The organism is Nocardiopsis sp. NPDC101807, from assembly GCF_044766605.1.
GTDB classification, from domain to species: Bacteria; Actinomycetota; Actinomycetes; order Streptosporangiales; family Streptosporangiaceae; genus Nocardiopsis; species Nocardiopsis tropica.
This window is the reverse complement of sequence record NZ_JBIWMK010000001.1, coordinates 168,924-224,062: the sequence shown is the minus strand read 5'-3', so window position 1 is coordinate 224,062 and position 55,139 is coordinate 168,924. Positions and strand designations below refer to the sequence as shown.

Here is a 55,139-nt window from a genome sequence, read left to right as displayed (position 1 = left end):
CCGGTCACCAGCAGGCCGCGCTCCCGCAGGACCTCCAGCCAGTAGGAGGGGGGCAGGAGCTCGGCGAGGGTGCCGTCCTGGATCTCGGCCTCACCGCCCTCGGCCCCGACCCACGCCTTCAGGGTGATGTCGTCCCACCGGTCCTCGACGTCGGTCAGGCGCCAGGCCCGGGCGCCGAGGACGTCGGGGCCCGCGTTTTTGCTCCACGCCACGCCGTGCGCCTCCAGCTCGCGGTCGGTGTGGTCGCAGGCCACCGTGACGAGCACGTCCTGCGGCTCGGGGCCGGTCACGACGAGGGCCCACTCGGCCTCGCCGGAGGTGCGGCCGTGCTGGGCCGGGACCTGCGACACCTGCGCGGCGAGGTAGGGGGACACCGGGTACAGGGCCGGTGTGGTGGTGGGGGCGGGGACGCCGAGGAGGGCCAGTTCCTCCACGTGGGCGCGCACGTCGTCCTGGCTGCGGCCGGTGTAGCCGGCGTTGAGCAGGTGCGTGACCTCCACGGCGACCGTGGTCCCGTCGTTGAGTGCGAATTGCAGTTCGGTCATCAAAAGCCTCCGGGACTTGCGCATACCTCTTGTATACGACGAGTATAACCAGCATCCGCGCAACACGACCGGAAGGAACGAGATGGACCAGCCACAAGCAGCGACGACCCGCGCGAGAGAGGTGGGGCGCGGGACGGTGGCGCGCGCGTTCATCGCCAGCCTCTCGGGCACCGCCCTGGAGTGGTACGACTTCGCGATCTACTCGGCGGCCTCGGCGCTCGTCTTCGGGCACCTGTTCTTCCCCAGCCACGACCCGCTGGCCGCGACGATGCTCGCGTTCTCCACCTACGCCGTCGGCTACGTGGCCAGGCCGCTGGGCGGGATCTTCTTCGGCCGTCTCGGCGACGTCGTCGGCCGCAAGAAGGTCCTCGTCAGCACGCTCGTCCTCATCGGCGTGGCCACCTTCCTCATCGGCCTCCTGCCCACGCACGCCAGCATCGGCGGCACCGCCGCCGTCCTCCTGGTCGCCCTCCGCTTCGCCCAGGGCGTCGGCGTCGGCGGCGAGTGGGGCGGCGCCGTGCTCCTGTCCAGCGAGTTCGGCGACCCCCGCCGCCGGGGCTTCTTCGCCTCGGCCGCGCAGGTGGGCCCGCCCCTGGGCAACCTCATGGCCAACGGCGTCCTGGCCCTGCTCGGACTGCTGCTCACCGAGGAGCAGTTCCTCTCGTGGGGCTGGCGCGTCGCCTTCCTCCTCTCCGGCGTCCTCGTCCTCTTCGGGCTGTGGATCAGGGCCAAGCTGGAGGAGACCCCCGTCTTCCAGGCCATCGCGGAGGAGGGGGAGCGGCCCTCGGCGCCCCTGCGCGAGGTCTTCACGAAGCAGGCGCGGCCCCTGACCGCCGCGGTCCTCAGCCGGGTCGCCCCCGACGTCGTCTACGCCCTGTTCACGGTCTTCGTCCTCACCTACGGGACCCAGGTGCTCGGACTGGAGTCCGGCACGGTCCTGGCGGCGGTCCTCACCGGGTCGGCCTTCCAGGTGGCCCTCATCCCGCTCGCGGGGTGGCTCTCCGACCGCGTCAACCGGCGGCTGCTCTACGGCCTGGGCGCCCTCGGCGCCGGGATCTGGCCCTTCGTGTTCTTCCCGGCCATCGCCGACGCCTCGTTCTTCGCCCTCACCGGCGGCATCGTGGTCGGCCTCGCCCTGCACTCGGTCATGTACGGCCCCCAGGCCGCCTTCGTCTCCGAGCAGTTCCACCCGCGCCTGCGCAACACGGGCAGCTCCCTCGCCTACACCCTGGCGGGGATCATCGGGGGCGCCGTCGCGCCGCTCGTGTTCACGTACCTGCTGGCCGCCACCGGCAGCTGGGTGCCGCTGGCCGTCTACGTCGCCGTCACGGCCGCCGTCACGCTGGCGGGCCTGGTGCTGGGCCGCGACCCCGCGCCGCACGAGGACGAGGAGCTCCTCGCCGGCGCCGGGGCCTAGGCCGGTGGCGTCCGGGGCCTGCCGCGCCTCCCGGCGCCGCGACCCCGCGCCGCGGGGTCTCCCGGCCGTCGCGAGCGGCGGCCGGTCCGGCCCGGTGGGCGCCCGGACCTCCACCGGGCCCGCCGGGGCCCCGGCGGGCGGTCGCTCAGCTCTCCAGCAGGACCTTCAGCGTGGCGTCCAGGTGCGAGTCGATGGCCGCCGCGGCCGCGGCCTCGTCACCCGAGCGCAGCGCGTCCAGGATGGCGGTGTGCTCGTCCAGGACGGACGCGTACCGGTCCTGGGTGGAGAACAGGGCGACCATGCCCGCCCGCACCTGCCGGGCGCGCAGCCCGTCGTAGAACTTGATGAGCATGTCGTTGCCGGTCGAGGCGACCAGGGCCGAGTGGAAGCGGTGGTCCCAGTCGATGAACGTGCGGGCCTCCTCGGGCACCGTGAGCTCCTCCTGGTGCCGCAGCGCGTCCTCCATCGGCCCGACCGGCGCCGCGCCCCGGCGCAGGGCCTGCTCGGCCGCGTGGCGCTCGACCATGCCGCGCATCTCCATCAGCTCGGACAGCTCGCGCCCGCTCATCGGGGCGACGTAGGCGCCGCGCTTGGGGATGAGCTGCACCAGGTCCTCGGCGGACAGGAGGAGGAGCGCCTCGCGGATGGGGGTCCGCGACACCCCGATCAGGCTGGCGACCTCCTGCTCGTTGATGAAGCACCCCTGGCGCTCCGGATCGCTCAGGTAGGAGTCCTTCAGGAACTGGTAGGCCCTGTCCCGACCCGATGCGGCCACTGCCCCTCCTCACGTACACAACATGTATGCACGACCTTACTGTCCCGGGGCGCGCCGTCGGCGCGCACTCCATGAGCCAAGAAACACAGGGGAAACACGATGCGCGTAGCACTCTGCCAGACCTCCTCCACCGACCGGCCCGAGGAGAACCTCGCGATCGCGGAGACCGCCGTGGCCGAGGCCGCGGCCGCCGGGGCCGAACTGGTGGTCCTGCCCGAGGCCGCCATGGTCCACTTCGGTGCCGACCTGGCCGAGGCCGCCCAGCCGCTGGACGGGCCCTGGGCGACGGGCCTGCGGGGGATCGCCGCCCGCCACGGGGTCACCGTCCTCGCCGGGATGTTCGCCCCGGCCGGCGACGGGAGGGTCCGCAACCTGCTGCTGGCCACCGGGGACGGCGTCGAAGCGGTCTATCAGAAGATCCACGTCTTCGACGCCTTCGGGCACCGGGAGTCCGACTCCGTCGCCCCCGGCTCCGAGCCGGTCGTCATCGAGGTCGGCGGGGTCCGCGTGGGCCTGGCCGTCTGCTACGACGTCCGCTTCCCCGAACTCTTCCGCGGGCTCGCCCTGGCCGGGGCCCAGGTGATCGCCGTGTGCGCCTCCTGGGGCGCCGGCCCCGGCAAGCGGGAGCAGTGGGACCTGCTCACCCGCGCCCGCGCACTGGACTCCACGTCGTGGGTGCTGGCCTGCGGCCAGGCCGACCCCGGCCCCGTGGAGGGCACCGCGCCCCGGGGCATCGGCCACAGCGCCGTCATCGGCCCGGACGGCACCCGCAGGGCCGGGCTCGACGGGGCGCCGGGGCTCCTGGTCGCCGACATCGACGTGGCGGAGGCCGCCGCCGTGCGCGAGGCCGTGCCGGTCCTGCGCAACGCCCGTCTGTGAGGCCGCGGGCCGGCGCCCCGGCCCTTCCGCGCCGCCGGCGTCCGGCCCCTCCCCGGGGCGGACGCCGGCGGCGCTGGTGCGCGGCCCGTCCGGGGCTGCCCGCCCGGCCGGCCACGGAGTCGCGTTCGTGTGCCCGCTCCTCTCCGGCCCGCCCCGCCGCTCCCGGTCCTCCCAGTCCCGCCGCTCCTGGTCCTCCCGGTCCCCCCGCTCCTTCCGCTCCTCCTGCTCCTCCCGGTCTTCGCGGTCGCCGTCGCCCGGGGCGTCCGAGCCCACGCGGCCGCCACGGCCGGGGCCGCCGTGCCGACGCCGGCCCCGGACGGCCGCGGCGGGTAGAGGAACCTCGACCCCCGGGGTGGGGAGAGCACCCCTCTTCGCCTCCGGAGCCCCCTTTCCCGCGAGGGTCGGCATAGGATTCCCCGGTGCGAGACAACGACGCCGAGACGGCCCTGTGGCCGGCGCTCGTACGCCGTCCGGTCGCGGTGCTCCTCACCCCCTGGCCGTGGCGTGCCCTGCTCTACCTGGCCACGTCGGCCCCCGTCGCCGCGGTGTGGTCGCTCCTGTGCTGGCCGCTGCTCACCCTGGCGGGCCTGCCCCTGGGGGCGGTCGAGCGCCGCAGGCTCGCCCTCGTGGACGGGGCGCCCGCGCCCTCCCCGCACACGCCCCCGCCGCCGGGGGCGGGGCCCGCCGGCTGGATCCGGTGGCGCTCACGCGAGGCGGCCTCCTGGCTGGAGCTGGCCCACGGGCTGCTGCTGGCGCTGCTGTGCGTGGTCGAACTGACCGTGGCGGCGGTCCTGGCGGGGGTGCCGGCCGCCCTGCTGGCCTCGCCGGTGCTGCGCGCCGCCGGGGTCGCCGCCGACCCGTCCCCGGTCGCCCTCGGCGTCCTCCTCGGCCTCGGCGCGCTGCCGGTGAGCGCCTACACGGCCATGGTGCTGGCGGCGGGCCGCGCCCGTCTGGCGCGTGCGCTGCTCACCGCGCCGAGCGGGGAGGAACTGGCCGAGCTCGGCGAGCGGCTCGTCCTGGTGTCCCGGTCCCGCACGCGGATCGTGGACGGGTTCACGGCCGAACGGCGGCGGATCGAGCGCGACCTGCACGACGGCGCCCAGCAGAGGCTCACCGCGCTGGTCATGCGCCTGGGCATGGCGCGCAGCCGGTTCGACGACGACCCCGAGCAGGCCAGGGCCCTGGTCGAGCAGGCGCACGCCGACGCCCGCGCCGCCCTCGTCGAGCTGCGCGAGCTGGTGCACGGCATCCGTCCGGCGGCCCTGGCCGAGCGCGGGCTCGTCGCCGCGCTGGAGGAGCTGGCGGACACCCAGCAGGTGGAGGTGGCCGTCGAGGCGGGGGACGTGGGGCGCCTGCCCGACGCCGTCGAGTCCACCGCGTACTTCTGCGCCGCCGAGGCCGTGGCCAACGCCGCCCGCCACTCCGGGGCCGACACCGTCCGGGTGGGCCTGCGCGTGAACGGAGGGGCGCGGTGCGGGTCCCTGCTCCTCACGGTCACCGACGACGGCCGCGGCGGCGCCGACCCGGCCCGGGGGAGCGGGCTGACCGGCCTGGCCGACCGGGCGGCCGCCCTGGGCGGACGGGTGTCCCTGACCAGCCCCGGCGGAGGGCCGACGACGGTGGAGGTGAGGATCCCGTGCGGCTCGTGATCGCCGAGGACTCGGTCCTGTTGAGGGCGGGCCTGGAACAGCTCGTCGCCATGGCCGGGCACGAGGTGGCGGCCGCGGTCGGCGACGCACCCGCGCTCCTGGCGGCCGTGGACGCGCACCGCCCCGACCTCGTGCTCACCGACGTGCGCATGCCGCCCGGCCACAACGACGACGGGCTGCGCGCCGCGATCGCGCTCGCCCGCGCCCACCCCCGCACGGGGGTCCTCGTCCTGTCCCAGTACGTGCTGGGCGCGGCCGCCGCCGAACTCCTGGAGAGCCGCGCCGAGGGGGTCGGCTACCTGCTCAAGGACCGGGTCGGGGACGTGGACGAGTTCCTGGGCACCCTGGAGCGGGTCGCCGCCGGGGGCACCGTCGTCGACCCCGAGGTGGTGCGCCGCCTGCTGGGACGGCGCCGCAACCGGTCGGTCCTGGAGCGGCTGACCCCGCGCGAGCGCGAGGTGCTGGAACTGATGGCGCGGGGCCGTACCAACGCCGCGGCGGCGGAGGCCCTGGTGGTCACCGAGGCGGCGGTCGCCAAGCACGTGAGCGGGATCTTCACCAAGCTCGACCTGCCGGTGAACCCGAACGACAACCGCCGGGTGCTCGCGGTCCTCGCCTACCTCGCGGGCTGACGGGGCCCTCCGGCGCCTTCCCGCGCGCCCCGGACGGGGCGGCGGGCGGGGCCGACCCGTCCCGCACCGGCCCCGGACCACGGGGAGGCGCCGCACGGGGGTGCGGCGTGGAGCCGAGGCGGGCCGCAGCGGTGCGGGCCCCGCGCGAGGGGGCCGATCAGGGAGGCGCCGGCGGCCCGGCAGCGGCCGGGCGCGGGAGGGCCCGCCGCGTCTGGGGGGTCGTACGCCGCGCGTCGGCGGAGGGGTGAGGGGCGCAGCCCCGGGGGACCCCGCCCCGTCAGTCCATGGCCGAGGCGCCGTGGCGCCAGTAGCCGACGAACGCGATGTCGGACTTGGGCACCCCGCGCTCGCGGACGAGCACCCGCCGCAGGCCGGTGGGCAGGGCGTTCTCCCCGGCGACGAAGCAGAAGGGGCGGCCCGGCGGGAACTCGGCGGCGCGCACGGTGTCCAGGGCGAGCCTGCCGGGCGGGGCGTGCGGGTCGGTGCGGGGGAGCCAGTGCACGTCCACGCCGGGCAGGTCGGGCAGCGGCCGGACGTCGTCGGAGGAGGGAACCTCCAGGTAGACCCGGGCCCGCAGGTCGGCGGGGGCCTGCTCCAGGATCGACACCAGGGCGGGGACGGCGCTCTCGTCGCCCACGAGGAGCTGCCAGTCCGCCCCCTCGGAGGGCACGTAGTACACGGCGTCGGCGAGCAGGCCCGCCTCGTCGCCGGGGGCGGCCGCCGCGGCCCAGGCGGAGGCCGGGCCGGCGTCGCCGTGGTCCACGAACTCCAGGTCGAGTTCGAGCGCCTCCGGGTCGAAGCGGCGCACGGAGTAGCTGCGCACGTGCGGCTTGCGGTCGTCGGCCATCGCGTACAGCTGCTCCACCCAGCGCTTGTCGGCGTCGGCGGGCATGTGCAGCCGGTCCTGGCCCTCGCGGGGGAGGAAGAGGCGCACGAACTGGTCGCGGCCGAGGAAGTCGAACCCCTCCAGCTCCCCGCCGCCGAGGGTCACCGTGACGAAGTGCTTGCTGACGCGGGCGGTGCGCACCACGCGGGTGCGGATCATCGTGCGGTGGCGGGGGTGTTCGATGCGCACGGGGCCTCTTCCTCCTCGGTCGGACGGACGGGCGGAGAACGCCCCTCGTTAGGTTAGCCTCACCAACCGCCCGGCGTCGAAGCGGCGACGGGGCCGGAGGCGGCGCGCGTCGCGCGGGAGCGGCCGGACCGGTCCGGGGGACGGGCGACGTCCCGCGCCTTCCGGGCCGGTCCGGCCGTCCCTCAGGCCGTGGACCACTCCTCCCGGTGGGCGCGGGCGAAGTCGGCGAAGGCACGGGGCGGGCGGCCGGTCAGACGGCGGACCGTGTCCGTGACGCGGTCCTCGTCGCCCCGGGCGATGCCGGAGTCCACCGCGACCAGCGCCGAGGCGAAGGGCTCCGGCATGCCCGCGTCCAGGTTGCGCCGGACCAGCTCGGCCACCGGCGCGGGCGTGTGGCGCACCGGCCGGCCGGCGGCCTCGGCGATGACCGCCGCCGCCTCCGTGTACCCGAACGACTCCGGCCCGGTGAGCACGTGGTCGCCGGCCACCGGCCCCGGCGCCGTCAGCACCTCCGCCGCGACGGCCGCGATGTCGGCGGCGTCGATCCAGCCGAGCCGCCCCCCGCCGGTCGCCGAGCGGATCTCGCCCCGCTCGCGGATGCCCGCCGCCACCGGGTGCGCACCGGTGAAGTTCTGCATGAACCCCGACGGCCGCAGCACCGCCCACTCAGGGAACGACCGCACGGCCCCGCCCAGCTCCGCGGCGCCCGGGGCGCCGGGCAGCTCCGCCAGCGAGCCGAGCAGCACCACGCGCCGCACCCCGGCGGCCCGGGCGGCCGCCAGGAACGGCCCGGCCGCCGGCATGGGGTCCAGGGTCAGCGGCGGCGGCACCAGGTACAGGGCTTCCGCCCCGGCGAGGGCCCGGGCGTGCGTCCCCGGGTCCGACCAGTCGAAGGGCACGCCCCCGGGGCCCGGCCTGCGACTGGCCGCGCGCACGTCCGCGCCGCGCGCCCGCAGCGTCTCGGCCAGGGGGCGGCCGGTGTTGCCGGTGCCGCCGGTGATGAGGATCGTCATGCCCCGAGCCCCTTCCGCAGCGCTTCCAGCCCGCCGCCCGCGCGTGCCACCTGCACGGGACTCCAGTAGTCGCGGAACTCGGTGATGAACCCGTCCCGCACCGTGACCACGGTGATGTAGTCCATCCGGTAGGGCGCGCCCGTGCGCACCGTCCGGCCCTCGGCGCTGTACTCGGCGACGACGGTCCCCGGATCGCCGGTGCGGTGCACGCGCATCGCCGTGACGCCGGTGACGTCGTACACGTCGGTGTATCCGGACAGGTAGCCGCGCACCGCCTCCCGGCCGTCCAGCCGCGTGGGCGCCCCGGCCTCCGCGAACGGGAACACGGCCGTCCCGTCCGGCGCCCACATCCCGGCGATGCCGTCCATGTCCTTGGCCTCCAGCAGCTCCAGCATCCGCCGGAGCACTTCTTCGGGTGATCGTTCCATCTCCGCCTCCGTTGTCGGGTCCCTCGTCCACCACAGTGGCGGGGCGCGCCGTGCGGGGGAACGGCCGCGTCGTCCCCGGACCACTGGTCCGTGGCTCGCCGTCCGCGCGCATGGCAGGCTGGGGGTGTGGACAAGCGAGAACTCGGCGGTTTCCTGCGGGCCCGCCGCGAGGCCCTGAGCCCGGCCGACGCGGGCCTTCCCGCCCGCTCGGGCGGGCGCGCGCGGCGCACACCGGGGCTGCGGCGCGAAGAGGTCGCCGACCTCGCCGGGGTCTCGGTGAGCTACTACGAGCGGCTGGAGCAGGCCCGGGCGCCGCGTCCCTCACCGCAGGTGATCGACGCGATCGGGCGGGCCCTGGCGCTGTCGGGGGCGGAGAGGGCGCACCTGTCCCGGCTGGCCGGGCACGCGCCGTCCGCACGGCCGGGGCCGGCCGAACCGGTCCCGCCGGGGGTGCTCGCCCTGCTGGACCGGCTCGGCCCGGTCGCCGCCTACGTCTGCGACGACCGCCACGACGTCGTGGCCTGGAACGGCCTGGCGGCGGCGCTGGTCACGGACTTCGGCGCGCTGCCCCCGGCCGAGCGCAACGTGCTGCGCCTGGCCGCGCGCCTGGGCGGGACGGTGTGCTCGGCGCCCCCGGAGGCGGCGGGCGGGTTCGAGGCGCAGGCGGCGGCCCAGGCGCGCGAGGCGCTGTCCCGGCGCCCGCACGATGCCGCGCTCCGGCGGCTGGTCGGCGAGTCCGCCGAGCGGGTGCCCGGGTTCGCGGCGGAGTGGCGGCGGCACGACGTCCGGCCGCGTACGACGCTGCGCAAGCGCGTCGAGCACGCCGAACTCGGCGTGCTCGACCTCGACTCCCAGACCCTCGCGGTGCCGGGCTCCGACCTGCGCGTGGTCATGCTCAGCGCCGAACCGGGCACCCTCGCCCACGAGAAGCTGACCCGTCTCCAGCTCCGGATCGCGGGCCCCGAGCCCGCCTCGCGCCCGTAGCGGCGGGCGGAGGCCGGACGGCGGTCCCCGGCACCCCTCGACCACCGGACATTCTTCCCCTTTGGGAGATCTACCTTGTAAAGGTGCGAACTCGGAAAAATCTCACCGAGAGGTGGGAAACCCGATTCCGTCCCCCGCTAGGCCGTCTCGGCCACCCGCAGCGTCAGCGATCCGAGCCGGTCGAACTCGGCCGTGAACACGTCCCCGGCCTCCAGGGCGATCGGCGTGTGCAGGGCGCCGGTCATGACCAGCTGTCCGGCCTCCAGGCCCCTGCCGGACCCGGCCAGCGAATTGGCCAGCCACGCGAGCACGGCCACCGGGTCGCCCAGCGCCGCGGCGCCCACCCCGGTGTCCACGACCTCGCCGTTGCGGCTCAGGACCATGCCGACCAGGCGCGGCTCGAACCCCTCCAGGGGGACCGCCGTGTCGGAGACGGCGACGGCCCCCGTGGACGCCAGGTCGGAGACCGTGTCGGCGATGCGGATCCGCCAGTCCTCGATGCGGGAGTCGACGATCTCGACCCCCGCCCTGACCTCCGAGACCGCCTCCCGGGCCTGCTCGACGGTCACGTCCGGCCCCTGCAGGGGGGAGCCGAGCCTCAGGGCGATCTCCGCCTCGATCTTCGGCGCGATGAACCGGTCCAGCGGCAGGGTGTCGCCGTCCCTGTACACGGCGGAGGCCAGGAGCGGGCCGTGGTCGGGGGAGTCGATGCCCAGCAGCTTGCGGGCCGGGGCCGAGGTCAGCCCCACCTTGTAGCCGATGACCTCGTCGCCGTCGGCGAGCAGCAGTTCCAGCAGCTCCGCCTGGGTCTCGTACCCCTCCGCCTCCCCGAGCGCGGGGTCGGCGTCGGTGAACGGGGGGACCGGCTTGCGCGTCCGGCGGGCCTCGTGGAGGGCGCGGGCGCGATCGTGTGCCTGGGACATGGCTGACCTCGGACTCTCGGGACGGCGCGGCCGGGGTGGGGAACGGCTGTCCGCCCGCGCGGGTTCTCGTCTGCGCCGACACCGTAGCGCTCCGCGGCGCGTTCCGGAACGGGCGCCCCCGCCCGCGACCGCACGCCGCCGGACCGTGTCCTGCGGGCGGGACGGCGGCGGGCCGGATCAGGGGGAGAAGGCGACGGACGCAGCGAGGTCCTTCTGGGACCCGAGCGCGGTAAGGCGTTCGGTGAGTGCCGTGCGGACGGCGTCGTAGGTGTCCGCACCGAGGGCCAGGCGCAGGGGCGGGTCGGGGCGGCGGGTGGTGTCGTGGACGACGGCGGCGATCCTGGCCGGGTCGCCGGTGAAGGCGCTCCCGTCGGCGGTCTCCAGGCGGCGCCGGACCAGTCCGACGGCGTTGTCGCGATAGGCGGCCGTTTCGGTGGTGTAGTGCAGGGCCGACGCGAATCCGGTGCGGGTGGCGCCGGGCTCGACGAGGGTGAGGTGGATGCCGAAGTCGCGGACTTCGCGGCTGACGCTCTCGGTGAAGCCCTCCAGCCCCCACTTGCCCGCGTGGTAGGCGCTGTGCGTGGGGATGCCGACCTGGCCGCCCACGCTGGAGATCTGGATGATCCGGCCGCCGCCTTGCTCGCGCATCGGCTTCAGGAAGGCCCGGGTGATCATCATGGGGGCGAGGAGGAGGACCTCGATCTGGTCGCGGATCTGCTCGACGGTCATCTCCTCGGCGGCGCCGACGATCGCGTATCCGGCGTTGTTGACCACGATGTCCACGGGGCCGGCCCGGAGCGTCCTGACGACCACCTCCCCTACGTCGTCGGGCCGGGCGAGGTCGAGGACCTCGACGGACAGCCGGTCGCCGTAGGTCCGGCGCAGGTCGTCCAGGGCCGAGGGGCGGCGGACCGTGGCCGTGACGCGGTCGCCGTTCCGCAGGGCGTGCTCGGTGAGGTTGCGGCCCAGGCCGCCGGAGGCGCCGGTGACGAACCAGTGGCGTACGGCCTTGTCCGGGACAGGGGGCATGGGAGTCTCCTGGAGTAGGGTTGTACCGGAACGTGTTCCGTTTGGACTTTAAGCGGAACGCATTCCGGAATGCAAGCCGAGACGGACACGAAGGAACGCGCATGCCCGCCACCCCCCGCCGGACCAGGAGAGACGCGCTGCAGAACCGAGAGCGCCTTCTGGAGGTGGCCGCGCAGGTCTTCGCCGAACAGGGTCTGGACACCGCGCCGGCGGCCGTCGCCAAGAAGGCCGGTGTCGGCGTCGGCACGCTCTACCGGCACTTCCCGACCCGGGAGGCCCTCATCGAGGCCGCCTACCGGCGTGAACTCACCCACGTGTGCGAGAAGGCGGAAGTCCTCCTCGACCGGCACCCGGCCGTCGAGGCGACCCGTGCGTGGATGGAGGACTTCATCCGCTACGCCACGGCCAAGAGCGGTATGTCCGAAGCCCTCAACACGGTCATCGCCTCCGGGGTCGACCCCTACCGCGACAGCCGCGCACTCCTCCTCGGCGCCGTCTCCACGCTCCTGGAGGCCGGCGCCCGGGACGGCAGCCTGCGAACCGACGCCTCCCCCGACGACGTCCTGCTCCTCATGGGCGGTGTCGCCTATTCCGCACGGCACGCCGCCGAGGAGCGCGTCCGCCCCCTCGTCGGCCTCCTCGTGGACGCGCTGGCCAAGGGCCCGGCGGAGGGCTGAGCCCGGGGCCCGTCCGGGGCCGGTGGTGACCGCGCCCCGCATGCCGCGGGGCGGCCGGGCCGACAACCCGCCGGACCACACGCCGGGCGCCCCCGGAACACCGCTCCGGGGGCGCCCGGCTGTACTTTGCAACGGGGGACACAGCCGCCGTCGGACAACAGGGGGACGCACGATGGACGCCACCGCGCAGATCGGTGTCACGGGCCTCGCGGTCATGGGACGCAACCTGGCCCGCAACCTCGCACGGAACGGGTTCGCCGTCGCCGTGCACAACCGGACGGAGGCCAGGACGCGCGACCTGGTGGACGGGTTCGGGCACGAGGGCTCCTTCGTCCCGGCCTACTCCGCGGAGGACTTCGTCGCCTCGCTCGAACGGCCCCGCCGCCTGGTGGTCATGGTCAAGGCGGGCGGGCCGACCGACGCCGTGATCGAGGAGTTCGCGCCCCTGCTGGAGGAGGGCGACGTCATCGTCGACGGCGGCAACGCCCACTTCCTCGACACCCGGCGCCGCGAGGCGGAGCTGCGCGAGCGCGGCATCCACTTCGTCGGGGCCGGCGTGTCCGGGGGAGAGGAGGGCGCCCTGAACGGCCCGAGCATCATGCCGGGCGGGTCGGCGGAGTCCTACCGGTCCCTCGCGCCGATGCTGGAGCGGATCGCGGCCAGGGCGCCCGACGGCGCCGCCTGCGTGTCCCACGTGGGACCGGACGGCGCCGGGCACTTCGTGAAGATGGTGCACAACGGCATCGAGTACGCCGACATGCAGCTGATCGCGGAGGCCTACCAGCTGCTGCGGTCGGTCGCCGGGTACTCGCCCGAGCGGATCGCGCGGACCTTCCGCTCGTGGAACACCGGGCGCCTGGACTCCTACCTGATCGAGATCACCGCCGAGGTGCTCGCCCACCGCGACGGGGCCACGGGCGAGCCGTTCGTCGACGTGGTCCAGGACCGGGCGGAGCAGAAGGGCACCGGCCGCTGGACCGTGCAGACGGCCCTGGACCTCGGTGTCCCCGTGCCGGGGATCGCCGAGGCGGTCTTCGCGCGCTCGCTGTCGGGCGGGGCGGAGCTGCGGGAGGCCTCCCGCGCCCTGCCCGGCCCCGTGCCCGCACCGCTGGGCGAGGAGGAGGCGGCCCGGTTCGCGGACCGGGTCGAGCAGGCGCTGTACGCGTCCAAGCTGGTCTCCTACACCCAGGGCTTCCTGCAGATCGCGGCCGGGAGCGCCGAGTACGGCTGGGACGTGGACCCCGGCGCGGTGGCGGCGCTGTGGCGTGCGGGGTGCATCATCCGCGCCGCGTTCCTGGACCGTGTGCGCGACGCCTACGCGGCCCGTCCGGACCTGCCCAGCCTGCTGTCCGACGACGCGTTCGCGCAGGAGATGGGCCGGGCCCAGGGCGACTGGCGGCACGTCGTGGCCACGGCCGCCGCGCAGGGGGTGCCGACGCCGGGGTTCTCGGCGGCGCTGGCGTACTACGACGCGCTGCGCGCGGAGCGCCTGCCCGCGGCCCTGGTCCAGGGCCAGCGCGACTACTTCGGGGCGCACACCTACCGCCGTGCGGACCGCGAGGGGGTGTTCCACACGCTCTGGGCGGGGGACCGGTCCGAGGAGCGCGTGGACGGCTGAGGTCCGGCCGGGCGGCGGTGGGCGGGGCCCTCCCCCCAGGGCCCGCTCTCGCCGTGGCGGCACCGGGTCGTCGTCCTGGTCCGGCCGGCCGGGCGGCGGTCCGTCGGCGCCCACGACGCTCGCCGTCCTCCCTGCGCGTCCGGGGTCGTCCCCGCCGCCACGGACGACGGATCCTGCTGCGCGGAGATCATGGCGCCTCACCCGGATGAAGGTTGTCCGGGTACGACGGTCGCCGCTGACGAACGGCGGTTCCCGGGCCAGGGGGCCGAGCCCCGTTCCCGTCGGAGAGGAAGCGGTGGGTGAGCCTTGCCGTGTCCGTGGAGTGGTCGAATCCGGTCATGGCACGGTGAAATCGGCGACGCCCCCGGAGGGGAGCCGTTCGGTGGGGTCTCATTCCCGGGTGGTCGGCCTCGCGCCACCTCCCAGTCCTCTTCCCGCCGGGGAAGGGATATCCCTTCGGGAAGTCCTTCATCCCTGTGTTGCGAACCCCTATGGCCTGGTCGTGTGCTGTGCTGTCCGGGGCGCGCGAGGTGGGGCGGGTGACGGCCCGACGCCCCTCGTTCTCCCTGGTCAGGGCCGGTTCTCCGGCTCTCCCAGGCAAAGCGGATGCGGCTCGGCGTGCATGCACTCCCTGTTAGCCTGATGCGGCGTTCCGGTGCCCCCGCTCGGGACCGACCCGAAACGCCGGTCGCCCGGAAGGTCGGTGCCGCCCCCTATGTCCGCCTCCACGAACAAAGCGCTGACGATGCCACTCGGAGGACGGTTCTGGGCCTTGTGGTCCGCCTCCCTGGCCTCGAACCTCAGCGACGGTGTGGCGATGATCGCGATGCCGTGGCTCGCGTCTTCGCTGGCGCCCGACAATGCCGCTCCGGTGGCATTGGTGGCTGCTTTCGGGCGGATTCCCTGGCTGTTTCTGGCGCTTCCCGCGGGAGTTCTGGTGGACCGGGTGCCCCGGTTCACGCTGATGGTCGCCTCCAACTCCCTCCGTATGCTGCTCTGGGGCCTTCTCGCCGTCGCGGTGTTCTTCGGATGGGTCTCGATCCCCCTCCTGGCGGTGTTCGCGGCGGCGTTCGGTGCGCTCGAGGTCTGTCACGACACGGCGGCCGAGACCGCGGTGACCTCCCTGGTCGACAAGGAGGGGCTGGAGCGCGCGAACGGACACCTCCGGTCCGGGGCCGTCGTGGCGCAGGAGTTCGGCGGCCGTCCGCTGGGCGGTCTCGTGCTGGCGCTCGGGTTGTTCGTCCCGTTCCTGTTCAACGTCGGTGCGCTGCTGGTGTCGGTCCTGGCTCTGCTGCGGGTACGCGCCACTGCGCCTCCGGCCGACACGGCCACCACACGGCAGGCCCCTGGCGGGTCCGTTTCCGGGCCCTCCGCGGCGACCGGCGCCCCACGTGAGCTCCGCGGTGTGGGAGCGGACCTGGCCGAGGGCGTGCGGGCCCTGTGGAACCAGCCGCTCCTGCGCGCCGTGGCGGTCGTCTCGGTGTTCGTGAACACCGCTTTCGCGACCATGCTCTCCACGCAGGTCCTGTTCGTCCGCGACGCCTTGGGCCTCGGTCCGGCCGGCTTCGGACTGCTCATGGCCTTCGCCGCCGTCGGCGGGATCGCCGGGGGACAGGTCGTCGCCTGGCTGCGGGCCGCCCTCCCGCACGGAACGCTGCCGGTGGTGTGCCTCACCGGAAGCGGGCTTCTGTACCTGACGGTGGCGCTGTTCCCGAGCACGCCGGTGGTGGCCGGGGCGTACTTCGTCGCGGGTGGCCTGGTGTTGGGATACGGGGTCGCGATGACCTCCGTCCGCCAGAGAATCACGCCGGATCGCCTGCTGGGCCGGGTGAACGCCGCTATGCGCACCGTCACCTGGGGCATGAGCGCCGTGGGCATGGCGCTCGGCGGCGTGCTGGTGTCGTCCCTGTCTTCGTTCCTGGACCAGGAGGACGCGCTCCGCGCTCCCTATGCCCTGGTGGGTGCGGTCTGTCTGGGCGTCGTGGTGTTCTTCGGTCGAGGGCTCACCCGCCTCGTGCGCGAGAACGACGTCTGAGCCCTCGCCCCCTCCCGGGAGCCGGGCACGCCGCCTGACCTCACCGCCGGGTGCGGTCGTCGGAGAACCCGCGCTCCACCTCCGTCTTCGCGAGGTACCCCTGGACCTGTTCCGGGGCGAGCGGGCGTTCGGGCAGCGGCTCGCACGTGGGGCCGGGACCTCTCCTGAATCATCCCGGGCACGGACCGGTCGCGGATCCGGAGGTCCTTGTGGCCCCAGGCCCGCGTTCCCGCGATGCGGTCGTCGAGGATCACGGGAGGAAGGGCCTCCCCGATCCGGGTGAACTCCTCGGACGCAGGGAGGGGGCCGGCCCCCCGCCCCCCCGGGGCGCGGGGCCGGGCGGCGGATCACAGGTGCGGTGTGATCAGCCTGGTCACGTCGTTCTTGGCGGCGGGGCCGATCCGGGTGGCGACCTTGGCCCCGCCCTTGAAGACGTGCAGGGTGGGGATCGCCGTGACGTCGTGCTTGGGGGGCGTCTCGGGGCTGCGGTCGATGTCGAGCCGGGCGACGACCGCACGGCCCGCGTACTCCTTGGCGACGTCCGCCAGGACCGGGTCCAGCGCCCTGCACGGGCCGCTCCACTCGGCCCGGAAGACCGCCAGCACCAGCTGGTCCGACTGCAGGACCTTCTCGTCGAAGTCCGCGTCGGTGACGTCGAGGACGGTACCGCTCATGTGATGCGCTCCTTCGTGGTGGCGGTGTGTGGACGACGCGGCCCATCGTCCCTGTCCGGACGCCACTGTGCGGGCGAATGCGGCGAATACTGGATTCCCGTAGCGGTTTGTGGTGGTACGTCACTCCCGGACGTCGGCATCCGGGGTGCCGCAAGCCGGGTTTCGGGTGGACCGGTGCCGGTTCGGGGCCGCCCTGGAACGCGCCCCCCTGCGGGAGGGGCGGCCCGGGGAGCGGGCGGACCGGCGGCCCCGGCAGGGTCAGCCGCGCGGGTCGGCGAGGGCCCCGACCGGCCCCTCGATCCGGTAGTCGTCCAGGGCCGTGACCGCGTACGCCGTCCCCTCCGGGGCGTCCTCGCCGGAGGGGAGCCCCTCCAGGGAGGTGCGGCCGGTCACCTCGACGAGGTTGTCGGCGGACAGGGCCTCGCAGCGGTCCTCCGCGTCCCCCGACGCGGCCAGGGCGGCCTCGTCCGGGTCGAGCCGGTAGACGGCGTAGGACCGGGCGCCGTCGACCTCGTCCCACTCCAGCCCGGCGCCGTCGGCGGTGGCGGTCAGCCCGGTCACGGCGCCGGTCAGGGGCTGTCCCTCACGGGAGGGGTCGGCCACGGGCGGGAGCGCCGGGTCGGCGTAGTGCTCCTCGGCCAGGTGCTCGTAGGCCTCTTCGGCGGTGCCGGTGAGGGAGGTGAAGGAGAAGTAGACGTCGCCCCCGACCTCGGGGAAGCCGTCGGCGTAGTCGAGCTGGGTGCTGAGCGCGTCGTCCTCGCGCCAGCCGCTCTCGCCGACCCGGTAGGCGGCCTGGCCGATGTAGAGGTCCACGCCGGTGCCCTCGACCTCCGAGGCCCACCAGGGGACGAGCTCCTCGTAGTCGGCGGCCCCGAACCCGCGCTCCCAGTACAGCTGGGGGACGACGTAGTCGACCATCCCCTCCCTGATCCAGGTGCGGGTGTCGGCGTGCTGGGCGGCGTAGGACTCCAGGCCGGAGGTCGCCGACCCGGTGGGGTCGCTGCCATCGTTGCGCCAGATGCCGAACGGGGAGATCCCGAAGCGGACCCACGGCTCGGTGCCCTGGATCCGGTCGTGCACGCCCTCCACGAGCCGGTTGACGTTGTCGCGCCGCCAGTCCTCGCGGTCGTCGAAGCCGTCGCCGTGCTCCTCCCAGCTGGCGTCGTCGTCGAACTCCTCCCCGTCCTTGGGATAGGGGTAGAAGAAGTCGTCGAAGTGCACGCCGTCGATGTCGTAGCGCTCGACGACGTCCATGATGACGCCGGTGACCCACTCCCGGACCTCCGGGTTGCCCGGGTCGAGGAAGCCCTCGCCGCCGTACTCGACCAGCCAGTCCGGGTTCTGCTCGACCGGGTGGTCCTCGGCCATGTCCTCGATGTCGGAGTTCAGGCCGACCCGGTAGGGGTTGAACCAGGCGTGCATCTCCAGACCGCGCAGGTGCGCCTGCTCGACGGCGTACTCCAGCGGGTCGTAGCCGGGGTCGCCGCCCTCCTCGCCGGTGAGGTAGCGGGACCAGGGCTCCAGGTCGGACTCGTAGACCGCGTCGGCGGTGGGGCGCACGTGCAGGAAGACGGTGTTCAGTCCGAGTTCGTCCGCCTCGTCGAGGCGCTCGTCCATCTCGGCCCGCTGCTCGTCGGCGCTCAGCCCGGGTTCGGAGGGCCAGTCGATGTTGCCGACGGTGGTGAGCCACGCGCCGCGCATCTCCCGCTTGTCGTGGGCGGCCCGGCAGAGCGCGGCTCCGGGGCCCGCCCCGGGGTCGGTGGCGCCGACGAGCGCGTACGCGGACAGCATGAGCCCCGCGGCGGCGCCTGCGGCCAGCCACCGGTTGCGCCAGCGCGGCGCCATTCCCGCACGCCTGTCTCGAGCCACGGGTCCTCCCCCTGAACCGCGGTGGCGTCGGGGCGACGCCACGCCGGGAATCAGAGTAGGACACTTGGTAACGTTTTGGACAATGATTCTGAATTCGGTGGTTTGGATCTCATCGATGAGGGAAACCGGCGCGGCGCCGTGCGGTCCCGCGGAGGGTCCGCCCGCCGCGGGGCGGGTCCTCCGCGGGGCCGGGGCGGGCGGGGTCAGCCGAACTGGCCGGGCCGGTAGTCGCCCGCGGGGGTCCGGACCATGACGTTCAGCCGGTTGACGGTGTTCATGAAGGAGATGAGGGAGACCAGGGCCACCAGCTGGTCCTCGTCGTAGTGCTCGGCGGCCTTCTCCCACGCCCCGTCGTCCACCCCGCCGGCGGCGTCGGCGATGCGGGTGCCCTGCTCGGCCAGCTCCAGGGCGGCGCGCTCGGCCTCGCTGAAGACCGTGGCCTCCCGCCAGACGGCGACCAGGTTCAGGCGCACGGCCGTCTCCCCGGCCCGTGCCGCCTCCTTGGTGTGCATGTCGGTGCAGAAGGCGCAGCCGTTGATCTGGCTGACGCGGAGCTGCACCAGCTCCTGGGTGGCGCGGGGCAGCGTCGAGTCCGTGATGGCCTTGCCCGCCGAGGCGACGTGCTTCAGGAGCTTCGTCGCGAGGGCGTTGCCGAAGAGGTCGAGCCGGGCCTGCATGGTGTTCTCCTTGCGGTGTCGAGGGTGACACGGCAAGGACGGGGGCGGGCGGGCCGGGCGTGACATCCCCGTGGCCACCGGGAGCGTGAAGCGGGTCACGCCCGACCGTGCCCCGTTCCCGGCCGCGGCCCCCGTTCCCGGGGGCCGGCCCCCGGGAACGGGAGCCCCCGCCGACGGGGCCCGGCGGCGTCCCCGGGCCGGTCAGGCGGGTGCGACGCTCCCCGGTTCGCGCAGCATCGCCATCGGGGCCGCGCCGCGCGCGCCCGCGACGATCTCCCCGTCCCCGAAGCCGTGGCGGCGGTACAGGCGGCGGTTGTGCTCGGTGGACGAGACCAGGTAGGCGGGCAGGCCCTCGCGGTCGGCCCGCTCCAGCCCGTGGGCCAGGAGGGCGCCGCCCACCCCCCGGCCGCGTCCCGCGGCGGAGACCCCGATCTGGTCCAGGTACCAGTGCGCGCGCCCGGGCCGGTGCCGGGCGAAGGCCCGCCGCACGGGGTGCGAGGACACCAGCCCCCGTAGGCCCATGGCCCGCACGAGGGCGCCGGCCTCCCGCAGGGCGGCCCACCCCGCCCCGGGCGCCCGGCCCGGTCCTTCCCACACGGCGACCCCGACGATGCCCTCGCCCGGGAGCTCGGCCACGTCCACCGCGCCGTGGCGCAGCGCCCCCTTGCGCATCAGGGCGGCGAAGAGCAGGGCCAGGCGCGGGCGCCGGTCCGGTCCGGCGGGCACGAAGTCGTGCAGGAGCGGGTCGTCCTCGAACGCCTCGGCCAGGATCGCGGCGGATGCCGCGACGTCGTCCGCGCCGGCCTGTCTGATGTGCATGATCGCTCTCCCGTCGTCGGTGGTGCCCACAGACTACCCCCATTTTTGGCCAAGTGGCCAAAACTTGCCCGTGTAATCTTGCACCCCATGGCGACCAGGCGAGACACGGCGGCGGTGCGCGAGCACCTGCCCATCGAACAACGACGCGCCCAGCTGCTCACCGCGGCGGCGGAGGTGATGCGCGAGCAGGGGGTGGCGGCCGCCACCACCCGCGCCATCGCCGAGCGCGCCGGCGTGCCGCACGGCTCGGTCCACTACTGCTTCGGCACGAAGACGGCGCTGGTCCGCGCCCTGCTGCAGAGCGAGGTGGACCGCTCGGTCGAAAGCGCCCGGCAGCGCTCCTCCCGGTCGACCGACCTGGAGGGTGTGCTGCGCAACGTCCTGGAGGCGCAGCTGGAGAGCGTGCGCACCGACCCGGGGCACCACGCGATGCTCGACGAGCTCATCGCCCTGGCCCGCCGCGACCCGGCGCTGGCCGACCTGCCGGGCTGGGAGCACGAGAGGTACGTGGGCGCCGCCGCCGAGCGGATGGCGGAGTGGTCGGCCGCCTCCGGCGTGGCGCTCGCCCGCCCGGCCCGGGAGATCGCGACCACGATCATGGTGCTGGCCACCGGCCTGAGCGACCTGTGGTCGGCCACGCGGGACCGGGCCGTGCTCGACCGGGCCCTGGACGACTGCGTGCGCGCCCTGGCGGCGCGCCTGTCCGAGCCGGTCTGACCGCGGGCCGCCCCCGTCGGCGGCCCGCGGCGGCCGGGTCCGGAGGGCGCGGGAGCATCGGCCCGGTCCCGGGGTGGGCACCCCGGGACCGGGCCGATGCCGTGTGCGGGGGTGGTCCATGGAGGGCGAAGGGGGTCTGCGCGGCTCGCAATCTTGGCCTATTGGCTAGCGAACTATTGTCTACAATTCAGGGGCCCGGATCTCTGGAGCAAGGAGCCCCCATGGAACCCGCCTCCGCCACGCCTCCCCCCGCCGCCCCTCCCGGCCTCGCCGCGGTCGACGCGCACCAGCACTTCTGGCCGGTCGGCGTGCGCCCGCGCACCCCGGGCGCCGCCGCGCTCGACCGGGCGTTCACCCCCGCCGACCTGGAACGGGAGCTGGCCGGGGGAGAGGTCGGGCGCACGGTCCTGGTCCAGTGCGCGGCCGGCCCCGGGGAGAACGACCGGCTGGCGGCCTACGCGCGGGAGTTCGCCCCGGTCGGCGCCCTCGTGCTCTGGCTGCCCCTGGCCGACCCCGCCGCGGCGGAGCGCGAGCTCGCACGGGTGCGCGCCCTCACCGGCCTGGTCAGGGGCTTCCGGGCGCCGGTGGCCCCGGGGACCCGCGCCGACCCCGCCCTCCTGGCGACCATGCGCTGCGCCGAGCGGGCCGGGCTGCTCTGGGAGCTCGTGGTGACGTCGGAGTCCCACGTCGCCCTGGCGGAGCAGGTGGCCGCGGCCTGCCCGGGCCTGCCGATCGTGGTGGACCACCTGGCCACCCCGCCCCTGGCCGGAGGGGAGCCGAAGGCGTGGGAGGGGTGGATCGACCGGCTGGCCGCGCTGCCCTCGGCCTCCGTCAAGGTGTCGGTCGGCGGCGACGTCCTGGCCGCCTGGGAGTGGGAGCCGGAGCTGCTGGTGCCCTGGGTCGGCCGGGCCCTGGAGGCGTTCGGCGCGCACCGGTCGATGCTGGCGGGCAACTGGCCGGTCGTCCGGCTGGCCGCCGACCACGCCACGGCCTGGCGCTCCCTGCGCGCGGCCGTCGCCGCGGCGGGCCCCTCGGCGGCGGAGGCCGCGCTGGTGGCGGGGGGCGCCGCGCGCCGCCTGTACGCGATCGGGGAGGACCGCGGCTGAGCGGCGCCGGGGCGGCAGGGCTTCGCGCCCCGCCGCCCCGGCGCGCGGCGCCTACAGCCAGCCGGGGAGGACGAGGATCCCCCAGGTCAGCAGCGGGGCCACCACGATCATGCTCATGCCCCACACCATGAGCCGGCGGAAGACGAGGTCGCGCTGGTCCGGCGTGGCGTTGGCCACGACGAGCGCCCCGCTGGTGGAGAAGGGCGAGGAGTCGACCACCGAGGAGGAGATCGCCAGGGCGGTGATCATCCCGATCGCGCCGACCTCCCCGACCAGCAGGAAGGGCACGGCCAGCGGGATCACCGCCCCGAGGATGCCGGTGGTGGAGGCGAACGCGGAGACCGCGCCGCCCACCACGCAGATCACCAGGGCCGCCAGGAGCGGGACGCCGATGGAGGCCACGCTGCCGCCGAGGAAGTCGATCGTCCCCATGCGCTCCATCAGGCTGACGTAGGTGACGATCCCGCAGATCAGCAGCACGGTGGGCCACGCGACCCGGTCGACGACCCCCTTGGCGCCGCCGGGGGAGACGATGCTCAGCACCACGGCCACGCTGATCGCGGTGAGGCCCACGTCGAGGCCGAAGGCGAGCGCGCCCACGCCCAGGGCGGCGATGCCGAGCAGGGTCAGGACGCGGTCCCGGGTGAGGACGATCCGCTCCTCCTCCACGGCCGCGGCGGTCCCGCCGCCGGTCCTGGTCGCGCCCTCCGGCCTGGTCGCGGTGGCGGTCGGCCCGCCCGGCCGACCGTGGGCGGCGGCCGGGGCCGTGCCGCCGCCGGCGGCGGGGCCGGGGAGCGCTGCGCGGGAACCCTCCCCCTCGTCGGGGGCGGGCGGGGTCGGGGCGGACCCCCCGCCCTCTCTGCGGCCCAGCAGGGAGCGGCCGCCGAACAGGAAGAAGACGGCCACGCTGAGCAGCACGTTGAAGGCGAACGTCGCGGCGAAGAGCAGCAGCGGGGAGCCCTCCAGGCCGTTGCGCGCCACGACGCCGTTGGTGATGGTGCCGTAGATGCTCAGGGGGGAGAAGCCCCCAGCGCTGGCGCCGTTGATGATCAGCAGGCCCATGAGCACGGGGTTGATCCGGAAGCGCAGGGCGAAGCCCAGGCCGACCGGGGCGACGATCGCGACGGCGGCGGGGACCACCGCGCCCGCGGCGGTCAGCACCGCCGTGACGCCGAACATCACCCACGGGATGAGGGCGACGCGTCCGCCGACGCCGCGGACGGCGGCCTGGATCAGCCAGTCGACGGTGCCGTTGTTCCTGGCCAGGGCGAACAGGTAGGTGACGCCCACCAGGACGACGAACAGGTCGCCGGGGAACCCGCCGAACACGTCGTCGGTGCTCTCGCCCGCCACCGTGAGGGCGACGACGAAGGCGGCGAAGAGGGCGAGGGCCCCCATGTGGACGGAGGTGAGGGTCGCGATGAGGAAGACGAGGACGAGGACGACGATCGAGATGACTTCTGCGGGCACGTGGCCTCCTGTGAAGGCTCGGCGGCGGAGAGTCGGACGGGGGCCCTGGGGGCCGGGATGCGTCGTGGGTTCGCGGGCCGGGGGTGTCGGTGGGGGGCGACTGACGCACCGCTGCATTCCACTATTTCGTATTGTGGAATATCGATTCTGTCTTGCAGAAGTATCTCCGGTGAATCTGCCGACGTCAACCATTGTCTGAGATGTGAGTCACAGTAAAGTGGGGATCCGGCGGCGACAAGGGGGTTGTGGCGATCGGGTTGGGGCTTCTAGGATCCGTTTAGTGGAATCAATATTCCACTATGCGGATATTGCTTCGAGAGGATCACCATGGATGACGCCACCGGCCGCCACTTCCTCCAGATTCCCGGCCCCAGCAACGTTCCCGACGAGGTCCTGCGTGCGATGTCCGCGCCGACCGTCGACCACCGCGGCCCCGGCTTCAGCGCCCTGATGAGCGGCCTCCTGCGCGACCTGCCCCCGGTGTTCGGCACGACCGGCCCCGTGGTCGTCTACCCCTCCTCGGGGACCGGGGCCTGGGAGGCCGCCCTGGTCAACACCCTCTCGCCGGGCGACCGCGTGCTCTGCTCCGAGACCGGCCACTTCTCCACGCTGTGGAGCGAGATGGCCGACAGGCTCGGCCTGGACGCGGAGGTCCTCCCGGGCGACTGGCGGCGCGGCGCCGACCCCGACCGCATCGCCGAGGTCCTGGCCGCCGACACCGGCCACCGGGTCAAGGCCGTGTGCGTGGTCCACAACGAGACCTCCACCGGCGTGGTCAGCCGCGTCCCGGACGTGCGCCGCGCCATCGACGCCGCCGGCCACCCCGCGCTCCTCCTCGTCGACACCATCTCCTCCCTCGGCTCGGTGGACTACCGGCACGACGAGTGGGGCGTCGACGTCACCGTGTCCTGCTCGCAGAAGGGGCTCATGCTGCCGCCCGGGCTCGCCTTCAACGCCCTCGGCCCCAAGGCGCTGGAGGCGTCGCGCACCGCGCGCATGACCAGGTCCTACTGGGACTGGGCGCCGATGCTGGAGGCCAACGCGCGCGGGTTCACCCCCTACACCCCGGCCACCAACCTCCTCTACGGCCTGCGCGAGGCGCTGCGCATCCTGGACGCCGAGGGGCTGCCCGCCGTCTTCGCCCGCCACGACCGCTACGGCCGGGCGGTCCGCGCCGCGGTCCGGGCCTGGGGGCTGGAGGTGCTCTGCGCGGACGAGCGCGAGTACTCGGGCGTCCTCACCGGGGTGCTCGTGCCCGAGGAGCACGACGCCGACCACGTCAGGAAGGTGATCCTGGACCGCTACGACATGTCCCTGGGCGCCGGGCTGGGCCGCCTGGCCGGGCGGGTCTTCCGCATCGGACACCTCGGCCACACCAACGACCTCACCATCGCCGGCGCGCTCGCCGGGGTGCAGATGGGCCTGGGCCACGCCGGGATCACGCCCGCCGGCGACGGACTGGCGGCGGCGCTGAAGCTGCTGGACGAGCACTGAGACGGACCGGACGACCGACCCGAGGGGCCCCGGCCGGGGGCGGACGCGAGCGATGGAGGCGGCGATGACCAGCACGACGCAGAAGAGCGGCACGAGCGGGGCGGGCGGGGGAGGGGCGGCGCCCACCGGGCTCGCCGCGGAGGCCCGGGACCTGCTCCGGCGGGAGGGGGTGACGGACGCCCGCTTCGACGACTACTCGCGCCACCTGTTCTCCCGGGACGCGAGCATGTACGCGATCACGCCGCTCGGCGTCGTCTTCCCGCGCGACGCCGACGAGGTCGCGGCGGTCGCCTCGGTCGCGGGCCGCCTCGGCGTGACGCTGACCCCGCGCGGCGCCGGCACCAGCCTGGCCGGGCAGACCGTGGGGGCGGGCCTGGTCGTCGACATGTCGCGGCACATGCGCTCCATCCTCTCCCTGGACCCCGAGGCCCGTACGGCCCGCGTCCAGCCCGGCGTGGTCCAGGACGAGCTCAACGCGGCGGCGGCCCCCCACGGCCTGATGTTCGGCCCCGACACCTCCACCAGCAACCGCGCCACCGTCGGCGGGATGATCGGCAACAACTCCGCGGGCAGCGGCTCCCTGCGCTACGGGATGACCATCGACCACGTGCGCACCCTGGACGTGGTTCTGGCCGACGCCGCGCGCACCACGCTGCGCCCCTACTCCGACGCCGAGCGCGCCGACCTCGCCGCCCGCCCCGGACTGGAGGGCGACATCCACCGGGGCCTGGCCCGCGTCCTGCGCGAGAACGCCGACGCCGTCGCCACCGGGTACCCGGACTTCTGGCGGCGGGCGTGCGGCTACCGGCTGGACCGGCTCGCCCGGGACCCCGCCTTCGATCTCGCCAAGTTCGTCGTCGGCTCCGAGGGCACCCTCGTGCTGGCCACCGGGGCCGAGGTCGACCTCGTCCCCAGGCCCGCGCGGACCGTCATCGCCGTCGGCCACTTCACCAGCGTCCCGGCCGCGATCGCGGCCACCCAGGACGCCCTGGCGCACGACCCCGCCGCCGTGGAGCTGATGGACCGCACCATCCTCGACCTGTCCCGGCAGCGCATCGAGTACGCCTCCCTCGGCGACATCCTCCGGGGCGACCCCGAGGCCCTGCTGTTCGTCTCCTTCACCGGCGACGACGAGGCCGAGCTCGTCGACCGGCTGCACCGGCTCACCCGCACCTGGAAGACCTCCGGGCACGGCTACCACACCCTGGAGGCGGTGACCCCGCAGCAGCAGGCCGCCCTGCTCAAGGTGCGCAAGTCCAGCCTCGGCCTGCTCATGGCGGCGGGCAGCGGCACCCGGCGCCCCCTCGCGTTCGTGGAGGACACCGCCGTCGACCCCGTCCACCTGGTGGAGTACACCACCCGCTTCAAGGAGATCCTCGACCGGCACGGCATGGAGGCCGGGTTCTACGGCCACTGCTCGGTGGGCTGCCTGCACATCCGCCCGTTCGTCGACCTGGCGGTGCCCGGGGAGGCCGAGCGGATGCGCGCGGTCGCCGAGGAGGTCAAGGACCTGGTCACCGAGTACGGAGGGGTGAACTCCAGCGAGCACGGCGACGGGCTGGCCCGCAGCGAGTTCAACCGCCAGATCTTCGGACCCGAGCTGTACGCGGCCATGCAGGAGGTCAAGCGGGTCTTCGACCCCCGCAACCTGCTCAACCCCGGCAAGATCGTCGACGCGCCCCCCATGACCGACCACCTGCGCGACCCGGCCCTGCCCGAGGCCGCCCCGGTGCGGACGCGGCTCGCCTTCGAGGTCGTGGGCGGCATGCGCGGGGCCGCCGACCGGTGCATGAACATCGGCCTGTGCCGCAAGAGCACCACGGGGGCGATGTGCCCCTCCTACATCGCCACCCGCGACGAGGAGCACGCCACCCGCGGCCGGGCCAACGCCCTGGTCAAGGCGCTGTCCGAGCCCGACCCGACGGCGGCCCTGGGCGACGAGCGCCTCCACGAGGTCCTCGACCTGTGCCTCATGTGCAAGGCGTGCAAGAGCGAGTGCCCCCTGGGCGTGGACATGGCCAAGCTCAAGAGCGAGACCCAGTCGCACTACCACGACGCCCACGGCGTCCCGCTGCGCACGCGGATCTTCGGGGCGGTGCGCACCCTGTACCGGCTGGGGTCGGCCACCGCGCCGCTGAGCGGGCTGCCCGACCGGTGGCCGGTGCTGCGGCGCCTGATGGAGAGGGCCACCGGCATCACCGCGCGGCGGCCCCTGCCGAGTTTCGAGCGGCAGAACCTGGTGCGCTGGTTCCGCCGCAGGGGGGAACCAGCGGGGGAGGCGCCCCTGGGCGAGCTGACCTTCCTCGCGGACTCCTTCTCGACCTTCACCGAACCGGGGATCGGCCGGGCCGCCATCGGCCTCCTCGAACGGGCGGGTTGGCGGGTCCGCCTGGAGAGCCGGGGGTGCTGCGGGCGGTCCAGCCTGTCCAAGGGGCTCGTCGACGACGCCAAGGCCAAGGTCGGCGGGCTGGTCGGGCTCCTCAGCGAGGGCGGCGCCGCCGGCACGCCGATCGTCGGCTGTGAGCCCTCCTGCGTGCTCACCCTCAAGGACGAGGCCGCGTCGATGCTGCCGGGCGACCCCCGCGTCGCCGACGTCGCCGGGCGGGTGCGCCAGGTCGAGGAGCTGCTGACCGAGGCCCTGGACGCCGGGCGGCTGACCCTGTCCGCGGACTCCTGGCCCGCGGGGCGGCGGATCCTCTTCCACGGCCACTGCCACCAGAAGGCCGAGGTGGGCACGGGCGCGACCATGGCCCTCCTGCGCCGCATCCCCGGCGCGGAGGTCGTCGAGCTCGACGCGGGGTGCTGCGGGATGGCCGGGTCGTTCGGGTTCGAGGCCGAGCACTACGAGATGTCCATGAAGGTCGGCGCGGACCGGCTCTTCCCCGCCATCGAGGCCGAGGAGGAGGACACGGTGGTCGCCGCGACGGGGGTCTCGTGCCGACAGCAGATCGGGCACGGGACCGAGCGCCGCGCCTGGCACCCGGTGGAGCTGGTCGCGGCCGCACTGGAGCCGGGGCGGCCCGCGCGACGGTGACAGTATGGAACGGCGGGGCCCCGGCCGGGGCCCCGCACGGCGAGGACGAGGGAGGGACCATGGACCGGTCCGAGGCGGCCGGCACCGGGGCCGGGGCGCAGGGCGACCAGCGGATCGTCAAGCCGCCGAGCATGGTGGAGCTGGCGGCGCGCTCGATCCGGCGGATGATCCTGGCCGGGGAGCTGCTGCCCGGGGAGCGGGTGGTGGAGAACCGGCTCACGCAGCAGCTCAACATCAGCAGGCCGCCCCTGCGCGAGGCGCTGCGCCGCCTGGAGCACGAGGGGCTGGTGCGCCAGTCCCCGCACCGGGGGGCGGTCGTCACCCCGCTCACGCTGCACGACGTCTACGAGATCATGACCCTGCGCCACCAGCTGGAGAACATGGCCATCGACCTGGGCGTCCCCGTGGTCGAGCCCCGGCGGCTGGAGCGGTGCTGGGAGGCGCTGCGCCGCATGGAGGCCGCGGCCGACGCCCGGGACGAGGCCGAGCTGTCGGAGCAGAAGTTCGAGTTCCACACCGCGGTCGTCGGCCTGTCGGGGCACCAGCGGCTGGAGGACACCTACCGGTCGCTCCAGCTCCAGATGAAGCTGTGCATGGTGCTCAACCGGCACGCCCGGGCGCACCGCAACGAGACGGCGACCGCGAACGTGCTGCGCCACCGCCGCCTGCTGCGGGTCATCGAGGAGGGCGACCCCGACGCCGTACGCGCCGAGATGGCCAGGCACGGCGACCAGACCTTCCTCGACGACCTGCCCGGGGACCTCGACACCGGCAGCGAGCAGGCCGTGCGCTGGCTCAGGGGCGTGCAGGCTCAGGACGCGGGGGCGGGCACCGCGGTCTGACCGCGGGATCACGGTCGGGGAACGGCCGCCACCCCGTGGGCGGGGCCGGCCCCGCGCGGTGGTCGGGGGCCGGCCCGTCCGCCCTGCCGAGGGCGGGGCGCCGGGGGCCGGAGCGCGGCCCGGGGCCGCGCCCCGGGGCCGCCCGCTCAGACGGCGAAGACCTGCGAGTCGTCGGCGAACGCCTTGAACTCCAGGGCGTTGCCGGCGGGGTCGAGCAGGAACATCGTCCACTGCTCGCCGGGCTGCCCCTCGAAGCGCACGTAGGGCTCGATGACGAACTCCGTCCCCGACTCGCGCAGCCGTCCGGCGAGTGTGTGGAACGCGGCGACCGGCAGGATCAGCCCGAAGTGCGGTACCGGCACGTCGTGGCCGTCGACCGGGTTGTGCACGCGCTCGGACCGGGAGGGCGCCAGGTGCGTGACGAACTGGTGGCCGTGCAGGTTCCAGTCCACCCAGGTGTCGGAGCTGCGCCCCTGTTCCAGGCCGAGCACCTCGCCGTAGAAGCGGCGCGCGGCCGTGAGGTCGTCCACCGGCACGGCCAGGTGGAACCGCGGGATCGGGGAGTCGAGGACGGTCATGTGTGCGGTCCGCCTTCCTTGAGGGGCGCTCCCGGCGTGCCGCCGAGGAGCGATGTCGCAATGTTAACATTAGGACAAACGAAGGAGGCAGGGGTGGCGGACGAACGGGGCACGGTGGGGCCCGCACGCCGCAGGGGGCTGGCCGAGGAGGTCGCCGACCGCGTCCGGGAGGCCGTCTTCAGCGGGGTCTACGCGCCGGGCGCCCAGCTGCGCGAGGTGGAGCTCTCCCGGGCGCTGGAGGTCAGCCGCGGCCCGGTGCGCGAGGCCCTGCTCCGGCTGGAGCGCGAGGGCCTGGTCCGCAGCGCCTGGCACCGCGGGGCCACGGTCACCAGCCTGTCCCCGCGTGACGTGGCCGAACTCGACAGCCTCCGGGGCGCGCTGGAGGAGCTGGCCGTCCGGGAGGTGGTGGCCCGCGCCTCCGACGAGGAGCTCGACGCCGTCGCGGGGCTCGCCGAGCGGATGGAGCGGGCCGGGGACGAACACGCGCTCGTGCGCTGCGACATCGCCTTCCACGACGCCGTCTACGACGCCTCCGGCCACGGGCGGCTGGTGGACGCCTGGCGGGCGATCCGCTCCCAGGTCCACCTGTTCCTGCTGACCAGGGTCCGCGTCAGCGCGGAGGACTACCTCGCGCACGTCCCGGGGGAGCACCGCGAACTCGCCGGGGCCCTGCGGGCCCGCGACGCCGGGGCCGCCCTCGACCTCTTCGCCGCCCACCGGCGCCGCGCCTTCGACGTGCTGTCCGCGCCGGACGCGGCCGGCCCCCCGGAAGGGGAGCGGGCCGGAGAGGACTGAGGCGGGGCCCGGCGTCGCGGGCCCGCGTCCCCGGTCGGGGGCCGGCGGGGGAGCGCGGACGCGGCCCCTCCGGGGGTGCGCCACAATCGCCGCATGACGACCGACGACCGCTTCATGCCGATCCACGACCCGGAGCTCCTGGCCAGGGGCGAACGCGTCCTGGGGCCCGAGTTCAGGGCGATGAGTGAGAGGGTGCTGCGGGCCACGGAGCTGACCTCACGCCTCAACGTCCTCCCCTTCGACGACGAGGCCGGCAGGTCCGCGCTGTTCGAGCAGATCCTGGGCCGGCCGCTGCCCGCGGGGGTGACGGTCTACCCGCCCTTCTACACCGACCACGGCCTGCGCCTGGAGCTGGCGGAGCGCGTCTTCGTCAACCAGGGCTGCACGTTCCTCGACTACGCCGGCATCCGGCTGGGCCGGGGGGTGATGGTGGGCCCGAAGGCCACGTTCATCACCGTGGGCCACCCGGTGGACCCCGGCGAGCGGCGCCGGTTCCTCAGCGGCGCGCCCATCGACGTGGCCGAGAACGTGTGGATCGGCGCCGGGGCCACGATCCTGCCCGGGGTCAGCATCGGCCGCGACGCCGTCGTCGCGGCCGGGACGACCGTGGCCGACGACGTGCCGGCGGCGAGCCTGGTGGCCGGACCCAAGGGCACCGTGCGCCGGCGCTGGTAGACCCGCCGCTCCCCGCCTCCGCGCACGCGGCGCGCCCGGCCCGGAACCCCTGGCCCCCGCCGGCCTCGCCCGGTACGGTCGCAGGAGCGTCCGGCCGTGCGGGCCCGCACGGCCGTCCGGGCAGTCCCCGAGCTGAGAGCGGGTTCCGACCATGGCATGCCGTATCACCGGCCTCGTGCTCAAGTCCCGAGACCCCGAGGCGCTGGCGCGGTTCTGGTGCGAGGTCCTGGACTTCGTCGTGCACGCCCGGGCGGAGGAGGGCGTCGGGATCGGCCCGCGCGAGGGGGCCGACGGTCCGCAGGCGGAGCTCGTCTTCCTGCGCAGCGACGAGCCGAGGAACGGGAGGCTCCCGCTGCACGTCGACGTCAACGCCACCGACCGCGACCAGGACGCCGAGCTCGAACGCCTTCTGGCCGCGGGCGCCGTGCGCGTCGACGTCGGCCAGACCGGGCAGGAGCCCTGGCACGTGCTCGCCGACCCCGAGGGCAACGAGTTCTGCCTGCTGGAGCCGCGCGTCGCCCCGGTCTGACCGCCTCGGCCGACGACGGGCCGGAGTCCGGTCCGCGCAGGCGCAGGGGGGCGGCTCCGTCCCGACGTGGGCACGGGGGACGTGCTGACGCCCGTGGTGACCGGCAGGGGCGCCACCGCCGGGGCCGCGGGTGGACGAGCGCGTCCCCGCCCTGGCGCCGGACGGGCTCAGGCCCGGCTCGGCCGCGCCCCAGCCGGGCCCCGCTCACCTCCGAGGACCCCGACCCGCGCGTCCGAGGCCGCGGGAAGGGCGTCGGGGGTACGGGGCGCGGCGGGCTCCGGCCGTCCCCGGCGCCCTCACCCCCGCACGGCGGAGACGGCCTCGTCCCACAGCTGTTCGAGGGGGACGGCGCCGTCGAGGCGGAGCCAGGTCTCGCTGGCCACGTCGAGGCAGGCCAGGGCGGTGGCCACGATCGCGGCGGAGCGGTGCTCGGCCGCCGTCTCGTCCAGGCCGTCCGCGGCGCGCAGGCGCAGGGCGAGTTCGGGGACGAGGAGTTCCTTCCAGGCGAGCTGCTTCTCCAGGTGGCGGGCGCGCAGGGAGGGGGTCCGGTGCAGCATCTGCCCTGTCCGGAGCTCGCGGTCGGTGTCGACCGGCTCCACGGTGCGCAGGGCCAGCAGGGAGGCCCGGACCGCCTCCCAGGGCTCCTCCTCGGGCGGGCGCTCCACGAGCGCGTCACGGACCCGGCGGCCGCGGTCGACGAGGTCGCCGAGGACCACGTCCTCCTTGGTCCCGAAGTAGCGGAAGAAGGAGCGGCGGGAGATCCCCGCGGCCTCGGCGATCTGGTCGATGGTCGTCTCCTCGAAACCGCGTTCGAGGAAGAGGCGCATCCCGGCCTCGGCGATCTCCCGGTGTACCGCTCGGCGGGTGCGTTCCCTCAGGCCCGGTACCGGTTCTTCAGTGCGCACCCCCGCACTCTACACAGTGCGTCATCATGCGACAAACTTGACACCGAGTGTCACCTCTGTCGTAAGGTGTCGGCATGAGCATCGACCACGCTTCGCAGACCACACTCATCACCGGGGCCAGTTCCGGCATCGGCGCCGCCCTGGCCCGCAGGCTCGCCGAACGCGGGACGAGCCTGGTCCTCGTCGCCCGGCGCGCCGAGAGGCTGGAGGCGCTGGCGGCCGAACTCCGCGACGCCCACGGCGTCGGGGTCGAGACCGTCTCCGCCGATCTCGGCCGCCCCGGGGCGGGAAGGGAGCTGGCCGCCGAGATCGACCGCCGCGGCCTGGGGGTGACCAGCCTCGTCAACAACGCCGGGGTCGGCATGGACGGCGCGTTCCGCGACCAGGACCCCGACGAGCTCGGCGCGATGGTCGCCCTCAACGTGGGCGCCGTCGTCGACCTCACCCGGGCCTTCGTGGGCCGGCTGGCCGAGAGGGGCGACGGCTACCTGGTCAACGTCGCCAGCATGGCCGCCTACCAGCCGATCCCGGGGATGGCCGCCTACGCGGCGACCAAGTCGTTCGTGCTGTCCTTCACCGAGGCGCTGTGGTGGGAGACTCGGGACAGCGGGCTGCGCACCATGGCGTTCTCGCCGGGGCTGACCCGTACGGAGTTCTTCGACGCGATCGGCGCCGAGGGGTACTCGGGCGGTTTCCAGACCCCCGACGAGGTCGCCCTGGCGATGATCCGCGCACTCGACCGCCGCAGGCCGGTCCCGAGCGCGCTCTCGCGCGCCGGCAACGCGCTCGCCACGTCCCTGTCACGGCTCTTCAGCCGCCGGTCCACCGTCCTGGTCACGGCCCGTGCCGCCCGATCGGCACAGCTGATGCGCAAGAGCCGCGCCGCCCTGTCCTAGGACGCGGTCCGTGGAGGCGTGCGGTCGGCACGGCGTTCGCGCCGACCGCCGCGAGCGGCAGCCGGGCCCCTCTCGCAGGACGAGGGGCGGAGGTCGGCCCGGGTGCGGGCCGCGGTGCGGCCGGTCGGCGTGCGTGTTCGGCATGGTAAACGCTTTCCAGCTTGGAGGGCAAGGCGTGGGGGAGAGATGCCGCGCAAGGCCAGGTCCGGTGTGTCGCGGGGTGCGGGGCCGGGTCCGTCGCCCCCGTGCTCCCCGGGGCGGCTGTCTCCCGTGGTCGCGCTGGTGGCAGTGGGGCCAGGGGGAGGCCGGGGTGTGGCGCGAGGGTGGCGTGTTCGGAATGTGACCGTTGACACCCCACGTGACGCGGTGCTAAAAAATGAACACTTGAGAACATGGATAGCGCTTACCAGCACGGTTGCGGCCATGCCGCTCCGTTCGTGACGCCCCGGCCCGGCGCCCCCACCAGGTGCGCCGCCGGTCGGAGCCCCGGCCGGGTCGAGTGCCGGGGGCCCGCCCCCGGAAGCCCCCTCCTCCCTCCGCCGCCCGCGGCGGCCCCGGCCGGTCCGCCGGCCCGACCCCACCCTCCCGACCGGACAGCAGTACCCCCTCCCGGGACGCAGCCGCCCCCGGAACGCAGCAGCCGAAGGGAAACACCACCATGCGCGTACCCCCCGGCCGAGGACGGTCCCGCGCGGGCCGCCGCGGCACCGCCCTCACCGCCACCGCCGCCGCGACCGCGATCGTCATGGCCGCCTCCGCGTGCGGGGGCTCCGGAGGCGACGGCGACACCGTCGAGCTCCGCTTCTCCTGGTGGGGCTCCGACGAGCGCCAGGCCACCATGCTCCAGGTCATCGAGAACTTCGAGGCCGAGAACCCCGGCATCCGCATCGCGGGGGAGAGCACCGACTGGAGCTCCTACTGGGACCGGCTGGCCACCAACACGGCCGCCAACGACGCCCCCGACATCGCCATGCAGGAGGAGCGCTACCTGCGCGAGTACGCCGACCGCGGCGCGCTCATGAACCTCGACGAGGCCGCCGGCCTGGACCTGTCCGGCCTGGACCCGCTCATCGCCGAGAGCGGCGACCTGGACGGCCAGACCTTCGGCGCGGCCACCGGCGTCAACGCCTACGCCATCCACGCCGACCCCGAGGCCTTCGAGGCCGCGGGCGTGGAGATGCCCGACGACGAGACCTGGACGTGGGACGACTACGTCGAGATCTCTGCGCAGATCACCGAGGGCAGCGACGGCGAGTACGTCGGCACCCAGAGCATGAGCTACAACGAGACCGGGTTCCAGGTCTTCGCGCGCCAGCACGGCGAGAACCTGTACGCCGAGGACGGCTCGCTGGGCTTCTCCGAGGAGACCCTGACGGCGTGGTTCGAGATCACCCAGGAGCTCCAGGACAACGGCGGCCAGCCGAGCGCCGCCGAGGGAGTGGAGATCCAGGGCGGCGGGGTCGACCAGTCGGTCGTGTCCACCAACCAGGGCGCGATGGCGCACTTCTGGAGCAACCAGCTCGGCGGGGTGGCCGAGTCCTCCGGCCGCGACATCCAGCTGCTCCGCTACCCGGGGGAGACCGAGTTCGAGCGGACCGGCGGGTTCTTCAAGCCGGCCATGTTCTACACCATCTCGGCGGGGTCCGAGCACCCCGAGGAGGCGGCTCTCTTCGTCGACTACATGCTCAACGACCCGGCGGTGGCCGAGCTGACCCTCGCCGACCTGGGCCTCCCGGCCAACGTGGAGGTGCGTGAGGCGATCGTCGACGACCTGCCCGGGGCCGACGCGCAGATGGCCGAGTTCATGAGCGGCATCGAGGACACGATCGTGGACGGCAACCCGCCGCCGCCGATCGGCGCGGGCCAGGTCGTGGAGATCACCGGGCGGATCACCGACAGCCTCGCCTTCGGCGACATCACCCCGGCCGAGGCGGCCGAGCAGTTCATGGCCGAGGTCGAGGCGGCCACCGGCGGCGCCTGACACCGGACGGGCGCGGGGGACCCTCCCTCCGCGCCCCGGGCCCGCGCCGTTTCCGCCCCTCCGGGCGGGCGGGGGCGGGACCGGCCGGAGGCGGAGCGTTCCGGGCGGACTGGTGGACAATAATGAAAACGGTTGTCATATGCTGTTTTGGCCGGTCGCGACACCGTCGCGCGGCGGCCCCGTCCGCACCCGACCCCTGGAAGAACCCCCGTGCACCTCCACAAAACCTCGCCCGGCGCCTGCCTGGCCGTGGCCGCCGCCCTCGCGGCCACCGGCTGCTTCCCCGCCGGAGACGACACCGCCGCCGACGACGGACGGATCTCGGTGGCCATGATGCAGCCGCCGCGCTCGGCCCTGTCGCCCCTCACCGACGACGCCTTCAAGCTCTCCCGGTGGAGCACCGCCGAGACCCTCGTCACCCTGGACGAGGTCGGCGACCCGCAGCCCGGCCTGGCCACCGAGTGGACCCGCACCGCCCCCACCGCCTGGACGTTCACCATCCGCGAGGGGGTGGAGTTCCACGACGGCACGGAGCTGACCGCCGACGTCGCCGCCCACGCGCTGGAGTTCGCGGCGCAGGCCTCGCCCAAGCCGCGCATCCTCGACGGCGTGGAGCTCGGGGTGGAGGCGCGGGGCGACACCCTGACCGTCACCACCGCCGAGGAGGACCCCCTCGTCCCGCAGCGGCTGTCCTCGCCGCAGCTGTCGATCCTCGCCGAGAGCGCCTACGAGGGCGGCGCGGTGAGCCCCGTCGGCACCGGGACCGGACCCTTCGAGCTGGTCGAGGTCACCGGGACCACCGCCGCCCGCCTGGACCGCTTCGACGGCTACTGGGGCGAGCCCGCCCTGGCCCCCGGCATCGACGTGGCGTTCGTGCCCGACGGGACCGCGCGCGCCGCCGCCCTGCGCACCGGCGAGGCCGACATCGTCGAGTCCGTGCCCACCTCCCAGGCCGCGCTCCTGGAGGAGGACACCCTCACCGAGGTCCCGATGCCGCGCACCAACACCCTCTACCTCAACACCGAGGAGGGGCCCTTCACCGACCCCGGCCTGCGGGCCGCCGCACGTGAGGCGATCGACCGCGAGTCCCTGGTCGAGGGCGTCTACGAGGGCCGCGCCGACGTGGCCGAGGGCCTCCTGGGCCCCGCGCTGCCCTGGGCCGCCGAGCGCCCCGCGCGCACCGGAGCAACGGAGGCGCAGGACCCGGACGGCGCGTCCGTCACCCTGGCGACCTTCACCGACCGCGCCGAGCTGCCCGAGGTCGCGACCGTCCTCGAACAGCAGCTGGAGGACGCCGGGTTCGAGGTGGAGCAGGTCGTGCGCGAGTACGCCAACATCGAGGAGGACGCCCTCAGCGGTGAGTTCGACGCGTTCATCCTCTCCCGCGCGACCGTCCTGGACTCCGGGGACCCCGCCGCCTACATGACCAGCGACTTCTCCTGCGACGGCTCCTTCAACATCGCCCAGCTGTGCGACGAGCGGGTGGACGCCGCGCTGGAGGCGGCCGAGCTGGCGCCGGCCGGCGAGGAGCGGCGCGCCGCGATCCTGGAGGCCGAGGCCGCCGTCCTCGACACCGACGCCGCCATCCCCATGCTGCACGAGCGCGTCATCCAGGGCGACGCGGCCGGCGTCGTGGACTCGGCCAAGGACCCGCGCGAGCGCCTGCTCGTCACCTCGCGCACCCGGCTGGACTGATGGGGGCCGCGTACCCGGGCGGGGCCGCGCCCCGGCGCCCCCGCCCGGCCCGCCGCTCCGGGCTCCTCGGCCCCCTGCTCTCCCGCGCGGCGGCGCTGGCCGTCATCACCGTCGTGGTCGGCCTGCTCCCGTGGCTGTCCGGCCGCGACCCCGCGCTGTCCGTGCTGCGGGCCCGCTCGGCCGAGCAGGAGCCGACCGAGGAGGCCCTGAACGCGATCCGCGCGGAGCTGGGGCTCTCCGACGGCCCGCTGGTGATGCTCGGCCGCTGGTTCGGCGGGGCGCTCCGCGGCGACCTGGGCGCCTCCTGGGTCTCCGACGCCCCCGTCCTGCCCGCGGTCGTCTCGGCCACGGGGGTGTCCCTCCTGGTCATGGCGTGCGCGCTCGGCGTGGCCCTGGTGCTGGCGGCCCTGCTGTGCGCCCCCGCCCTGGTGCGCGGGGCGCGCGGCACGCTGCGCCCGGGCGGGTCGGGCAGCGGCGCGGTCGCCGCCATGTGCACGGCCCTGCCCGAGTTCCTGGTCGCCGTCCTGCTCATGGTCTCCCTGTCGGTGTGGCTGGGCTGGCTGCCGCCGTACGGCTGGCAGGGGCCGGTCAACCTGGTCCTGCCGGCCCTGGCGCTGGGCATCCCGGCCGGAGGGCTGCTGGGACGGCTGGTCGACGACGCCCTGCCCTCCGTGTTCGCCGAGCGCTGGGTCGGCCTGTGGTCCGCCTCGGGATGCTCCCCGGCCGTCATCGGCGCGGCCGCGCTGCGCCGGGCGACCCCGGCCCTCGTCCCGCAGTTCGGCATGGTCGCGGTCGGCCTGACCGGGGGAGCGGTCGCCGTGGAGACGGTCTTCGCCGTCCCCGGGATCGGCCGCACCGCCCTGGGCGCGGCCCAGGCCCAGGACCTGCCCGTGCTCCAGGGCGCGGTCCTCGGCCTGGTGCTCCTCGGAACCGCGGCGGGCCTGCTCGCCCAGGCGGCGCGCCGGTGGATGCTGGGGCCCGGCCTGCGCGACGCGGCCCTGACCCTGTCGCCGCCGCCCACGGCCCCGGCCGGCGCGCTGCGCCGGTCGGTGCCCGCGGTGTGCGCGGCGCTGCTCCTCACCGTGTGCGTGTGGGGGCTGACCCGGGACGCGATGACCGTGAGCGTGGCCGAGCGCCTCGCCGGACCCTCGTGGGCGCACCCGCTGGGCACCGACGCCGTGGGCCGCGACGTGCTCGCCCGCCTCGGCCACGGGGCCGTCGCCACCGTGGGCACCGCGGCACTGGTGTGCCTGGTGAGCCTCGTGGTCGCGCTGGTGGTCGGGTTCCGGCCCGCGCTGGCGGCGGGCGCCGCCGACATGGCCAACGCCCTGCCGCCGGTCATCGCCGGGATCCTCGTGGCCGCCGTCATGGGCCCCGGCCCCCTCGGCGCCTCGGTGGCCGTGGCCCTGGTGTCCTGGCCTCCGCTCGCCGCGCACGCGGCCTCGCTGGTCCAGGAGACGCGCGCCGCCGCCTACCTCGACGCCCAGAGGGCCCTGGGGGCCGACCCCCGGTGGATCCTGGTGCGGCACGTCCTGCCCGCGGTCCTGGGCCCGGTGGGCCGCAACGCGGTGCTCCGGCTCCCCGGGATCGCCCTGGCCCTGGCCTCGCTGGGGTTCCTCGGCCTCGGGGCCCAGCCGCCCTCCGCGGAATGGGGGCTGAGCCTGTCGGAGTCCCTGCCCTACGTGGAGCGCGCGCCCCTGGCCGCGCTCGCCCCGGGCGCCATGCTCATGCTGCTCGCCGCGTTCGCGGTCTCCCTGTCCACCCTGCCCCCGGGAGGGCGGGCCGCCCGGCGGCGCCGGGTCCCGGCCGCCGCCGGGGCCGGAAACCCGGAAGGAGCCGGACGATGAACGACGGCGCTCCCCATGACGCAGCCGCCGGTGGTCCCCGCTCCCGTGGCGGCGCGCCCTCCGGCGGCACGGCCCCCAGCGGTGTTCCCCGCGACGGCGCTTCCCACGACGCCGCTCCCCGCTCCCATGGCGGCCACGGCGACGCGCCCTCCGGCGGCGACGCGCTCGACGGCGCTTCCCGCGACGCAGCCCCGGGCGACGGGGCCGCGTCCGCCGTTCCGCCGAGCGACGCCGCCCCCGGCCGCACGCCCCTGCTGAGCGTCCGCGACCTGCGGGTCACCCTGCGCGAACGCGGCGGCACCGCCGTCCCGGCCGTGCGCGGCCTGTCCTTCGACGTGCACCCCGGCGAGGTGGTCGCCCTCGTGGGGGAGTCGGGCGCCGGGAAGTCCCTGACCGCCCGCGCCGTCCTGGGCCTGGCGCCCCACGGCGCGCAGGTCTCCGGAAGCGTCCTCCTGGACGGGCAGGAACTGGTCGGCGCGCGCCCGTCCGTCCTGCGCTCGGTGCGGGGGCGGCGGATGTCGCTGGTCCCCCAGGACGCCCTCACCGTGCTCAGCCCCGTCCACACCGTGGGCGCCCAGCTCGTCCGGGCCGTGCGCTCGGTGCGCGGAACCGGCCGGGCCCGGGCGTGGGAGGAGGCCGTGGCCGCCCTGGACCGGGTCGGCATCCCCGACGCCGCCCGGCGCGCGCACGCCTACCCGCACGAGTTCTCCGGCGGCATGCGCCAGCGCGCCGTCATCGCGATGGCCACGGTCAACCGGCCCGACGTCGTCTTCGCCGACGAGCCCACCACCGCCCTGGACCCCGTCATGCAGGCCCGTGTCCTGGAACTCCTGTGCGGGCTGAGCGGGCAGACCGGGACCTCGGTCGTCCTGGTCACCCACGACCTCGGGGTCGTCGGCGGCCACGCGGACCGGGTGGTGGTCGTCTACGCGGGGCGTCACGTCGAATCGGGCCCGGTGGACCGGGTCCTGACCGACCCGCGTGCCCCCTACACCGCCGGGCTGCTCGCCGCGCTCCCGCCCCGGGAGGCGCGGGACCGCAGGCTCCCCGCCATCGCGGGATCGCCCCCGTCGCCGACGGCCCTGCCGGAGGGCTGCGCGTTCGCGCCGAGGTGCCCCCTCGCCGGGACACGCTGCCGCGCCCACGAGCCCTCCCCGGTCGTGGCGGGCGAGCCGGGGAGACTGGTCTCGTGCCACCGCTGGCAGGACCTCCCCGACCCGGCGCACTCGCTGTTCGAGGACGCGCCGTGACCACGGCACGGCGGCGCCCGCACCCCGCACACCCCACGAGGAAGGACGACATGACCCACCCCGACCCGCCGCTGCTGGCCGTTCGCGACCTGGTGGTGCGCTACCCGGGGCGCGCGCGGCGTTCCGCGCCCGTGACGGCCGTCGACGGGGTGTCCTTCGACGTCCGCGCGGGGGAGACGCTCGCCCTGGTCGGGGAGTCGGGGTGCGGGAAGACCAGCACGGCCTCCGCCGTGGTGGGCCTGCGCCGGCCCGACTCCGGGTCGGTGCGCTTCGAGGGGAGCGAGCTGACCACGATGGACCCGGCGCGCCTGCGCGCCCTGCGCCCCGCGTTCCAACCGGTCTTCCAGGACCCGTACGGGTCGCTCAGCCCCCGCCTGCGCGTGCGCGACGCCGTCGCCGAGCCCCTGCGCGTCCACGGGCGCTGGGACCGGGAGACCGGACCGGACCGCGTGGCCGCCCTGCTGGACACGGTCGGACTGGACGCCTCCCACGGCGACCGGCTGCCGCACGAGCTGTCCGGGGGGCAGTGCCAGCGCGTCGGGATCGCCCGCGCGCTGGCCTGCGAGCCGCGGCTGCTGGTCCTGGACGAGCCGGTGTCGGCCCTGGACCCCTCGGTGCGCGCCGGGGTGCTCAACCTGCTCACCGGCCTCCAGGACACCCTGGGCCTGGGCTACCTGTTCATCTGCCACGACCTCGCGCTCGTCGGACACGTCGCCCACCGCGTCGCGGTCATGAGGGAGGGGCGCGTCGTGGAGACCGGGCCCGCCCGCCGGGTGCTCTCGCAGCCCTGCGACCCGTACACGCGCGAGCTGGTGGAGGCGTCCCCGGCGGCCGTCGGGGCGCCCCGCGCACGCACCGTCCCGACCGCGCCGTGAGCCCCGCCGGTGACGCCCGGGGGAAGGCGGGGAACGCGGAGGAGGCAGGGCCTAGGCGCGGAGGGCCCCCGGGAACGGGGCGGGCGGCCGCGGCGCTGCGCGACGCGCGCGGCCTGCCCCCGCTGGCCCTGCTGCTGGTCGGCTCCCAGTTCGCGTTCAACGTCGGCTTCTTCGCCGTCCTGCCCTACCTCGCCGACCACCTGGGCGGCGGGCTGGGCCTGGCCGGGTGGCTGGTCGGCCTCGTGCTGGGCCTGCGCACCTTCAGCCAGCAGGGCCTGTTCGTCGTGGGCGGCACGCTCACCGACCGGTTCGGCGCGCGGCCGGTGGTGCTGGCGGGCTGCGCGCTGCGGATCGCCGGTTTCTGCTGGCTCGGCTTCGCTGAGGGCACGGCGTCGGTGATCGCGTCGGTGCTGCTCATCGGGTTCGCCGCCGCGCTGTTCTCCCCGGCGGTCGAGACGGAGATCGTGCGCCAGGCGGTGCGGCACGAGCGGGCCTCGGGCACGCCCCGCACACGCGTCCTCGCGCTGTTCTCCGTCTCCGGGCAGGCGGGGACGCTCGTCGGCCCGCTGCTGGGCTCGCTGCTCCTGCTCGGCGGGTTCCGGGCCGCGTGCCTGGTGGGGGCGGCGGTGTTCGCGCTCGTGCTCGCCGGGCACCTGCGGCTCATGCCCCGGCCGGAGGCGCGTGGGGACTCCGGCCCGCAGGCCGGGCAGGGCCGTCCCCGCCTGCGCGAGGGGGTGCGGCTCCTGCTGGGCGACCGCCGCTTCCTGGGGCTGTGCCTGGCCTACAGCGGCTACCTGCTGGCCTACAACCAGCTCTACCTGGCGCTGCCGGGGGAGGTGGAGCGGGCGACCGGCTCCCAGGCCGCGCTGGGGTGGCTGCTCGCGTGGTCCTCGGTGCTCTACATCGCCGCGCAGTTCCCGGTGCTGTCCTGGGCCGCGGCCCGGCTGTCCCGGCGCGCGACCCTGGTGTGGGGGCTGCTGCTGGTCTCGCTGGGCTTCGCCTCCGCCGCGGCGCTGGCACCGGTCGGGGCCCTGGGCGGTCTGCTGCCCTCCGTCGCGTTCGTCACCGCGCTGACCCTGGGCCAGGTGCTGATCGTGCCGACGGTCCGGGCCTGGCTCCCCGACCTCGTGGACGACGCCCGCCTGGGCCTGTCCACGGGCGCGCTCTCCTCGGTGTCCGGGCTGGTGGTGCTCCTGGGCAGCGTGCCCGCGGGGGCGCTCCTGGACATGGGCGGCCCGGTCCCCTGGCTCCTGCTCGCCGCCGTGCCGCTCGCCGGGGCGGCGCTGGTCCCGCGCGGCCCCCGCTCCTGACCGCGCCGGGCGGCCCCGCTCGGGGCCGCCCGGCGCGGTCGGCGGGGCGCCCCGTCCTCAGGACCCGCGCTCCCGCCGCCGTCCCGCGTCCGCGCCGGACCGTGCGGACGGGGCGCCCTCCGGCCGGGTCAGGGGCTCTCCTCCGGAGCGGAGCGGGCCGGGTGTCCGGGCGTGTCGGCCGCCCCCGCGTCCTCCGCCCGCAGGTCGCGCCAGAAGCACACGACCACGCCCACGATGACGACGAGGAAGGGGGCCGAGGCCACGATGACGGTCTGCTGCAGCGCGTCCAGACCCCCCGAGAGCAGGAGGATGATCGCCAGGGCCCCGGTCATCGCCCCCCACAGCAGCAGGATCGGCACGCGCGGGCCGAGGGAGCCGCGGGTGGTGAGCATGCCCAGCACGTAGGTGTTGGCGTCGGCCCCCGAGACGAAGAAGAGCACCGCCAGGACCACCACCAGCGCCGCCGTGACGGCGGGCAGCGGGAACTCGGCCAGGGTGGTGAAGAAGGCGCTGTTGAGGTCGGCCGCCGTGGAGCCCGCGATGTCGGTCCCGTGGTTCAGGTCCAGGTCGATGGCCGAGCCGCCGAAGACGGAGAACCAGGCGAAGAAGGCCAGGCTGGGCATGCCGAGGACGACCAGGACGAACTGGCGGATGGTGCGCCCGCGCGAGATGCGCGCCAGGAACACCCCGACGAAGGCGCCCCAGGACACCCACCAGGCCATCATGAAGTACGTCCAGCCCTGCATCCACGCGGTGTCGCCGAACGCCGGTCCCCGCAGGCTCATCAGGAGGAACTCGTCGCCGTACTGGCCCAGGGACTCCAGGAAGAGGGAGACCAGGAACGCCGTCGGGCCGAGGAACAGCACGAACACGAACAGCAGCGCGGCGACCGACAGGTTGACCTCGCTGATGTAGCGGATGCCGCGCTGGACGCCGGAGGCGGCCGAGAGGCTGAAGAGGGCCGTCACGACGACCACGATCACCACCTGGGTGGTGGTCCCGGTGGGCGTTCCCAGGAGCCGGTTCAGGCCGCTGTCGATCTGCAGGGCCCCCAGGCCGAGCGAGGTCGTGGTCCCGAACAGGGTGGCGAAGACCGTGAAGACGTCGATGGCCTTGCCGGCGGGGCCGTCGGCGTGTCGTCCCAGCAGCGGCCGGAAGAGGGCGCTGACCAGGCCGGGGCGCTTCTTGCGGTACATCGAGTAGCCCAGGGCCAGCCCGAAGACCGCGAAGATCGCCCAGGCGTGCAGCCCCCAGTCGTAGAAGGAGTACTGGAGCGCGCGGACCGCCGCCTCGGGGGTCCCGGGCTCGGCGAGGCCGTGGGGAGGGACGGCGAAGTGCGAGATCGGCTCGGCGATGCCGTAGGAGACCAGGCCGATGCCCATCACCGCGCACAGGATCATGGCGATCCAGGTGTGGGTGGCGAACTCGGGCCGGTCACCGTCGTCGCCCAGCCGGATGCGTCCGTAGCGGCTGAAGGCCAGTCCGACCAGGAGCACGAGCAGCAGAAGGGGGAGCAGGAGGTAGGCCCAGCCGAACCCGGAGGTGATCCGGTTCAGGGCGGAGTTCATCACGGCCATCTGGTGGTCGGGGGCGGCCACGCCCCAGACCACGAACAGCGAGGAGAGGGCGAGGGAGGCCCAGAAGACCGTCCCGACGGCGCCGCGGGCGGTGGCGGAGTCATTCATGGGTGGACTCCTCTCTGGAGACGGCCACCACGCGCGGTGGCGCCGCGGGGCACGGGGCCCCGCGCCGCAGCGGACCGCGGTCCTCGTCTGTTCTGGTGCCAAGAGCGGGTTTCACAGCGGTGAACTTCCTGTCGGTGGGTGGGAGCGGCAAGGACTGCCGGGGTCTCCTGACACGTGCGCGGCCGCTGGATCGCTTCAGGGCCGTGCGGGAGGATGCGAGGACGGGGCGCCGGCGCGGGGATGCGTCCCCGCGCCCGTGCCACCCGGATCCGCTTCGCGGAACGACTCCGCAGCGCGATCACCGGCGGCGCTCACCGGCAGGGGAGCCCCTGTGGGAGGCGGCGCGCGCCGAGGTCTGCGGCTCGGGCCGCACACCGGTCCGTGGGGCTCTCCGACGGGTCCGGGCCGAAGGGCCGGTCCGGCGTCGGTCCCCTCGCGCACTGTTCCTGCGGCGCGGGGCGGTCGAGTCGTTCCAGATCAAGGCGATGCCGGAGAGTCCCGGAGCGAGGTTACTCGCACGCTGGCGCGCGCCCGCCCGGCTCGACCTCCCGGTACGCCGCGGACCGCTCCGGACCCCGGGGCCGCCGCACCCCGGCCGTCCCGCCGTGGCCGGGGCACGGGGGAGCGCGGCCGCGACCGGGGAGGGGCCCGGATCCCCTGTGCCCCAGCCGTTGTCGGCGTCCGGCGGCCCTCGGACACGCCGCCCTCCGGCCGGGGCGGCCACCCGCCCGCTCCGGCCGGAGGGCGGCGTGCGCTCGCACACGAGCATTCATGATTTCCTGAATCCAGGATTTTGTGTATCGTCAGGGCATGATCTCCCTCGCCACCGACATCGACGCCCTGGCCCGGTTCGGCCGGGCCCTGGCCGACCCCCTCCGCTGCCGGGTCCTGCTGGCCCTGCGCGAGAGCCCCGCCCACCCCGCCGACCTGGCCGAGACCCTCGGCATCAGCCGCACCCGCCTGTCCAACCACCTGGCCTGCCTGCGCGACTGCGGCCTGGTCGTGGCCGTGCCCGTGGGGCGGCGGGTGCGCTACGAACTGGCCGACGCCCGCCTCGGACACGCCCTGGACGACCTGCGCCAGGCCGTGCTGGCCGTGCGGACCGACGCCGCCTGCGCGGACGCCGCCGAGAAGGGCTGCTGCTGATGGCGCACCCCCTCGCCGCGCTCCCGGACGAGGACCGCCGCGCCGTCCTGACCCGGCGGGTGCGCCTGCTGGTCGCCGTGACCATCGCCTACAACCTCGTCGAGGCCGCCGTGGCCATCACCGCGGGCAACCTCGCCTCCTCCGCCGCCCTGATCGGCTTCGGCCTGGACTCGCTCATCGAAGTCTCCTCCGCCCTGGCGGTCGCCTGGCAGTTCTCCGCCCGCGACCCCGGCGTGCGCCGGGCGCGGGAGGGGCGGGCGCTGCGCGTCATCGCGGTGGCCTTCTTCGCCCTGGCCGCCTACGTCACCGTCGAGGCCCTGCGCTCCCTGCTCGGCGGGACCGAGGCGGCCCCCTCCGCCGTGGGGATCGTGCTGGCCGCCCTGTCGGTGGCGATCATGCCGTTCCTGTCCCTGGCCCAGCGCCGCGCGGGCCGGGAGCTGGGCTCGGCCACGGCGGTGGCCGACTCCAAGCAGACGCTGCTGTGCACCTACCTGTCGGCCGCCCTCCTGGTCGGGCTGGGGGCCAACGCCCTGTTCGGGTGGGCCTGGGCCGACCCGGCGGTGGCGCTGCTCATCGCCGTGCTGGCGGTCAAGGAGGGGCGGGAGGCCTGGCGCGGGGACGCCTGCTGCGCCCCGGCCGGGATCGCCCTGACCGCGCCCGGCGCCGATGCCGGGACCGAGGGGGCCGACGGGTGCGGATGCGCCCCCGGCTGCTCCTGCCGCCCCTGACCCCGCACCCTCCCGCGGCCCCGGTTCCCGGCCGGGGCCGCGCCCCTTCCGGCACGGGGGGACGCGCACGGCCGCCGCCCCGGGCGGGCGCCCGGGGCGGCAGGGGGAGGCCCCGCCGCCGACAGCGGTCCACGGAGGACGGCCCGTCGCCGCCGCTCCGCTGCTCCGCCACCGCGCCGCCAGCTGCGGATCCTCCGGCCGGCGGGGCGAACGGCCGTCCGACCCGGGCCCGCCGGAAAACCCGTGGCCACAGGAGCGCACGGTGACTACCCTGGGAAGCGTGCATCTACCTCTCTACCTCTGAGCGCATCCCGAGCGCCCGCCCCACAGCCGCTGTGGCCGCGGGCCCACGACGTCTGCCATGACCCCCGAAGGGGTCTTCCCGTCAGCTCGGAGAGCTCCCGCACACCCCGTGTCCACGGCCGGGGCGGAGCTCTGTTCGGAGGAGAGAATGACCACCGTCAACCCCGTGTCCGGCCTGCCCGCAGGCGAGCGGGCGCAGATCACCCTGTCCGGAGTACGCGTCGACCGCGGCGGGCGCACGGTCCTGTCCGGCGTCGACATGGCCCTCACCCCGCGGTCGCGGTGGGGGATCGTCGGCGAGAACGGCCGGGGCAAGTCCACGCTGCTGCACGTCCTGGCCGGGACGCTCGCACCCGACGCCGGAACCGTCCGGCGCGTGGGCACCGTCGGCGTCGCCGAACAGGAGATGGAGGCGGACGGCGGCCGGACCGTCGGCGACCTGGTCGACGCCGAACTCGCCGCCGCGCGGACCGCCCTGGCCGCGCTCGACGCGAGCGCCGCGGCGCTGGCCGACGGGCTCCCCGGCGCCGCCGAGGAGTACGCGGCGGCCCTGGACGCCGCGGAGGCGCTGGACGCCTGGGACGCCGACCGGCGCGTCGACCTGGCCCTGGAGAACCTGGGGGCCGTCACCGACCGGTCGCGCCCCCTGGAGCGTCTGTCGGTCGGTCAGCGCTACCGCGTGCGGCTGGCGTGCCTGCTGGGCGCCTCGCACGACTTCCTGCTGCTCGACGAGCCCACGAACCACCTCGACGCCGCCGGCCTGGACTTCCTGACCGAGCGGCTGCGCGGCCACCACAACGGGGTGGCGCTCGTCAGCCACGACCGCGCCCTGCTCTCGGACGTGGCCACGACGATGCTCGACCTCGACCCGAGCCGCGACGGCGAACCCCGCGTCTACGGCGGGGGCTTCGCCGGGTACCAGGAGGGCCGGCGGGCCGAGCGGGAGCGCTGGGCCGCCGAGCACGAGCAGCAGCAGGCCGAGCACGCCCGCCTGACCCAGGACCTGTCGGCGGCGCGGAACCGGCTCGTCAGCGGGTGGCGCCCGGAGAAGGGGACCGGCAAGCACCAGCGGGCCACCCGGGCGCCCGCCCTGGTGCGCGCCGTCCACCGGCGGCGCGACGACCTGGAGGAGCACGCGCTCACCGTGCCGCCGCCCCCGCTGCGGTTCCGCATGCCGGAGCTGCGGGCGCGGCCCGGGACGGACCTGGTCGCGGCCGAGGGGGTCACCGTGGAGGGGCGCCTGGACCGGCCGGTCTCGCTCACGCTCCGCTCCGGCGACCGGGTCGTGGTCACCGGGGCCAACGGGGCGGGCAAGTCGACGCTCCTGTCGGTGCTGGCGGGGCGCGTCGAGCCGACCGGGGGCGGTGTGCGGACCGCGCGCACGGCCCGGGTGCGCCTGCTGGCGCAGGAGTCGCCGCGCGCGGGCGCGCGCCGTGCCCACGAGGTGTACTCCGCCCACGTGGCACGGCTCGTCGGCTCGGGCGCCCTGGCGGAGGGGGAGGCGGTCCCCCTCTCCTCCCTCGGCCTGCTCCCGGCCGGGGACGCCGCGAGACCGCTGCGCGAGCTGTCCACGGGCCAGCAGCGGCGGCTCGACCTGGCGGTGGCGCTGGCGTCGCGCCCCGACGTTCTGCTGCTGGACGAGCCGACCAACCACCTCTCGATCGCCCTGGTGGAGGAGCTCACCGAGGGGCTCGGCTCCACCGGGGCGGCCGTGGTGATCGCCACCCACGACCGTCAGCTCCGGCGGGACACGGCCTCGTGGGAGCAGCTGGACCTGCGGCCCGGGGCCTCCGCGGCCCGGATCGCGGAGCGCTCGGCCGCCGGGGGCCGACCGGGGTGAGCGGACCCGGGGCCGCGGCGCGGGCCTGTCCTCACACCAGCGCGGCGGCCCCGAACCCGGCCGCCGCCGCGAGTACGGGCACGACGGCCGTCAGGGCGATGTTGGCGAGCGCGTGCGGCCGGCCCCGGTGCTGCGCCAGGTGGACCGTCTCCACCATGGCGGTGCTGAAGGTGGTGTAGCCGCCGCAGAAGCCCATCCCGGCCGGGCCCGCCCACACGGGCGCGGCCCCGTGGAACATCACCGCCCCGGTGAGGGCCCCCAGGAGGAGCGAGCCGCTGGTGTTGATGAACAGGGTGGCCCAGGGCAGCGTCGTGGTCCACCGGTCGCGGATGGCGCCGTCCACCAGGAAGCGGACCGCCGCGCCCAGCCCCCCGCACAGGGCGATCAGGACCCCCGTCACCGCGGTGCCCTGTCGGGGCGTGAGCACATCGCGGGGGCCCGGTCGCCGCCGGCCGCCAGGATCCCGGCCAGCGCGGCGAGCAGCCCCAGGACGATGCTCGCCGCCGTGTACGCCGCGGCGGCGGCCGGTCCCGGCTGCGCCGAGAGGGAGACGGTCTCGACGGCCAGGGCGCTGTAGGTGGTGAACGATCCGAGCGCGCCGGTGCCGAGGAACAGCCGCACCCGCGCGACGGCCGGCGTCTCCGGCCCGCGCGAGGACAGGGTCTGGAGCAGCAGGCCGAGCAGGAAGGCCCCGGCGACGTTGACCGCCAGTGTGGCCAGGACCCCCGCGCCGAACGCCTCCCCGGCGGCCCCCGCCAGGTAGCGCAGGCCCGTGCCGAGCACGCCCCCGGCGAAGACCAGGGGCAGCGCATGCCGGTGACCCATCGAACCCCTTCCTCCGGACCGTGCCCGGGCCCGCCGCGCCCGTCCCGCGTCCGCCCCCCGTCGGTCGGCCCGGGAACCGGTGCGCGGCGGCCGTCCGGGCGCTCCCGGCCCCGGGACATGCTTCTGCGGACCGGGGCCGGAGGGAACACGGCGCTCGGGGACCTGGCGGAGACTTTACCCACGCCCCCGTGCCCGGAGCGGGGGCGGCGCCGATCCGCCACCGGGGGCGCGTTCCGGGGCCCGCGTCCCATGGGCGGGAGGTTTATCCGCCTACCTCCGTTTTGTGGGGATTGAGGTTCTGCTAATTTAGGCGAGCCTACCCTCATTCCTCCAAGAGTGGATGTACCCTGATGCGCTCCCAACGGTTCACGGCACTGACCGCTGCCGCAGTCACCGTCCTCACCCTCGCCGCATGCGGCGCCCAGCCGGAAGAAGAGGAGGCCGCCGCCGAAGGCGGGTCCGGCGAGTACCCCGTCGTCATCGAGCACGCCCTGGGCACCACCACCATCGAGGAGCAGCCCGAGCGGGTCGCCTCCGTGAACTGGGCCAACCACGAGGTCCCCCTGGCGCTCGGCGTCGTCCCCGTCGGCATGGCCGAGGCCAACTTCGGCGACGACGACGATGACGGCGTCCTCCCCTGGGTCGACGAGAAGCTCGACGAGCTCGGCGCCGAGACGCCGGTGCTCTTCGACGAGAACGACGGCATCGACTTCGAGGCGGTCGCCGACACCCAGCCCGACGTCATCCTCGCCTCCTACTCCGGGCTCACCCAGGAGGACTACGACACGCTGAGCGACATCGCCCCCGTCGTCGCCTACCCCGAGGGCCCCTGGGCCACGTCGTGGCGCGACATCATCCGGCTCAACAGCCAGGCCATCGGCCTGGCCGAGGAGGGCGACCAGCTCATCGCCGACCTGGAGCAGGAGATCGCCGACGTCGTCGCCGAGTACCCGCAGCTCGAGGGCAAGTCGGCCATGTTCATGACCCACGTCGACCCGACGGACGTCAGCGAGGTCGGCTTCTACACCACCCACGACACCCGGACCCTCTTCTTCGAGGACCTGGGCCTGGAGACCCCCGGCAGCATCGCGGAGCTCTCCGCCGGCACCGACCAGTTCTCCCTCTCCCAGAGCACCGAGCAGATCGACGCCTTCGACGACGTCGACATCATCACCGGCTACGGCGACGACACGGGCGAGCTGCTGGAGATCCTCCAGAGCGACCCGCTGCTCTCCAAGATGCCCGCCGTGGAGCGCGACTCGGTCTACCTCCTGCCCGGCAGCTCCCCCCTGGCCACCGCCGCGAACCCGACCCCGCTGTCGATCTCGTGGGTGCTCGAGGACTACGTCGCGGCGCTCGCCGAGGCCGCCGACAAGGTCCAGTGACGATGGTCGTCACCCCTCCCGCACCGGACGCCCGCACAGAGCGGCGCCCGGTGCGGGCGCGTTCGCTCTGGCTGCTCCTCGCCCTCGCCGTGCTCGCGGCGGCCGTACTGGCCTCCGTCGCCTGGGGCTCCCGCATCGTCGGCCTCGCCGACGTCGTCGCCGCCCTGGGCGGAGCGGACGAGACGATCGAGCAGGCCGCCGTCACCAAGCGGGTGCCGCGCACCCTCCTCGCGGTGCTCGTCGGCGCCGCCCTCGGCCTGTCCGGGGCGGTCATGCAGGGCGTGACCCGCAACCCCCTCGCCGACCCGGGCATCCTGGGCGTCAACATGGGCGCCTCCCTCGCCGTGGTCTGCGGCATGGTCTTCTTCGGGCTCACGTCCCCGAGCGGCTACATCTGGGCGGCGATCGGCGGGGCCGCCGCCGCGGCCGTCTTCGTGTACACCGTGGGCTCGCTCGGCCGGGGCGGCGCCACCCCCCTGAAGCTCGCGCTCGCGGGCGCCGCCACCTCGGCGGCGTTCTCCTCGCTCGTGACCGCCGTCGTGATGCCGCGCAACGACGTGGCCGGGAGCTTCCGGATGTGGCAGATCGGCGGCGTCGGCGGCGCGTCCTTCGACGGCGTCGTCCGCGTCCTGCCCTTCCTCGCCGTGGGGCTCGTCCTCAGCCTGATGTCGGCGCGGGCCCTCAACTCCCTCGCCCTGGGCGACGACCTGGCCGCCGGACTCGGCGAGCGCGTCGCCGTCGTGCGCGCGACCGCCGCGCTCGGGGCCGTGCTGCTGTGCGGCGCGGCCACCGCCGCCGCAGGCCCCATCATGTTCGTCGGCCTCGTCGTCCCGCACATGTGCCGCCTGCTCATCGGTGTGGACCACCGGTGGCTGCTGCCGTTCTCCGCCCTGCTCGGCGCGGCCCTGCTCACCGCCGCCGACGTCGTCGGCCGCGTCGTGGCCCGCCCGGCCGAGGTCGAGGTGGGCATCGTGACCGCGCTGATCGGCGCACCGGTCTTCATCTACATCGTCCGTCGGCAGAAAGTGCGTGCCCTGTGAGCGCGGAAACCGCCCCCCGACCCCTCGGCGTCGAGGCCGTCACCCGCGGCCGGGTCCGGCGCACCGCCAGGCGGGGCGCCGTCGTCGCGGTGCTCGCGGTCCTCATCATCGCCGTGTTCGCCACCAGCCTCATGGTGGGCCGGACGTTCTACCCGCCCGCCGACGTCGTCGCCGTGATCCTGGGCGAGCAGGTGCCCGGGGCCTCCTTCACCGTCGGCACGCTGCGCCTGCCCCGGGCGGTGCTGGCGGTCGCGGCCGGGCTGTGCTTCGGCATCGGCGGCGTCACCTTCCAGACGATGCTGCGCAACCCCCTGGCCAGCCCCGACATCATCGGGATCAGCTCCGGGGCGAGCGCGGCGGCGGCCTTCGCCATCGTGGTGTTCTCGCTGGGCCGGACCGGGGTGTCCGTCGTCGCGATCACCGCCGGGCTCGCCGTCGCCCTGCTCGTCTACGCCCTCGCGTTCCGCGGCGGGGTCGCCGGGACCCGCCTGATCCTCATCGGCATCGGCATCGCCGCGATGCTCGACAGCCTCACCAGCTACGTCCTCTCCCAGGCGGCCGAATGGGACCTCCAGGAGGCCATGCGCTGGCTGACCGGCAGCCTCAACGGCTCCACCTGGACCGAGACGGTGCCGGTCCTGCTGGCCCTGGCGGTCCTGGCGCCCCTCCTGCTGAGCCAGTCCCGCAACCTCTCGGCGATGCAGCTGGGGGACGACACCGCCTCCGCGCTCGGGGTGCGCGTCGAGCGCACCCGCGTGATCGTCATCGTCGCCGCCGTCGGCCTCATCGCCTTCGCGACCGCCGCGGCCGGGCCGATCGCGTTCGTCGCGTTCCTGTCCGGACCCATCGCCGCCCGCATCGTGGGGCCCGGCGGCTCGCTCCTGGTGCCGTCGGCCCTCGTGGGCGCGCTCCTGGTCCTGGTCGCGGACCTCGCCGGCCAGTACGCCTTCGGGACGCGCTTCCCGGTCGGCGTCGTCACCGGCGTGCTCGGCGCGCCCTACCTCGTCTACCTGATCGTCCGCACCAACCGCGCCGGAGGCTCCCTGTGACCGCGAAACACTCCCTGGAGGTCCAGGACCTCGCGCTCGGCTACGGGGACCGGGTGGTCATCGAATCCCTCGACCTCGCCGTGCGGCCGGGCGGCATCACGGTGATCGTCGGGGCGAACGCCTGCGGGAAGTCCACGCTCCTGCGGTCGATGTCGCGCCTCCTCGCCCCCAGGAAGGGGCGGGTGGTCCTCGACGGCAAGGAGGTGCACCGCACGCCCGCCAAGGAGCTGGCGCGCACCATGGGCCTGCTGCCCCAGTCGCCGATCGCCCCCGAGGGGATCACCGTCGCGGACCTCGTGGGCCGCGGACGCCACCCCCACCAGGGGATGTTCACCCGCTGGAGCCGGGAGGACGACGCCGCGGTCGCGGCGGCGCTGGAGGCGACGCACACCTCCGACCTGGCCGAGAGGTCGGTCGACGAGCTCTCCGGCGGCCAGCGCCAGCGGGTGTGGATCGCGATGGCGCTCGCCCAGCAGACCGACCTGCTGCTGCTGGACGAACCCACGACGTTCCTCGACGTGAGCCACCAGGTCGAGGTGCTCGACCTGCTCACCGACCTCAACCGGGAGCGCGGCACGACCATCGTCATGGTCCTGCACGACCTCAACCTCGCCGCCCGCTACGCCGACCAGCTGATCGCGCTCGCGGACGGGCGGCTGCACGCCATGGGCGAGCCCGCGCAGGTGCTCACCGAGGACAGCGTGCGCGCGGTGTTCGGCCTGGAGAGCCGGGTCATCCCCGACCCGACCACGGGCAGGCCCCTCATGCTCCCCCTCGGACGCCACCACGTGCTGGAGCCCTCGGGCCTGGCCGCGGAGAGCTGACGGGTCCGGCGGGGCGTTCCGGTCCGGCGGGGAGGGGCGCCCCGCCGGGCGTTCCGGCGCCCGGGCGTCTCGCCCCTGTGCGTCCCGGCCCGGGAACCCCCGCGCGGTGGGGGCCGGAGCGGGCCCCGCAGGGGAGGCCGCCGCTCCGGCCCCGCCCGCGCCCCGTTCACCCCTGGGCGGGCGGGGTGGGTCCCGGGCGGTCGCCGGTCCCCGTCGCGGTCCCGCCGCCGCCCGGGCCGGTGTCGCCACCGGCCTCGCGGGTGCCGCCGTCCTCGCCGGGGCCGCTGTCGTCCCCGGGGGGAGCGTCGCCCTCCCCGGTCTCCGCCGCGGGTTCCTCCCCGGCCTTGGCCGCCGAGAGCAGGTGGTGCTCCTCCACCTCGTACCGGCGGATGTAGGTGCTCAGGAACGCCTGGAGGCTCGCGCCCATCGGCAGGGCGAGCAGCGCTCCGGGCGCTCCCAGGATGGCCACGCCCGCCAGGACCGAGCCGAAGGCCACCGCCGGGTGCATGTCCAGGGTCTTGGCGGTGATGCGCGGCTGGAGCAGGTAGTTCTCGAACTGCTGGTAGACGATCACGAACACCAGCACCCACACCGCGGGCCAGATCCCCACGAGCAGCGCCACGAGCACGGGGACCGCCCCGCCGATGTAGGTGCCGACCGTCGGGATGAACTGCGACAGCACGCCCACCCACAGCGCCAGCGCGAACGCGAAGGGGATCTCCAGCACGACCAGCACCGCGTAGTGCGCACCGGCGCAGACCAGCGCCAGGAGCGCCCGCGAGTACAGGTAGCCGCCGGTCTTCTCGATGGCGATCTCCCAGGCGCGCAGCGTCTCGCGCTGTGTGCGGGGCGGCAGCACCGAGCAGATCACGCGGCGGAAGCGCGGCCCGTCGGCGCACAGGTAGAAGGTGAAGAGCGCGATCGCCAGGCCGTTGAAGAGCAGGGCCATCACGGTCGTCCCGGCCCCCCAGACGTTGTCGGCGATCGCGGAGGCGTACTGTTCGACGACCCCGCTGGCGCTGGAGATCTCGTTGAGCAGCGTCGTCGGCGAGTAGGTGGTGTCGAACGTGGTGTTGACCCAGTGCAGCGCGGCGCGGATCATCGCCGGAACCTCGGAGGCGAAGGCCAGGACCTGGCCGACGAGCATGGACCCGAGCAGGCTGAAGAACGCCACGACCAGCACCATGACCATGAGCATCACGGCCCCGGTGGCGGGGCCGCGCGGCCAGCGGTGCCGGTGGAGCCAGTTGACGGCGGGTTCCAGCGCGAGCGCCAGGAACAGCGAGATCAGCAGCAGCACGATGAGGTTCTGCAACCGCAGGAACAGCCACAGGGCGATGCCGAACGCCGTGACGATCCACATGGCCAGCATCATGGCCCGGGGGAGCCAGGGCGGCATGCCGCCACCGCGGTCGGGGCGCGGGGCCCTGGGAGGCATGGTGCTCGTGTGCAAGCCGGTCTTCCTTCTGTGTGCCGCGCACGACGGAGCGCGCGGCGTTGCGGGGGTGTCTCCCCGGACGATAGCGGTCCCCGCAGGGTGTTTCGCCCCTCCGGCACGGCCGGTGTGAACCCGGTCGGCCTCGTCACCGGTCCTCCTCCCTGCGACGGGAGGAGGACCGGTGGCGCACGGGCCCCTCGGCAGCGAGGGGACGGGGGCGTCCCCCGCGCCTTCCGGGAGCGGGGGAGGCCGGTCCACGCATCCGCACGCCCCGCGGGCGAACCGGCCACGGAGGCGCCGCGCCGCTTCACCCGTCCGGGGGCGTCGCGGTGCGGTGGTGGTGCCATTGGCGGATCGCGGCGCCCAGGCACGCGGTGTCGGCGGCGTCCACCTGGGCGCGGGCGGCGTCCAGGCGGGCCTGGGCGGCGGCGACCTGCTGCTGGGCGGCGATCTGGGCCAGGCGCGCCAGCCCCGCGGCGGCGTCGGCCGCCGCCCGCTCCCGCGCGCGCATCGCCGTGTGGGCACGGTGTTCGGCGTGCTCGGTGTAGGGGCGCGGGAGCGGGGTCCCGTCGCTGGACGGCGCGTTCACCCTGGTCCCTTCCCTCTCAGGGTTCGTCGGTCTGGGTGCGCAGGGTGGTGATGAGGTCGTCGATGCGTGCGGCGGCGGTGGGGTCTCCGTGGGTCGTGGCCAGGTCGCGGACCTCTTCCAGGGCCAGCAGGACGGCTCCCCCCTCGCGCGGGGTGGTGAGCAGGGCGTTGATCTGGGTCTGGGGGTAGCGGCGGTGTCCGCCGAGGGTTTTGACCGAGGCGAGGCGGCCGTCTTTTTCCCAGCGGGTGACGGTCTTGGGGTCGACGCGGAAGAGGCGGGCGACTTCGCCGGGGGTGAGCAGGGCGTCGGCGGTCTCGACGAGTTCGGGCAGGGGTGCGGTGGGCACGTGGTTCTCCGTCAGCGTGTGTTTGTTTGTCGGTTGTCGGGTGCGGGTGGTCGGCGATCGGGTGTCGGTGGAGGGTCGGTTGTGGTTGGAGGGGCCGGGTCCGGTCCGGGGAAGTGCGACCGGACCCGACAGGGTGGGGCGGGGCCCCCGGCCCCCCCTATGGCGGCGGCCCCCCCGCCCCGGGGGGAGGCACCCGGCGGGGAACCCCCCGGGGTTCGGCCCCG

The 55,139-nt window shown here is 75.1% G+C and carries 49 protein-coding genes and 1 pseudogene (1 of these 50 only partly in view); 30 read left to right on the top strand and 20 right to left on the bottom strand.

Going from position 1 to position 55,139, the window contains the following annotated elements; genetic code table 11:
* Positions 1–545, bottom strand: partial view of a DUF2848 domain-containing protein gene (locus ACIRPH_RS01040; RefSeq protein WP_402907836.1) — the 5' portion only. 148 nt of this gene lie to the left of the window's left edge; the window shows 545 of its 693 coding nt (coding positions 1–545); it begins with the start codon at positions 543–545; its stop codon lies off the left edge, out of view.
* An 82-nt stretch (positions 546–627) separates the two neighbouring features.
* Between ACIRPH_RS01040 and ACIRPH_RS01035 the strand changes: the two genes are divergently transcribed.
* Positions 628–1,962, top strand: coding sequence for an MFS transporter (locus tag ACIRPH_RS01035; protein ID WP_402907834.1), 1,335 nt, complete (start codon positions 628–630; stop codon positions 1,960–1,962).
* 145 nt (positions 1,963–2,107) lie between these two features.
* On the opposite strand, the gene ACIRPH_RS01030 is transcribed toward ACIRPH_RS01035, so the two are convergent.
* Positions 2,108–2,737: a GntR family transcriptional regulator gene (locus ACIRPH_RS01030; RefSeq protein ID WP_402907832.1), complete on the bottom strand. Its 630-nt coding sequence runs from the start codon at positions 2,735–2,737 to the stop codon at positions 2,108–2,110.
* A 99-nt stretch (positions 2,738–2,836) separates the two neighbouring features.
* On the opposite strand from ACIRPH_RS01030, the gene ACIRPH_RS01025 reads away from it, so the two are divergent.
* The 3 genes from ACIRPH_RS01025 to ACIRPH_RS01015 all read left to right on the top strand — a co-directional run bounded on the left by ACIRPH_RS01025 (position 2,837) and on the right by ACIRPH_RS01015 (position 5,897).
* Complete coding sequence (locus ACIRPH_RS01025; protein WP_402907830.1) at positions 2,837–3,616, top strand: carbon-nitrogen hydrolase family protein; 780 nt, start codon at positions 2,837–2,839, stop codon at positions 3,614–3,616.
* Between the two features lie 419 nt (positions 3,617–4,035).
* The gene (locus ACIRPH_RS01020; RefSeq protein WP_402907828.1) at positions 4,036–5,265 is read left to right on the top strand and encodes a sensor histidine kinase; all 1,230 of its coding nucleotides are present in this window, start codon (positions 4,036–4,038) and stop codon (positions 5,263–5,265) included.
* The gene (locus ACIRPH_RS01015; RefSeq protein WP_402907826.1) at positions 5,253–5,897 is read left to right on the top strand and encodes a response regulator transcription factor; all 645 of its coding nucleotides are present in this window, start codon (positions 5,253–5,255) and stop codon (positions 5,895–5,897) included. The genes ACIRPH_RS01020 and ACIRPH_RS01015 overlap by 13 nt, the downstream gene beginning before the upstream one ends.
* A gap of 277 nt (positions 5,898–6,174) precedes the next feature.
* On the opposite strand, the gene ACIRPH_RS01010 is transcribed toward ACIRPH_RS01015, so the two are convergent.
* The 3 genes from ACIRPH_RS01010 to ACIRPH_RS01000 all read right to left on the bottom strand — a co-directional run bounded on the left by ACIRPH_RS01010 (position 6,175) and on the right by ACIRPH_RS01000 (position 8,413).
* The gene (locus ACIRPH_RS01010) at positions 6,175–6,972 is read right to left on the bottom strand and encodes a siderophore-interacting protein (protein ID WP_402907824.1); all 798 of its coding nucleotides are present in this window, start codon (positions 6,970–6,972) and stop codon (positions 6,175–6,177) included.
* 182 nt (positions 6,973–7,154) lie between these two features.
* Positions 7,155–7,985 carry an ergot alkaloid biosynthesis protein gene (locus tag ACIRPH_RS01005; protein ID WP_402907822.1) on the bottom strand — a complete coding sequence of 277 codons (831 nt, stop codon included), beginning with the start codon at positions 7,983–7,985 and terminating at the stop codon, positions 7,155–7,157.
* Complete coding sequence (locus ACIRPH_RS01000; RefSeq protein ID WP_402907820.1) at positions 7,982–8,413, bottom strand: nuclear transport factor 2 family protein; 432 nt, start codon at positions 8,411–8,413, stop codon at positions 7,982–7,984. The genes ACIRPH_RS01005 and ACIRPH_RS01000 overlap by 4 nt, the downstream gene beginning before the upstream one ends.
* 126 nt (positions 8,414–8,539) lie before the next feature.
* Here ACIRPH_RS01000 and ACIRPH_RS00995 point away from each other — a divergent pair, with 126 nt between their 5' ends.
* Positions 8,540–9,397, top strand: coding sequence for a helix-turn-helix transcriptional regulator (locus ACIRPH_RS00995; protein ID WP_402907818.1), 858 nt, complete (start codon positions 8,540–8,542; stop codon positions 9,395–9,397).
* Positions 9,398–9,534: 137 nt separating this feature from the next.
* On the opposite strand, the gene ACIRPH_RS00990 is transcribed toward ACIRPH_RS00995, so the two are convergent.
* Together ACIRPH_RS00990 and ACIRPH_RS00985 are read right to left on the bottom strand one after the other, a co-directional pair.
* Positions 9,535–10,320: a 2-keto-4-pentenoate hydratase gene (locus tag ACIRPH_RS00990; RefSeq protein WP_402907816.1), complete on the bottom strand. Its 786-nt coding sequence runs from the start codon at positions 10,318–10,320 to the stop codon at positions 9,535–9,537.
* 177 nt (positions 10,321–10,497) lie between these two features.
* Positions 10,498–11,349 carry an SDR family oxidoreductase gene (locus ACIRPH_RS00985; protein WP_402907814.1) on the bottom strand — a complete coding sequence of 284 codons (852 nt, stop codon included), beginning with the start codon at positions 11,347–11,349 and terminating at the stop codon, positions 10,498–10,500.
* Positions 11,350–11,450: 101 nt separating this feature from the next.
* Between ACIRPH_RS00985 and ACIRPH_RS00980 the strand changes: the two genes are divergently transcribed.
* The 3 genes from ACIRPH_RS00980 (at position 11,451) to ACIRPH_RS00970 (ending at position 15,679) form a co-directional block, all read left to right on the top strand.
* Entirely contained in the window at positions 11,451–12,026 is a 576-nt protein-coding gene (locus tag ACIRPH_RS00980; protein ID WP_402907812.1) for a TetR/AcrR family transcriptional regulator, read from the top strand.
* A gap of 172 nt (positions 12,027–12,198) precedes the next feature.
* On the top strand, positions 12,199–13,644 hold the full coding sequence (gene gndA, locus ACIRPH_RS00975; RefSeq protein ID WP_402907810.1) for an NADP-dependent phosphogluconate dehydrogenase: 1,446 nt from the start codon (positions 12,199–12,201) through the stop codon (positions 13,642–13,644).
* A gap of 715 nt (positions 13,645–14,359) precedes the next feature.
* On the top strand, positions 14,360–15,679 hold the full coding sequence (locus ACIRPH_RS00970; RefSeq protein ID WP_402907808.1) for an MFS transporter: 1,320 nt from the start codon (positions 14,360–14,362) through the stop codon (positions 15,677–15,679).
* A gap of 347 nt (positions 15,680–16,026) precedes the next feature.
* Here the strand turns inward: ACIRPH_RS00970 and ACIRPH_RS00965 are convergent, their stop codons facing one another.
* From ACIRPH_RS00965 to ACIRPH_RS00950, 4 genes are all read right to left on the bottom strand, one after another.
* Positions 16,027–16,353, bottom strand: a complete 327-nt coding sequence (locus ACIRPH_RS00965; protein WP_402907806.1) for a thioredoxin family protein — start codon at positions 16,351–16,353, stop codon at positions 16,027–16,029.
* 258 nt (positions 16,354–16,611) lie between these two features.
* On the bottom strand, positions 16,612–18,198 hold the full coding sequence (locus ACIRPH_RS00960; protein WP_402909429.1) for a glycoside hydrolase family 10 protein: 1,587 nt from the start codon (positions 18,196–18,198) through the stop codon (positions 16,612–16,614).
* A gap of 227 nt (positions 18,199–18,425) precedes the next feature.
* A complete protein-coding gene (locus ACIRPH_RS00955) occupies positions 18,426–18,899 on the bottom strand; it encodes a carboxymuconolactone decarboxylase family protein (protein WP_402907803.1) in 474 nt (157 codons plus the stop codon).
* A gap of 201 nt (positions 18,900–19,100) precedes the next feature.
* Positions 19,101–19,718 (bottom strand): GNAT family N-acetyltransferase, encoded by a 618-nt coding sequence (locus tag ACIRPH_RS00950; RefSeq protein ID WP_402907800.1) that lies wholly within the window; start codon positions 19,716–19,718, stop codon positions 19,101–19,103.
* 87 nt (positions 19,719–19,805) lie between these two features.
* On the opposite strand from ACIRPH_RS00950, the gene ACIRPH_RS00945 reads away from it, so the two are divergent.
* Positions 19,806–20,435: a TetR/AcrR family transcriptional regulator gene (locus ACIRPH_RS00945; protein ID WP_402907797.1), complete on the top strand. Its 630-nt coding sequence runs from the start codon at positions 19,806–19,808 to the stop codon at positions 20,433–20,435.
* 221 nt (positions 20,436–20,656) lie between these two features.
* Positions 20,657–21,541, top strand: coding sequence for an amidohydrolase family protein (locus ACIRPH_RS00940; protein WP_402907794.1), 885 nt, complete (start codon positions 20,657–20,659; stop codon positions 21,539–21,541).
* A gap of 51 nt (positions 21,542–21,592) precedes the next feature.
* Here the strand turns inward: ACIRPH_RS00940 and ACIRPH_RS00935 are convergent, their stop codons facing one another.
* A complete protein-coding gene (locus tag ACIRPH_RS00935; protein WP_402907791.1) occupies positions 21,593–23,011 on the bottom strand; it encodes an SLC13 family permease in 1,419 nt (472 codons plus the stop codon).
* Between the two features lie 327 nt (positions 23,012–23,338).
* On the opposite strand from ACIRPH_RS00935, the gene ACIRPH_RS00930 reads away from it, so the two are divergent.
* The 3 genes from ACIRPH_RS00930 (at position 23,339) to ACIRPH_RS00920 (ending at position 28,381) form a co-directional block, all read left to right on the top strand.
* Entirely contained in the window at positions 23,339–24,505 is a 1,167-nt protein-coding gene (locus ACIRPH_RS00930) for a pyridoxal-phosphate-dependent aminotransferase family protein (protein WP_402907788.1), read from the top strand.
* Between the two features lie 64 nt (positions 24,506–24,569).
* Positions 24,570–27,539 (top strand): FAD-binding and (Fe-S)-binding domain-containing protein, encoded by a 2,970-nt coding sequence (locus ACIRPH_RS00925; protein ID WP_402907785.1) that lies wholly within the window; start codon positions 24,570–24,572, stop codon positions 27,537–27,539.
* 59 nt (positions 27,540–27,598) lie between these two features.
* Entirely contained in the window at positions 27,599–28,381 is a 783-nt protein-coding gene (locus tag ACIRPH_RS00920) for a GntR family transcriptional regulator (protein WP_402907782.1), read from the top strand.
* Between the two features lie 146 nt (positions 28,382–28,527).
* On the opposite strand, the gene ACIRPH_RS00915 is transcribed toward ACIRPH_RS00920, so the two are convergent.
* Positions 28,528–28,959, bottom strand: coding sequence for a VOC family protein (locus ACIRPH_RS00915; protein ID WP_402907779.1), 432 nt, complete (start codon positions 28,957–28,959; stop codon positions 28,528–28,530).
* Positions 28,960–29,052: 93 nt separating this feature from the next.
* Here ACIRPH_RS00915 and ACIRPH_RS00910 point away from each other — a divergent pair, with 93 nt between their 5' ends.
* From ACIRPH_RS00910 to ACIRPH_RS00900, 3 genes are all read left to right on the top strand, one after another.
* On the top strand, positions 29,053–29,754 hold the full coding sequence (locus tag ACIRPH_RS00910) for a GntR family transcriptional regulator (RefSeq protein ID WP_402907776.1): 702 nt from the start codon (positions 29,053–29,055) through the stop codon (positions 29,752–29,754).
* Positions 29,755–29,847: 93 nt separating this feature from the next.
* Positions 29,848–30,429 carry a sugar O-acetyltransferase gene (locus ACIRPH_RS00905; protein ID WP_402907773.1) on the top strand — a complete coding sequence of 194 codons (582 nt, stop codon included), beginning with the start codon at positions 29,848–29,850 and terminating at the stop codon, positions 30,427–30,429.
* Positions 30,430–30,580: 151 nt separating this feature from the next.
* Complete coding sequence (locus tag ACIRPH_RS00900; protein ID WP_402907770.1) at positions 30,581–30,958, top strand: VOC family protein; 378 nt, start codon at positions 30,581–30,583, stop codon at positions 30,956–30,958.
* Between the two features lie 296 nt (positions 30,959–31,254).
* On the opposite strand, the gene ACIRPH_RS00895 is transcribed toward ACIRPH_RS00900, so the two are convergent.
* Positions 31,255–31,863, bottom strand: coding sequence for a TetR family transcriptional regulator (locus ACIRPH_RS00895; RefSeq protein WP_402907767.1), 609 nt, complete (start codon positions 31,861–31,863; stop codon positions 31,255–31,257).
* Between the two features lie 74 nt (positions 31,864–31,937).
* Here ACIRPH_RS00895 and ACIRPH_RS00890 point away from each other — a divergent pair, with 74 nt between their 5' ends.
* From ACIRPH_RS00890 to ACIRPH_RS00860, 7 genes are all read left to right on the top strand, one after another.
* Positions 31,938–32,759: an SDR family NAD(P)-dependent oxidoreductase gene (locus ACIRPH_RS00890; protein ID WP_402907764.1), complete on the top strand. Its 822-nt coding sequence runs from the start codon at positions 31,938–31,940 to the stop codon at positions 32,757–32,759.
* 658 nt (positions 32,760–33,417) lie between these two features.
* A complete protein-coding gene (locus ACIRPH_RS00885) occupies positions 33,418–34,740 on the top strand; it encodes an ABC transporter substrate-binding protein (protein WP_402907761.1) in 1,323 nt (440 codons plus the stop codon).
* A 210-nt stretch (positions 34,741–34,950) separates the two neighbouring features.
* Positions 34,951–36,435, top strand: coding sequence for an ABC transporter substrate-binding protein (locus ACIRPH_RS00880; protein ID WP_402907758.1), 1,485 nt, complete (start codon positions 34,951–34,953; stop codon positions 36,433–36,435).
* Positions 36,435–38,282: an ABC transporter permease subunit gene (locus tag ACIRPH_RS00875; protein ID WP_402907756.1), complete on the top strand. Its 1,848-nt coding sequence runs from the start codon at positions 36,435–36,437 to the stop codon at positions 38,280–38,282. The genes ACIRPH_RS00880 and ACIRPH_RS00875 overlap by 1 nt, the downstream gene beginning before the upstream one ends.
* Positions 38,279–39,532 (top strand): ABC transporter ATP-binding protein, encoded by a 1,254-nt coding sequence (locus tag ACIRPH_RS00870; protein WP_402907754.1) that lies wholly within the window; start codon positions 38,279–38,281, stop codon positions 39,530–39,532. The genes ACIRPH_RS00875 and ACIRPH_RS00870 overlap by 4 nt, the downstream gene beginning before the upstream one ends.
* A 50-nt stretch (positions 39,533–39,582) precedes the next feature.
* Positions 39,583–40,407 carry an ABC transporter ATP-binding protein gene (locus tag ACIRPH_RS00865; protein ID WP_402907751.1) on the top strand — a complete coding sequence of 275 codons (825 nt, stop codon included), beginning with the start codon at positions 39,583–39,585 and terminating at the stop codon, positions 40,405–40,407.
* Positions 40,404–41,717, top strand: coding sequence for an MFS transporter (locus ACIRPH_RS00860; protein WP_402907748.1), 1,314 nt, complete (start codon positions 40,404–40,406; stop codon positions 41,715–41,717). Before ACIRPH_RS00865 ends, ACIRPH_RS00860 begins: the two co-directional genes overlap by 4 nt.
* Before the next feature lie 128 nt (positions 41,718–41,845).
* Here the strand turns inward: ACIRPH_RS00860 and ACIRPH_RS00855 are convergent, their stop codons facing one another.
* Positions 41,846–43,402, bottom strand: coding sequence for a BCCT family transporter (locus tag ACIRPH_RS00855; protein ID WP_402907745.1), 1,557 nt, complete (start codon positions 43,400–43,402; stop codon positions 41,846–41,848).
* A gap of 810 nt (positions 43,403–44,212) precedes the next feature.
* Here ACIRPH_RS00855 and ACIRPH_RS00850 point away from each other — a divergent pair.
* From ACIRPH_RS00850 to ACIRPH_RS00840, 3 genes are all read left to right on the top strand, one after another.
* Positions 44,213–44,548, top strand: coding sequence for an ArsR/SmtB family transcription factor (locus ACIRPH_RS00850; protein ID WP_402907742.1), 336 nt, complete (start codon positions 44,213–44,215; stop codon positions 44,546–44,548).
* Positions 44,548–45,276, top strand: coding sequence for a cation diffusion facilitator family transporter (locus tag ACIRPH_RS00845; protein WP_402907739.1), 729 nt, complete (start codon positions 44,548–44,550; stop codon positions 45,274–45,276). Before ACIRPH_RS00850 ends, ACIRPH_RS00845 begins: the two co-directional genes overlap by 1 nt.
* A gap of 451 nt (positions 45,277–45,727) precedes the next feature.
* Positions 45,728–47,419 carry an ATP-binding cassette domain-containing protein gene (locus ACIRPH_RS00840; protein ID WP_402907736.1) on the top strand — a complete coding sequence of 564 codons (1,692 nt, stop codon included), beginning with the start codon at positions 45,728–45,730 and terminating at the stop codon, positions 47,417–47,419.
* 31 nt (positions 47,420–47,450) lie between these two features.
* Here the strand turns inward: ACIRPH_RS00840 and ACIRPH_RS00835 are convergent, their stop codons facing one another.
* Both ACIRPH_RS00835 and ACIRPH_RS00830 read right to left on the bottom strand, forming a co-directional pair.
* Positions 47,451–47,819 carry a fluoride efflux transporter FluC gene (locus tag ACIRPH_RS00835; RefSeq protein WP_402907733.1) on the bottom strand — a complete coding sequence of 123 codons (369 nt, stop codon included), beginning with the start codon at positions 47,817–47,819 and terminating at the stop codon, positions 47,451–47,453.
* Entirely contained in the window at positions 47,816–48,244 is a 429-nt protein-coding gene (locus ACIRPH_RS00830; RefSeq protein ID WP_402907730.1) for a fluoride efflux transporter FluC, read from the bottom strand. Before ACIRPH_RS00830 ends, ACIRPH_RS00835 begins: the two co-directional genes overlap by 4 nt.
* A 350-nt stretch (positions 48,245–48,594) precedes the next feature.
* Between ACIRPH_RS00830 and ACIRPH_RS00825 the strand changes: the two genes are divergently transcribed.
* From ACIRPH_RS00825 to ACIRPH_RS00810, 4 genes are read left to right on the top strand one after another with little or no spacing between them, the layout of a single operon-like run.
* Complete coding sequence (locus ACIRPH_RS00825) at positions 48,595–49,629, top strand: iron-siderophore ABC transporter substrate-binding protein (protein ID WP_402907727.1); 1,035 nt, start codon at positions 48,595–48,597, stop codon at positions 49,627–49,629.
* 2 nt (positions 49,630–49,631) lie between these two features.
* Positions 49,632–50,669 (top strand): FecCD family ABC transporter permease, encoded by a 1,038-nt coding sequence (locus ACIRPH_RS00820; RefSeq protein ID WP_402907724.1) that lies wholly within the window; start codon positions 49,632–49,634, stop codon positions 50,667–50,669.
* The gene (locus ACIRPH_RS00815; RefSeq protein WP_402907721.1) at positions 50,666–51,718 is read left to right on the top strand and encodes a FecCD family ABC transporter permease; all 1,053 of its coding nucleotides are present in this window, start codon (positions 50,666–50,668) and stop codon (positions 51,716–51,718) included. The genes ACIRPH_RS00820 and ACIRPH_RS00815 overlap by 4 nt, the downstream gene beginning before the upstream one ends.
* Complete coding sequence (locus ACIRPH_RS00810) at positions 51,715–52,542, top strand: ABC transporter ATP-binding protein (RefSeq protein ID WP_402907719.1); 828 nt, start codon at positions 51,715–51,717, stop codon at positions 52,540–52,542. The genes ACIRPH_RS00815 and ACIRPH_RS00810 overlap by 4 nt, the downstream gene beginning before the upstream one ends.
* Before the next feature lie 166 nt (positions 52,543–52,708).
* On the opposite strand, the gene ACIRPH_RS00805 is transcribed toward ACIRPH_RS00810, so the two are convergent.
* The 3 genes and pseudogenes from ACIRPH_RS00805 to ACIRPH_RS00795 all read right to left on the bottom strand — a co-directional run.
* Positions 52,709–53,941 (bottom strand): AI-2E family transporter, encoded by a 1,233-nt coding sequence (locus ACIRPH_RS00805; protein WP_402909426.1) that lies wholly within the window; start codon positions 53,939–53,941, stop codon positions 52,709–52,711.
* 346 nt (positions 53,942–54,287) lie between these two features.
* Positions 54,288–54,569 (bottom strand): hypothetical protein, encoded by a 282-nt coding sequence (locus ACIRPH_RS00800; protein WP_402907716.1) that lies wholly within the window; start codon positions 54,567–54,569, stop codon positions 54,288–54,290.
* A 157-nt stretch (positions 54,570–54,726) separates the two neighbouring features.
* A pseudogene (locus ACIRPH_RS00795) lies at positions 54,727–54,900 on the bottom strand (BldC family transcriptional regulator); the annotation flags it as partial.
* Positions 54,901–55,139: the final 239 nt, after the last annotated feature.

Excerpts from the sequence above, each read along its gene's own strand:
- ACIRPH_RS01000 (WP_402907820.1), bottom strand. The coding sequence starts at position 8,413 with ATGGAACGATCACCCGAAGAAGTGCTCCGGCGGATGCTGGAGCTGCTG.
- ACIRPH_RS00820 (WP_402907724.1), top strand. The coding sequence starts at position 49,632 with ATGGTCGTCACCCCTCCCGCACCGGACGCCCGCACAGAGCGGCGCCCG.
- ACIRPH_RS00970 (WP_402907808.1), top strand. The coding sequence starts at position 14,360 with ATGTCCGCCTCCACGAACAAAGCGCTGACGATGCCACTCGGAGGACGG.
- ACIRPH_RS00900 (WP_402907770.1), top strand. The coding sequence starts at position 30,581 with ATGGCATGCCGTATCACCGGCCTCGTGCTCAAGTCCCGAGACCCCGAG.
- ACIRPH_RS01035 (WP_402907834.1), top strand. The coding sequence starts at position 628 with ATGGACCAGCCACAAGCAGCGACGACCCGCGCGAGAGAGGTGGGGCGC.
- ACIRPH_RS00885 (WP_402907761.1), top strand. The coding sequence starts at position 33,418 with ATGCGCGTACCCCCCGGCCGAGGACGGTCCCGCGCGGGCCGCCGCGGC.
- ACIRPH_RS00915 (WP_402907779.1), bottom strand. The coding sequence starts at position 28,959 with ATGACCGTCCTCGACTCCCCGATCCCGCGGTTCCACCTGGCCGTGCCG.
- ACIRPH_RS00925 (WP_402907785.1), top strand. The coding sequence starts at position 24,570 with ATGACCAGCACGACGCAGAAGAGCGGCACGAGCGGGGCGGGCGGGGGA.
- ACIRPH_RS00840 (WP_402907736.1), top strand. The coding sequence starts at position 45,728 with ATGACCACCGTCAACCCCGTGTCCGGCCTGCCCGCAGGCGAGCGGGCG.
- ACIRPH_RS00945 (WP_402907797.1), top strand. The coding sequence starts at position 19,806 with ATGGCGACCAGGCGAGACACGGCGGCGGTGCGCGAGCACCTGCCCATC.
- ACIRPH_RS00940 (WP_402907794.1), top strand. The coding sequence starts at position 20,657 with ATGGAACCCGCCTCCGCCACGCCTCCCCCCGCCGCCCCTCCCGGCCTC.
- ACIRPH_RS00950 (WP_402907800.1), bottom strand. The coding sequence starts at position 19,718 with ATGCACATCAGACAGGCCGGCGCGGACGACGTCGCGGCATCCGCCGCG.
- ACIRPH_RS00830 (WP_402907730.1), bottom strand. The coding sequence starts at position 48,244 with ATGGGTCACCGGCATGCGCTGCCCCTGGTCTTCGCCGGGGGCGTGCTC.
- gndA (WP_402907810.1), top strand. The coding sequence starts at position 12,199 with ATGGACGCCACCGCGCAGATCGGTGTCACGGGCCTCGCGGTCATGGGA.
- ACIRPH_RS00855 (WP_402907745.1), bottom strand. The coding sequence starts at position 43,402 with ATGAATGACTCCGCCACCGCCCGCGGCGCCGTCGGGACGGTCTTCTGG.
- ACIRPH_RS00930 (WP_402907788.1), top strand. The coding sequence starts at position 23,339 with ATGGATGACGCCACCGGCCGCCACTTCCTCCAGATTCCCGGCCCCAGC.
- ACIRPH_RS00905 (WP_402907773.1), top strand. The coding sequence starts at position 29,848 with ATGACGACCGACGACCGCTTCATGCCGATCCACGACCCGGAGCTCCTG.
- ACIRPH_RS00850 (WP_402907742.1), top strand. The coding sequence starts at position 44,213 with ATGATCTCCCTCGCCACCGACATCGACGCCCTGGCCCGGTTCGGCCGG.
- ACIRPH_RS00955 (WP_402907803.1), bottom strand. The coding sequence starts at position 18,899 with ATGCAGGCCCGGCTCGACCTCTTCGGCAACGCCCTCGCGACGAAGCTC.
- ACIRPH_RS00980 (WP_402907812.1), top strand. The coding sequence starts at position 11,451 with ATGCCCGCCACCCCCCGCCGGACCAGGAGAGACGCGCTGCAGAACCGA.
- ACIRPH_RS00990 (WP_402907816.1), bottom strand. The coding sequence starts at position 10,320 with ATGTCCCAGGCACACGATCGCGCCCGCGCCCTCCACGAGGCCCGCCGG.
- ACIRPH_RS00870 (WP_402907754.1), top strand. The coding sequence starts at position 38,279 with ATGAACGACGGCGCTCCCCATGACGCAGCCGCCGGTGGTCCCCGCTCC.
- ACIRPH_RS00825 (WP_402907727.1), top strand. The coding sequence starts at position 48,595 with ATGCGCTCCCAACGGTTCACGGCACTGACCGCTGCCGCAGTCACCGTC.
- ACIRPH_RS01005 (WP_402907822.1), bottom strand. The coding sequence starts at position 7,985 with ATGACGATCCTCATCACCGGCGGCACCGGCAACACCGGCCGCCCCCTG.
- ACIRPH_RS00865 (WP_402907751.1), top strand. The coding sequence starts at position 39,583 with ATGACCCACCCCGACCCGCCGCTGCTGGCCGTTCGCGACCTGGTGGTG.
- ACIRPH_RS00890 (WP_402907764.1), top strand. The coding sequence starts at position 31,938 with ATGAGCATCGACCACGCTTCGCAGACCACACTCATCACCGGGGCCAGT.
- ACIRPH_RS00965 (WP_402907806.1), bottom strand. The coding sequence starts at position 16,353 with ATGAGCGGTACCGTCCTCGACGTCACCGACGCGGACTTCGACGAGAAG.
- ACIRPH_RS00805 (WP_402909426.1), bottom strand. The coding sequence starts at position 53,941 with ATGCCGCCCTGGCTCCCCCGGGCCATGATGCTGGCCATGTGGATCGTC.
- ACIRPH_RS00985 (WP_402907814.1), bottom strand. The coding sequence starts at position 11,349 with ATGCCCCCTGTCCCGGACAAGGCCGTACGCCACTGGTTCGTCACCGGC.
- ACIRPH_RS00920 (WP_402907782.1), top strand. The coding sequence starts at position 27,599 with ATGGACCGGTCCGAGGCGGCCGGCACCGGGGCCGGGGCGCAGGGCGAC.
- ACIRPH_RS00960 (WP_402909429.1), bottom strand. The coding sequence starts at position 18,198 with ATGGCGCCGCGCTGGCGCAACCGGTGGCTGGCCGCAGGCGCCGCCGCG.
- ACIRPH_RS00845 (WP_402907739.1), top strand. The coding sequence starts at position 44,548 with ATGGCGCACCCCCTCGCCGCGCTCCCGGACGAGGACCGCCGCGCCGTC.
- ACIRPH_RS01025 (WP_402907830.1), top strand. The coding sequence starts at position 2,837 with ATGCGCGTAGCACTCTGCCAGACCTCCTCCACCGACCGGCCCGAGGAG.
- ACIRPH_RS00875 (WP_402907756.1), top strand. The coding sequence starts at position 36,435 with ATGGGGGCCGCGTACCCGGGCGGGGCCGCGCCCCGGCGCCCCCGCCCG.